This window comes from Flavonifractor plautii ATCC 29863 (assembly GCF_000239295.1).
Lineage (GTDB): Bacteria > Bacillota > Clostridia > Oscillospirales > Oscillospiraceae > Flavonifractor > Flavonifractor plautii.
Window position 1 is genome coordinate 7426 of sequence record NZ_JH417804.1, and the last position, 43247, is coordinate 50672.

Annotated in this window: 41 protein-coding genes and 1 riboswitch; of the genes, 26 read left to right on the forward strand and 15 right to left on the reverse strand. The window is 66.4% G+C overall.

Annotated features, from left to right (window positions below; translation table 11 throughout):
* The first annotated feature begins 54 nt into the window (after positions 1-54).
* The 20 genes from cobT to hemL all read left to right on the forward strand — a co-directional run bounded on the left by cobT (position 55) and on the right by hemL (position 18345).
* Complete coding sequence (gene cobT / locus HMPREF0372_RS11865; RefSeq protein WP_007492690.1) at positions 55-1113, forward strand: nicotinate-nucleotide--dimethylbenzimidazole phosphoribosyltransferase; 1059 nt, start codon at positions 55-57, stop codon at positions 1111-1113.
* A 126-nt stretch (positions 1114-1239) separates the two neighbouring features.
* A complete protein-coding gene (locus HMPREF0372_RS11870) occupies positions 1240-1761 on the forward strand; it encodes a bifunctional adenosylcobinamide kinase/adenosylcobinamide-phosphate guanylyltransferase (RefSeq protein ID WP_007492692.1) in 522 nt (173 codons plus the stop codon).
* Positions 1758-2525 (forward strand): adenosylcobinamide-GDP ribazoletransferase, encoded by a 768-nt coding sequence (locus tag HMPREF0372_RS11875; RefSeq protein ID WP_007492694.1) that lies wholly within the window; start codon positions 1758-1760, stop codon positions 2523-2525. Before HMPREF0372_RS11870 ends, HMPREF0372_RS11875 begins: the two co-directional genes overlap by 4 nt.
* The gene (locus HMPREF0372_RS11880) at positions 2522-2878 is read left to right on the forward strand and encodes a bifunctional adenosylcobinamide kinase/adenosylcobinamide-phosphate guanylyltransferase (RefSeq protein WP_007492696.1); all 357 of its coding nucleotides are present in this window, start codon (positions 2522-2524) and stop codon (positions 2876-2878) included. The genes HMPREF0372_RS11875 and HMPREF0372_RS11880 overlap by 4 nt, the downstream gene beginning before the upstream one ends.
* Positions 2869-3474, forward strand: coding sequence for a histidine phosphatase family protein (locus HMPREF0372_RS11885; protein WP_007492698.1), 606 nt, complete (start codon positions 2869-2871; stop codon positions 3472-3474). Before HMPREF0372_RS11880 ends, HMPREF0372_RS11885 begins: the two co-directional genes overlap by 10 nt.
* Entirely contained in the window at positions 3471-4448 is a 978-nt protein-coding gene (gene cbiB / locus HMPREF0372_RS11890) for an adenosylcobinamide-phosphate synthase CbiB (RefSeq protein WP_007492700.1), read from the forward strand. Before HMPREF0372_RS11885 ends, cbiB begins: the two co-directional genes overlap by 4 nt.
* Before the next feature lie 55 nt (positions 4449-4503).
* Positions 4504-5562: a threonine-phosphate decarboxylase CobD gene (cobD, locus tag HMPREF0372_RS11895; RefSeq protein ID WP_007492702.1), complete on the forward strand. Its 1059-nt coding sequence runs from the start codon at positions 4504-4506 to the stop codon at positions 5560-5562.
* Positions 5562-7058, forward strand: a complete 1497-nt coding sequence (locus tag HMPREF0372_RS11900) for a cobyric acid synthase (protein WP_007492704.1) — start codon at positions 5562-5564, stop codon at positions 7056-7058. Before cobD ends, HMPREF0372_RS11900 begins: the two co-directional genes overlap by 1 nt.
* 4 nt (positions 7059-7062) lie before the next feature.
* Positions 7063-7710, forward strand: a complete 648-nt coding sequence (locus tag HMPREF0372_RS11905) for a precorrin-8X methylmutase (protein ID WP_007492706.1) — start codon at positions 7063-7065, stop codon at positions 7708-7710.
* A gap of 15 nt (positions 7711-7725) precedes the next feature.
* The gene (locus HMPREF0372_RS11910; RefSeq protein ID WP_007492709.1) at positions 7726-8523 is read left to right on the forward strand and encodes a sirohydrochlorin cobaltochelatase; all 798 of its coding nucleotides are present in this window, start codon (positions 7726-7728) and stop codon (positions 8521-8523) included.
* Positions 8515-8686: riboswitch (cobalamin riboswitch) on the forward strand. Its footprint overlaps the gene before it by 9 nt.
* Before the next feature lie 31 nt (positions 8687-8717).
* On the forward strand, positions 8718-9437 hold the full coding sequence (locus HMPREF0372_RS11915; protein WP_050810497.1) for an energy-coupling factor ABC transporter permease: 720 nt from the start codon (positions 8718-8720) through the stop codon (positions 9435-9437).
* Positions 9438-9450: 13 nt separating this feature from the next.
* Positions 9451-9741, forward strand: coding sequence for an energy-coupling factor ABC transporter substrate-binding protein (locus tag HMPREF0372_RS11920; RefSeq protein ID WP_007492714.1), 291 nt, complete (start codon positions 9451-9453; stop codon positions 9739-9741).
* Positions 9741-10520, forward strand: a complete 780-nt coding sequence (cbiQ, locus tag HMPREF0372_RS11925; RefSeq protein ID WP_007492716.1) for a cobalt ECF transporter T component CbiQ — start codon at positions 9741-9743, stop codon at positions 10518-10520. Before HMPREF0372_RS11920 ends, cbiQ begins: the two co-directional genes overlap by 1 nt.
* Positions 10517-11371, forward strand: coding sequence for an ATP-binding cassette domain-containing protein (locus tag HMPREF0372_RS11930; RefSeq protein WP_007492718.1), 855 nt, complete (start codon positions 10517-10519; stop codon positions 11369-11371). The genes cbiQ and HMPREF0372_RS11930 overlap by 4 nt, the downstream gene beginning before the upstream one ends.
* Positions 11368-12063: a precorrin-2 C(20)-methyltransferase gene (gene cobI, locus HMPREF0372_RS11935; protein WP_007492719.1), complete on the forward strand. Its 696-nt coding sequence runs from the start codon at positions 11368-11370 to the stop codon at positions 12061-12063. Before HMPREF0372_RS11930 ends, cobI begins: the two co-directional genes overlap by 4 nt.
* Positions 12060-13706 carry an NAD(P)-dependent oxidoreductase gene (locus tag HMPREF0372_RS11940; RefSeq protein ID WP_039997398.1) on the forward strand — a complete coding sequence of 549 codons (1647 nt, stop codon included), beginning with the start codon at positions 12060-12062 and terminating at the stop codon, positions 13704-13706. The genes cobI and HMPREF0372_RS11940 overlap by 4 nt, the downstream gene beginning before the upstream one ends.
* A complete protein-coding gene (gene hemC / locus HMPREF0372_RS11945; RefSeq protein ID WP_007492724.1) occupies positions 13703-14593 on the forward strand; it encodes a hydroxymethylbilane synthase in 891 nt (296 codons plus the stop codon). The genes HMPREF0372_RS11940 and hemC overlap by 4 nt, the downstream gene beginning before the upstream one ends.
* Positions 14578-16065 carry a uroporphyrinogen-III C-methyltransferase gene (gene cobA / locus HMPREF0372_RS11950; protein ID WP_007492725.1) on the forward strand — a complete coding sequence of 496 codons (1488 nt, stop codon included), beginning with the start codon at positions 14578-14580 and terminating at the stop codon, positions 16063-16065. The genes hemC and cobA overlap by 16 nt, the downstream gene beginning before the upstream one ends.
* Positions 16066-16081: 16 nt before the next feature.
* Complete coding sequence (gene hemB, locus HMPREF0372_RS11955) at positions 16082-17065, forward strand: porphobilinogen synthase (RefSeq protein WP_007492727.1); 984 nt, start codon at positions 16082-16084, stop codon at positions 17063-17065.
* Entirely contained in the window at positions 17065-18345 is a 1281-nt protein-coding gene (gene hemL, locus HMPREF0372_RS11960) for a glutamate-1-semialdehyde 2,1-aminomutase (protein WP_007492729.1), read from the forward strand. Before hemB ends, hemL begins: the two co-directional genes overlap by 1 nt.
* A gap of 54 nt (positions 18346-18399) precedes the next feature.
* Here hemL and rpiB read toward each other — a convergent pair whose 3' ends face one another.
* The 7 genes from rpiB to hrcA all read right to left on the reverse strand — a co-directional run bounded on the left by rpiB (position 18400) and on the right by hrcA (position 26620).
* Positions 18400-18825, reverse strand: coding sequence for a ribose 5-phosphate isomerase B (gene rpiB, locus HMPREF0372_RS11965; protein WP_007492731.1), 426 nt, complete (start codon positions 18823-18825; stop codon positions 18400-18402).
* 13 nt (positions 18826-18838) lie between these two features.
* Positions 18839-19633: a PHP domain-containing protein gene (locus HMPREF0372_RS11970; RefSeq protein ID WP_007492733.1), complete on the reverse strand. Its 795-nt coding sequence runs from the start codon at positions 19631-19633 to the stop codon at positions 18839-18841.
* Between the two features lie 34 nt (positions 19634-19667).
* Complete coding sequence (locus HMPREF0372_RS11975; RefSeq protein ID WP_155117021.1) at positions 19668-21617, reverse strand: phospholipid carrier-dependent glycosyltransferase; 1950 nt, start codon at positions 21615-21617, stop codon at positions 19668-19670.
* A 56-nt stretch (positions 21618-21673) separates the two neighbouring features.
* Complete coding sequence (gene dnaJ, locus HMPREF0372_RS11980) at positions 21674-22840, reverse strand: molecular chaperone DnaJ (RefSeq protein ID WP_007492738.1); 1167 nt, start codon at positions 22838-22840, stop codon at positions 21674-21676.
* Positions 22841-22941: 101 nt separating this feature from the next.
* On the reverse strand, positions 22942-24795 hold the full coding sequence (dnaK, locus tag HMPREF0372_RS11985; RefSeq protein ID WP_039997401.1) for a molecular chaperone DnaK: 1854 nt from the start codon (positions 24793-24795) through the stop codon (positions 22942-22944).
* A 213-nt stretch (positions 24796-25008) separates the two neighbouring features.
* Positions 25009-25560, reverse strand: a complete 552-nt coding sequence (gene grpE, locus HMPREF0372_RS11990) for a nucleotide exchange factor GrpE (protein ID WP_007492741.1) — start codon at positions 25558-25560, stop codon at positions 25009-25011.
* Between the two features lie 7 nt (positions 25561-25567).
* Positions 25568-26620: a heat-inducible transcriptional repressor HrcA gene (hrcA, locus tag HMPREF0372_RS11995; protein WP_007492743.1), complete on the reverse strand. Its 1053-nt coding sequence runs from the start codon at positions 26618-26620 to the stop codon at positions 25568-25570.
* A gap of 207 nt (positions 26621-26827) precedes the next feature.
* Between hrcA and HMPREF0372_RS12000 the strand changes: the two genes are divergently transcribed.
* A complete protein-coding gene (locus HMPREF0372_RS12000) occupies positions 26828-27295 on the forward strand; it encodes a GNAT family N-acetyltransferase (RefSeq protein ID WP_007492745.1) in 468 nt (155 codons plus the stop codon).
* Between the two features lie 70 nt (positions 27296-27365).
* Here HMPREF0372_RS12000 and HMPREF0372_RS12005 read toward each other — a convergent pair whose 3' ends face one another.
* From HMPREF0372_RS12005 to HMPREF0372_RS12040, 8 genes are all read right to left on the reverse strand, one after another.
* Positions 27366-28754, reverse strand: a complete 1389-nt coding sequence (locus HMPREF0372_RS12005) for an MATE family efflux transporter (RefSeq protein ID WP_155117022.1) — start codon at positions 28752-28754, stop codon at positions 27366-27368.
* A 4-nt stretch (positions 28755-28758) separates the two neighbouring features.
* Positions 28759-29883 (reverse strand): cysteine desulfurase family protein, encoded by a 1125-nt coding sequence (locus HMPREF0372_RS12010; RefSeq protein WP_007492750.1) that lies wholly within the window; start codon positions 29881-29883, stop codon positions 28759-28761.
* Between the two features lie 258 nt (positions 29884-30141).
* Positions 30142-32589, reverse strand: coding sequence for a glycogen/starch/alpha-glucan phosphorylase (locus HMPREF0372_RS12015; RefSeq protein WP_007492752.1), 2448 nt, complete (start codon positions 32587-32589; stop codon positions 30142-30144).
* Positions 32590-32699: 110 nt separating this feature from the next.
* Positions 32700-34136 carry a glycogen synthase GlgA gene (gene glgA / locus HMPREF0372_RS12020; RefSeq protein ID WP_007492753.1) on the reverse strand — a complete coding sequence of 479 codons (1437 nt, stop codon included), beginning with the start codon at positions 34134-34136 and terminating at the stop codon, positions 32700-32702.
* A gap of 143 nt (positions 34137-34279) precedes the next feature.
* Positions 34280-35395 (reverse strand): glucose-1-phosphate adenylyltransferase subunit GlgD, encoded by a 1116-nt coding sequence (glgD, locus tag HMPREF0372_RS12025; protein ID WP_007492754.1) that lies wholly within the window; start codon positions 35393-35395, stop codon positions 34280-34282.
* Positions 35392-36600: a glucose-1-phosphate adenylyltransferase gene (locus tag HMPREF0372_RS12030; protein WP_080568040.1), complete on the reverse strand. Its 1209-nt coding sequence runs from the start codon at positions 36598-36600 to the stop codon at positions 35392-35394. Before HMPREF0372_RS12030 ends, glgD begins: the two co-directional genes overlap by 4 nt.
* Positions 36601-36634: 34 nt before the next feature.
* Positions 36635-38656, reverse strand: a complete 2022-nt coding sequence (glgB, locus tag HMPREF0372_RS12035; protein WP_007492756.1) for a 1,4-alpha-glucan branching protein GlgB — start codon at positions 38654-38656, stop codon at positions 36635-36637.
* A gap of 248 nt (positions 38657-38904) precedes the next feature.
* Entirely contained in the window at positions 38905-40035 is a 1131-nt protein-coding gene (locus tag HMPREF0372_RS12040) for a D-alanyl-D-alanine carboxypeptidase family protein (RefSeq protein ID WP_007492758.1), read from the reverse strand.
* Between the two features lie 187 nt (positions 40036-40222).
* On the opposite strand from HMPREF0372_RS12040, the gene HMPREF0372_RS12045 reads away from it, so the two are divergent.
* From HMPREF0372_RS12045 to HMPREF0372_RS12065, 5 genes are all read left to right on the forward strand, one after another.
* Complete coding sequence (locus tag HMPREF0372_RS12045) at positions 40223-41080, forward strand: transporter substrate-binding domain-containing protein (protein ID WP_007492760.1); 858 nt, start codon at positions 40223-40225, stop codon at positions 41078-41080.
* 72 nt (positions 41081-41152) lie between these two features.
* A complete protein-coding gene (locus tag HMPREF0372_RS12050) occupies positions 41153-41800 on the forward strand; it encodes an amino acid ABC transporter permease (RefSeq protein ID WP_007492762.1) in 648 nt (215 codons plus the stop codon).
* A gap of 14 nt (positions 41801-41814) precedes the next feature.
* Positions 41815-42600 (forward strand): amino acid ABC transporter ATP-binding protein, encoded by a 786-nt coding sequence (locus tag HMPREF0372_RS12055; RefSeq protein ID WP_007492764.1) that lies wholly within the window; start codon positions 41815-41817, stop codon positions 42598-42600.
* Positions 42601-42673: 73 nt separating this feature from the next.
* Positions 42674-43030: a hypothetical protein gene (locus HMPREF0372_RS12060; protein ID WP_007492766.1), complete on the forward strand. Its 357-nt coding sequence runs from the start codon at positions 42674-42676 to the stop codon at positions 43028-43030.
* Complete coding sequence (locus HMPREF0372_RS12065) at positions 43027-43218, forward strand: hypothetical protein (protein ID WP_007492768.1); 192 nt, start codon at positions 43027-43029, stop codon at positions 43216-43218. Before HMPREF0372_RS12060 ends, HMPREF0372_RS12065 begins: the two co-directional genes overlap by 4 nt.
* Positions 43219-43247: the final 29 nt, after the last annotated feature.

Consider the following 43247-nt stretch of genomic DNA (forward strand, 5'->3'; position numbering starts at 1 on the left):
GGCGGCCCGCAATTTTGTGGCGGCGGCCCGCCGCTATGCACAGGAGGCAGCGCTATGACACTGGATAAGGTGATTGCAGGAATTACCCCCGCCGATATGGCGGCCATGGAGCGGGCGAAGGCCCGGTGGGACTCCATCGCCAAGCCCCTGGGCAGCCTGGGGGCGCTGGAGGAGGCGGTCATCCGCATCGCCGGCATGACGGGCAGCGCCGACGTGGACATCTCCCGCCGGGCGGTGGTGGTCATGTGCGCCGACAACGGCGTGGTGGCCCAGGGGGTCACCCAGACCGGCCAGGAGGTCACCGCCATCGTGGCGGAGAACATGTCCACCGGCGACACCAGTGTGTGCGCCATGGCCCGCTCCGCCGGGGCGGAGGTGGTGCCCGTGGACATCGGTACGGCCGTCCCCCTCACCGGGGCGCGCATCGTGCAGCGGTGCGTCCGCCGGGGCACCGCCGACATGACCCAGGGCCCCGCCATGAGCCGGGGGGAGGCCGTGCAGGCCGTCCTGACCGGGGTGGAGACCGCCCGGGAGCTGTGCGCCGGGGGCGTGCGCCTGCTGGCCACCGGGGAGATGGGCATCGGCAACACCACCACCTCCTCCGCCGTGGCCGCCGTGCTGCTGGGCCAGGAGCCGGTGGTGATGACCGGCCGGGGGGCCGGCCTGTCCGACGCGGGCCTACAGAAGAAGATCCACGCCATCGAGACCGCCGTGGCGGTGAACCGGCCCGACCCCTCCGACGTGCTGGACGTGCTCCACAAGGTGGGCGGCCTGGACATCGCCGGGCTGGCCGGGGTGTTCCTGGGGGGCGCCCTGTGCCATACGCCGGTGCTGGTGGACGGGTTCATCTCCTCCGTGGCCGCCCTGGTGGCCGCCCGGTTGTGCCCGGCCTGTAAGGACTACATGCTGGGCTCCCACGCGTCGGAGGAGCCGGCCAGCCGGCTGGTGCTCTCTGAATTGGGCCTGCGCCCCTTCCTCTACGCCGGGATGCGCCTGGGCGAGGGCACCGGGGCCGTGGCCGTCATGCCCCTGCTGGATATGGGGCTGGCGGTCTACCGAGAGATGGCCACCTTTGAGGACACCAACATCGAGGCCTACCAGCCCTTAGGCTAGGGGGGGATTGCATCCCCCCATGGATACGGCGGCTCCACACAGATTTTTATTTGAATTTGCCGCAAGTGGGCGAAACTCTGCGAGGCGGTAGGGCGGGGGCTTGCCCCCGCCGAAGGAGGTGCATCCATGCTGATACTGGTCTCCGGCGGCTCGGCCAGCGGGAAGTCGGAATTTGCCGAGGGGCTGGTCGCCGCCTCCGGCCTGGAGACGCGGGCCTACCTGGCCACCATGCAGGTGTGGGACGCCGAGAGCGAGCGCCGGGTGGAGCGCCACCGCCGGATGCGGGCGGGCAAGGGGTTTGCCACCGTGGAGTGTCCGGTGAACCTGGCCGGGGCCGTCCTGCCGGCCGGATGCGCCGCCCTGCTGGAGGATCTCTCCAACCTGACCGCCAACGAGTTTTTCGGCCCCCAGGGGCGGGAGGGGGCCTTCGGCCGGGTGCTCTCCGGCGTGGAGCGGGCGGCGGAGCAGGCCGCCCTGCTGGTGGTGGTCACCAACGAGCTGTTCTCCGACGGAATGGACTACGACCCCGAGACCCTGGCCTACCTGGACGTGCTGGCCCGGCTGAACCGGGCGGTGGCCCGGCGGGCCGACTGGGTGTACGAGGTGGTCTGCGGCATCCCCATCGCCTGGAAAGGAGCAAACCCGTGAAATCCCTCATCATTGCCTTTGCCATGTACTCCAAGTTCCCCATGCCCCGGGTGGACTGGGAGAAAAAGGCCCTCTCCTGGGCCCTGTGCTGGTTCCCACTGGTGGGGCTGGCCGTCGGGGCGGTGCTGTGGCTGTGGCTGGCCTTGGCCGGCTGGCTGGGGTTCGGCGTGGTCTTTACCGCGGCCCTGGCTTTGCTGCTCCCCATCGCCCTCAGCGGCGGCATCCATCTGGACGGCTTCTGCGACACCTGCGACGCCCTGTCCTCCCACCAGAGCCGGGAGCGGAAGCTGGAGATTCTGAAGGACTCCCACACCGGGGCCTTCGCCATCATCTGCTGCGGGCTGTACCTGCTGGTGTTCTTCGCCGCCTGGTGCGAGGCGGCGCCCGCGGGGCGGGCCGCCCTGGCGCTGGCCCTGGGGCCGGCCTTCTCCCGCAGCCTCTCCGGCCTCTTCGCCGTCACCCTCCCCAACGCCCGGGGCACCGGCCTGCTGGCCACCTTCACCGGCCCCATGGACGCGGTCAAGGCCCGGGGAGTGCTGGCGGCGTGGGCCGTCCTCACCGGAGGGGCCATGGTGGCCGCGGATGTGCGGACGGGCCTGGCCGCCCTGGCGGGAGCGGGTCTGGCGTGCGTCTACTATGTGGTGACCGCCCGGCGGCAGTTCGGCGGCGTCACCGGCGATCTGGCGGGGTTCTTCCTCCAGCTGTGCGAGCTGGGGATGGTGCTCTGCGCGGCGGTGGGGCAGAGGCTGGAGGTGCTGTTATGATTTTGATTATCGGCGGCGCGGGCCAGGGCAAGCTGGACTACGTGCTGCAAAAGACCGGGTACGGCCCCGCCCAGGTGGCCCGCACCCCGGAGGAGGCCCGGACACGGCCCGTCTTTGCCGGGCTGGAGGACTGGCCGGAGCTGGACGAGACGGCGCTGCTGGAGGCCAACCCGGACGTGATTTTGATCTGCGATGAGGTGGGCTGCGGCGTGGTGCCGGTGGAGCCGGCCCAGCGGGCCCGCCGGGAGGCGGTGGGACGGCTTTGCTGCCGCCTGGCGGAGCGGGCAGAGCGGGTGGAGCGCATCTTCTGCGGCCTGCCCATGGTATTGAAAGGAGAAGGCCCATGGAACTGATTTTGATGCGCCACGGTACCACCCAGGGCAACCTGGAACGGCGCTTTATCGGCACGCTGGACGTGCCGCTGCTCCCCCAGGGGGAGGAGCTGGCCCGGCGGGTGGGCGCCACCCTGCCGGCGGTGGAGCACATCTACCGCAGCCCCCTCCAGCGCTGCCGCCGCACCGCCGAGCTGCTGTGGCCCGGCGTGGAGATGACGGTGGTGGACGAGCTGCGGGAGAGCGATTTCGGCCCCTTTGAGGGCAAGAACCACGAGGAGCTGAAGGACGACCCCCTCTATCAGGCGTGGCTGGGCATGGGGGACAGGCCCAACTTTGCCGCCATGCCGGTGGGGGAGAGCGCCCAGCAGGTCACCGACCGGGTGTCCATCGGCCTGGAAAAGACGGCGGCCGACGCCGCCCGCCGGGGCTTTGGCCGGGTGGGAGTGGTGTCCCACGGCGGGGCCCTCATGGCCCTGCTGGCCAAGTACGGCCGGCCGGAGCGGGACTACTACGGCTGGATGTGTCCTAACTGCGGCGGCTTCCGGGCGGAGCTGAATCCGGACACCCTGGAGCTGACCATTCTGGAGGAGTACAGGGGGGAGAAGGTGCTATGAGCTGGGGGGTATCCCACCTGCTGGCCCTGCTGACCGGCTTCTGCCTGGATCTCCTGCTGGGGGATCCCCACTGGGCGCCCCACCCGGTGCGGGCCGTCGGTGTGCTGATCGCCGCCCTGGAGAAGCTTCTGCGGCGGCTCTTTCCCAAGTCCCCCGGCGGCGAGCTGGCCGGCGGCGCGGCGCTGGTGTCGCTCACCATCGCCATTCCAACCGGCCTCACCGCCCTGCTGCTGTGGGGGTGCGGCCTGCTCAGCCCCTGGCTGGCTTTCGCGGCGGAGGCGCTGCTGTGCTATCAGCTGCTGGCCGCCAAGTCCCTGCGGGACGAGAGCGACAAGGTGTACGAGGCCCTCAAGGCCGGAGACCTGCCCGGCGCGCGGCACGCCGTGTCCATGATTGTGGGGCGGGACACCGAGCGGCTGGACGAGGCCGGCGTGGCCAAGGCGGCGGTGGAGACCGTGGCGGAGAACGCCTCCGACGGGGTGATCGCCCCCCTCATCTTCCTGGCCCTGGGCGGCGCGCCCCTGGGTATGCTCTACAAGGCGGTCAACACCATGGACTCCATGGTGGGCTACAAAAATGACCGCTATCTCTACTTCGGCCGGGCGGCGGCGCGGCTGGACGACGCGCTCAACTTTCTCCCCGCCCGCATCGCCGGGGTGCTCATGTGCCTGGGCGGCGCGGCGGCGGGTTACGACGGGAAGAACGCCTGGCGGATCTTCCGGCGGGACCGGAAGAGGCACAAGTCCCCCAACTCCGCCCACACCGAGGCGGCCTGCGCCGGAGCGCTCCAGCTCCAGCTGGCAGGGCCCAACTACTACTTCGGCCAACTGGTGGACAAACCCACCATCGGCGACGATCAGCGGCCGGTGGAGGCCCTGGACATCCTGCGGGCGGGCCGGATTCTCTACGCCACCGCCTTTTTTGCCCTGCTGCTCTTCTGCGGCGTGCCCCTGCTGATTCTGCTGTTCCCGTAACACCGGCCCGCCGCCCCACCCGTCCACCATCCTGACCAGAGAGAAGGGAATCACCATGACCCCATATACCCACGGCGGCGACGTGCTCACGGCGCGGGCCCGCTTCGGCGGCGACGTGCTGGACTGCTCGGCCAACCTGAACCCCCTGGGGATGCCCCCGGCGGTGCAGGCGGCCGCCGCGGCCGCCGCCGCAGACTCGGCCCGCTACCCCGACCCCCTGTGCCGCGCCCTCCGGGCGGCCATCGCCGCCCACGACGGGGTGGCGCCGGAGCAGGTGCTCTGCGGCGGCGGGGCGGCGGAGCTGATCTTCCGGCTGGCCTACGCCCTGCGGCCCCGGCGGGCGCTGGTCACCGCCCCGGCCTTCTCCGAGTACGAGGAGGCGCTGACGGCGGCTGGGTGCGCCGTGACACGCCACCCCCTGCGCCGGGAGAACCGCTTTGACGTGGACGGCGGGCTCCTGGACGCCATCGCGCCGGGGGTGGAGCTGGTCTTCCTCTGCACCCCCAACAACCCCACCGGGCGGCTGGTGGACGGGGCGCTGCTGCGGGCGGCGGCGGAGCAATGCCGGGCCGTGGGGGCGGTGCTGGCGGTGGACGAGTGCTTTTTGCCCCTCTCCGACGGGGCTGGGCCGGGGCTGGCCCCCTGTCTGGCGGAGCACCCCAACCTGCTGCTCCTGCGGGCCTTCACCAAGAGCTACGCCATGGCGGGCCTGCGGCTGGGCTACGCCCTCTCCGCCAACGGCGGACTTCTGGAGCGGATGGCTGCCGCCGGCCCGCCCTGGAGCGTCTCCACCCCCGCCCAGGCGGCGGGGCTGGCCGCCCTGGAGCGGTGCCCCGACTGGCCGGGGAAGGCCCGGGCCCTGCTGGCGTCGGAGCGCCCCGCCCTGTCGGACGGCCTATGCGCCCTGGGGCTGGAGGTGGTGCCCGGACAGGCCAACTACCTGCTGTTCCGGTCGGCGGGCGCGGCCGATTTGAAGGAGCGGATGCTCACGCGGGGCGTGCTCATCCGCTCCTGCGCCAACTACCACGGCCTGGGGAACGACTGGTACCGGGTGTGCGTGGGACAGGCGGAACAAAACCGGCGGCTGCTGGCCGCCTTAAAGGAAGTGCTGTGATGGCCAACGCGATTATGATCCAGGGAACCGCCTCCAACGCGGGCAAGTCCCTGCTGGCGGCGGGGCTGTGCCGCATCTTTGCCCAGGACGGCTATAAGGCGGCCCCCTTCAAATCCCAGAACATGGCCCTCAACTCCGCCATCACCCCCGACGGCTTTGAGATGGGCCGGGCCCAGGTGGTGCAGGCCGAGGCGGCGGGGGTGGCCCCCGATGTGCGGATGAACCCCATCCTGCTCAAGCCCACCAGCCACGTGGGCTCCCAGGTGATCGTCAACGGCGTGCCCCGGGGCACCATGGCGGCGGGGGAGTACTTCCGCTACCGCAAGAGTCTCATCCCCGAGGTGATGGCGGCCTACGAGTCCCTGGCGGCGGAGTACGACATCATCGTCATTGAGGGGGCGGGCAGCCCGGCGGAGATCAACCTGCGGCAGGACGACATTGTGAACATGGGCATGGCCCGCCGGGCCAACGCCCCGGTGCTCCTGTGCGGCGACATCGACCGGGGGGGCGTGTTCGCCTCCCTCTACGGCACGGTGAAGCTGCTGGAGCCGGACGAGCAGGCGAGGATCAAGGGCCTGATTATCAACAAATTCCGGGGGGATGTGGATATCCTCCGCCCCGGCCTGTGGGAGCTGGAGCGGCTTTCCGGCAAGCCGGTGCTGGGAGTTGTCCCCATGCTGGACGTGGATGTGGACGACGAGGACTCCCTCTCCCACCGCCTGAGCGGCGGGGGAAAGGTGGGCCTGGTGGACATTGCGGTGGTGCGCCTGCCCCGCCTGTCCAACTTCACCGACTTCAACCCCCTGGAGCGGATGGAGGAGGTCACCCTCCGCTACGTCCGCAATCCCCGGGAGCTGGGGCACCCCGATCTGGTGGTTCTCCCCGGCACCAAGAACACCATGGACGATCTGCGCTGGCTGCGGGAGAGCGGCATGGAGGCCGCCGTGCTCAAGCACGCCTCGGCCGGCGGAGCGGTGATCGGCATCTGTGGCGGCTATCAGATGCTGGGGAACACCGTCTCCGACCCCGACGGGGTGGAGGGGGGCGGCTCCCTCCGGGGCCTGGGCCTGCTCCCAGCCGACACGGTGTTCCAGGGGGAGAAGACCCGCACCCGGGTGACGGGGGCCTTCCGCGCCCCGGAGGGGCTCTTCCGCGCCTTGGCCGGCGTGGCCTTCGAGGGCTACGAGATCCACATGGGCCGCACCGAGAGCGGGGCGGCCCCCCTGGCGGAGTTCACCACCCAGACCGGGGAGCGGCGCTCCGACGGCCTCAGCGCGGGCAACGTGTGGGGCTGCTACGTCCACGGCATCTTCGACAAGGCGGAGGCGGCCGCCGCCCTGGTGAACGCCCTGCTGGAGGCCAAGGGGCTGGAGCCGGGCGCGGCCAGCGTGGACTGGCAGGCGTACGCCCAGCAGCAGTACGACAAGCTGGCGGCCGGCCTGCGGGCCAGCCTGGACATGAAACGCATTTACCGGATTCTCAACGGGGAGGAATAGAGCCATGAAACACATTGAATTGCAGCGGGTGGCCCCCGCGGACATTGAGGCCCGGAGCATGGAGCTCATCGGCCAGGAGCTGGGGGAGCGGGTGTTCCCGGCGGAGCAGTTGCCCGTGGTCAAGCGGGTGATCCACACCACTGCGGACTTTGAGTACGCCGACAGTCTGGTCTTTTCCGCCGGGGCGGTGGAGGCGGGCGTCGCGGCCATACGGCAGGGCTGTACCATCGTCACCGACACCCAGATGGCCTTCTCCGGGGTGAACAAGCGGGTGCTGGAGAAATTCGGCGGCCGGGCGGTGTGCTTCATGTCCGACCCGGACGTGGCCGCGGAGGCCAAGGCGCGGGGGGAGACCCGGGCCACCGTGTCCATGGAGCGGGCCGCCCGGCTGGAGGGGCCGCTGGTGCTGGCCATCGGCAACGCCCCCACCGCCCTGGTGCGGGCCTGCGAGCTGATCGACGCGGGGGAGCTGAAGCCCGCCCTGGTCATCGGCGTGCCGGTGGGCTTTGTCAACGTGGTGGAGAGCAAGGAGCTGCTGCTCACCCTGGACGTGCCCCACATCGTGGCCCGGGGGCGGAAGGGCGGCAGCAACGTGGCCGCCGCCATCTGCAACGCCATGCTCTATCAGGCCAGCAACAACGCGCGGGAATAACGGGAGGGACGCACAATGACAGAGAGAGCGGTTCTGGCGGTGTCCTTCGGCACCAGCCACCGGGACACCCTGGAGAAAAACATCGCGGCCATTGAGGCCGAGCTGGCCGCGGCCTTCCCGGAGCGGACGGTGCGCCGGGCCTTTACCAGCGGCATGATCCTCCGCAAGCTGGCGGGGGAGGGCACCCACATCGACAACGTGCCCCAGGCGCTGGAGCGCCTGCTGGCCGAGGGCTGTACCGACGTGGTGGTGCAGCCCACCCACGTGATGAACGGGGAGGAGTACCACAAGCTGCTGGCCCAGGCGGAGCCGTACCGCGCCCGCTTTGCCCGCATGTCCTTCGGCCGCCCCCTGCTGACGGCGGCGGAGGACTACGCGGCCCTGGGCCGCGCCCTGATGGAGGCGCTGCCCGCCCAGCGGGCGGACACCGCCGTGCTCTATATGGGCCACGGCTCGGAACACCAGGCCAATTCGGCCTATGCCCTGATGGAGTACACCTTCCACGATCTGGGGCGGAAGGACGTGGTGATCGGCACGGTGGAGGGCTACCCCGGCTTTGGGGAGGCCCTGCGTCGGCTGAAGGAGCGCCCACAGGTGCGGAGGGTGGAGCTGCGCCCCCTGATGACCGTGGCGGGGGATCACGCCAAGAACGATCTGGCGGGGGATGAGGAGGACTCCTGGCGGCGGCGTCTGGAGGCCGAGGGCTACGAGACGGCCTGCGTGCTCACCGGCCTGGGGGAGTACCCGGCAGTGCGGGCGCTGTTTGTGGAGCACGCCAGGCAGGCGGAACAGCTCCAGGCGGAAGCCTGTTGATATAGATCCGGGAGCCGGAAACGGGAAGACGGGTGCAAATCCCGCGCAGTCCCGCTGCCGTAAGAGAACAGTCGGTGCGCATGGGCCACTGGGGCGACCCGGGAAGGCGCGCAGCGGCGGAGACGCTCAAGCCGGAAAACCGTACCGGCTCCGAATTCACAGCCACCTACGAGCGATAGGAAAGGATGAAACACATGATGAATCAACGAAACACAAGGCTTCTGCGCACGGCGGCGGTGCTCGTCGGCCTGCTGGGCGTACTCACCATGAGCGCCTCGGCCATGCACATTGCCGAGGGCTACCTGCCGGTGGGCTGGGCCGCCGGCTGGGGCGTGGTATGCGTCCCCTTTGTGGTGGCGGGCTTCCTCTCCATCCAGAAGAAGGTCGCCCAGGCCCCCAAGGCCAAAATCCTGTTGGCGATGTGCGGAGCGTTCGCCTTCGTGCTCTCCGCGCTGAAAATCCCCTCCTTTGAAGGTTCCTGCTCCCACCCCACCGGCGTGGGGCTGGGCGCCATCCTGTTCGGGCCCATGACCATGGCGGTGCTGGGGCTGATCGTCCTGCTGTTCCAGGCCCTGCTGCTGGCCCACGGCGGCCTGACCACCCTGGGGGCCAACACCTTTTCCATGGCCATCGCCGGCCCCATCGTGTCCTGGGCGGTCTACAAGCTGCTGCGCAAGGCAAACGCCCCGGCGGCAGTGGCGGTCTTCGCCGCGGCCGCGCTGGGCGACCTGTTCACCTATGTGGTGACCTCGGTGCAGCTGGGCGTGGTTCACGGCGGCATTGGGAAATTCCTGATGATATTCGCCGTCACCCAGATCCCCCTGGCCATCGCCGAGGGCCTGCTGACCGTGGTGGTGTTCAACGTGCTGGAGAAGTACAGCCGGGAAGAGCTCCACGCCCTGTGCGTGCTGTAAGGAGGGAACCGGAATGAAGGTATGGCAGAAAAATCTGATCCTGATCGTGCTGGTGGTGCTGCTGGCGGCGCTGCCGCTGTGGCTGCTGCCCGACGCCGAGTTCGGCGGCGCGGACGGCCAGGCGGAGGAAGCGATCCTGGAGCTTCAGCCCGACTATGAGCCCTGGTTTGAGCCGATTCTGGAGCCGGCCAGCGGCGAGGTGGAGTCCCTCCTCTTCGCCCTCCAGGCCGCCATCGGCGCGGGCGTGGTGGGCTTCGTCCTGGGCCGCATCACCAAAAAGCCGGAGAAGAGGGAGCAGGGCTGATGGGAACCGACCGCTACGCCTATCAATCGCGGCTGCGGCGGATCTCCCCCATGCCGAAGCTGCTTCTGACCGGCTCGGCGCTGGTGCTCTGCCTGCTCTGCGACAGCGTAACGGTCGGCCTGGTCACCCTGCTGGCGATGTGGGGACTGGTTACCGCCCTGGGCGGGCTCAGCCCCCGCGTCTTCCTGCGGTTTCTGTGCGTCCCGATGGCCTTCCTGGCCATCGGATGCGTGACGATCCTGATCAACAGCTACCCCCAGGGCGCGCCGGTGCTACTTGCCGTGCCGGTGGGGGAGCGGCTGTGGGGCTTTGACCGGGCGGCGCTGCTCCGGGCCGGGCGGCTGTTCTGCAAGGCGGTGGGGGCGGTGGGGGCCATGTACTTCCTGGCACTGAATACCCCGGTGACCGATGTGACCATGGCGCTGGAGCGGCTGCACGTACCCCACCTGCTGGTGGAGCTGATGGAGCTGATCTACCGCTTTATCTTTGTCCTGACCGAGACCGCCTCCCGCATCCGCCTGGCTCAGGAGTCCCGGCTGGGCTATCAGGGGGTGCGCCGCTCCCTGTCCTCCCTGGGCACCCTGGCCTCCATGGTGTTTCTCCGGGCGTGGCGGAAGGCGGACCGGGTGTATACCGCCCTGGAGTCCCGCGGCTACAGCGGAAGCCTGGTCACCCTGTCCGGCGGCTATGCGCGGGGGGCGTGGCTCTACCCGCTGACGGCGGCGGTGGCGGCGGTTCAGCTGACGGCATGGTATCTCGAGAGGAGCGTGATGGGATGATGGAGGCCGCGATTGAGGCCAGAGAGCTGCGCTATACCTATGAGGACGGCACGGCGGCGCTGAAGGGCATCAACCTCCGGGCCGAACGGGGAAAGATCACGGGCATCCTGGGGGCCAACGGGGCGGGCAAGTCCACCCTGTTTCTGAACCTCAACGGCGTGCTCCAGCCGTCCGCCGGGGAGATCCTGCTGGACGGCGCGCCGGTGAAGCGGGACCGGAAGGGCCTGACCGAGCTGCGCCGCCGGGTAGGCATCGTGTTCCAGGATCCGGACGACCAGCTCTTCTCCGCCGACGTGTACCGGGACATCTCCTTCGGCGCGGTCAACCTGGGCCTGCCCGAGGCGGAGGTGCGCCGCCGGGTGGAGGCGGCCATGGAGCGCACCGGAGTGTCCCACCTGCGGGACAAGCCCACCCACGCCCTCTCCTTCGGGCAGAAGAAGCGGGCGGCCATCGCCGGCGTGCTGGTCATGGAGCCGGAGGTGCTGATTCTGGACGAGCCCACCGCCGGGCTGGACCCCCAGGGGGTGAGCGATCTGCTGGAGTTGCTGGCCAGCCTGCGGGACGGCCTGGGCATGACCATTCTCATGGCCACCCACGACATGGACGTGGTGCCCCTGTGCTGCGACTACGCCTATCTGCTGGGCGGGGGAAGCGTGCTGGCCCGGGGGACGCCGGAGGAGCTGTTTGCCCAGGCGGAGCTGCTGCGGGCCAACCACCTGCGCCTGCCCCGCATCGCCCACCTGATGGCGATTCTCCGCGACCGGGACGGCCTGGACGTGGCCCCGGTGGGCACCATTGGGGCGGCCCGGCGGGAGCTGCTGCGATTGTTGAAACAGGAGGAGTTATTGTGAAACGAGGCATTCTGTACGGCGTCGGAGTGGGCCCCGGCGATCCGGAACTGATCACCCGCAAGGCCCAGCGGATCATCGCCCAGGCGGCGGTGCTGGCGGTGCCCGACAAGGGCAGCGGGGAGAAGACCGCGCTGACCATCGCCGGCGAGCTGGCCGAGGGGAAGGAGATTCTCCTCTGCGACGCCCCCATGGTGCGGGACGAGGCCGCCCTGGACGCGGCCTATGAGGCCAACGCCGACCGGGTGTGCGCCCTGTTGGACGGGGGGAAGGACGTGGCCTTCCTCACCCTGGGCGATCCCACCGTCTACTCCACCTACCTCTACCTCCACCGCAAGGTGACGGCCCGGGGGTATGAGGCGGAGATCATCCCCGGCGTACCCTCCTTCTGCGCGGTGGCGGCCCGGCTGGGCAGCGCCCTGTGCGAGAAATCGGAGCGGCTGCTCATTGTCCCCGCCTCCCACAAGGACGTGGACGACTGCCTGGACGTGGACGCCAACCTGGTGTTCATGAAGGCGGGCCGGGAGATCGGCGCGCTGAAGGAGAAGCTGGCGGAGAAGGGCCTGCTGGAGCGGGCGTCCATGGTGGCCAACTGCGGCATGGAGGGGGAGGCGGTCTACCCCCGCTTCGCCGAGCTGACCGATGGCAGCGGCTACTTCTCCGTGGTGCTGGTGAAGAAGGGGGAAGAGGCTTGAACATCCGTATGACCGGCCTGGACTGGCGGAAGGCCCCCATCGGTCTGCGGGAAGCCCTCTCCTTCACCCGGAGCCGGGTGGTGGAGCTGGACCGGCTGCTCCGGGCGGCGGAGGGGGTGGAGGGCTGCGTGCTCCTGTCCACCTGCAACCGCACGGAGCTCTACCTCTCCTGCGCCTCCGGGGCGGAGCCGGAGCCGGGGGCGCTGCTGTGCGCGGCGGCGGGGCTGCCCTACGCCCCCTTCGCCGGGGCCTTCGTCACCCGCACGGGGGAGGAGGCCGCCCGGCACCTGATGGAGGTGGCCGGCGGCCTGCGCTCCCAGATCTGGGGGGAGGATCAGATCCTCACCCAGGTGAAGGGGGCGGCGGCCGCCGCCCGGGAGGCCGGCACGGCGGACGGGGTGCTGGAGATCCTGTTCCGCAACGCCGCCGCCGCAGGTAAGGAGATCAAGACCAAGGTGCCCCTCACCGGAGTGCCCCGCTCCGCGGCCCAGAGCGCGGTGGAGCGGCTGGCGCGGGACGCAGGGGGCCTGGAGGGCAAGCGGGCCCTGGTCATCGGCAACGGGGAGATGGGCCGCCTGTCCGCCGCTCTGCTCCACCGGCTGGGGTGCGCCGTCACCGTCACCCTGCGCACCTACCGCCACGGGGAGACCGTGGTGCCCGCCGGGTGCGCCGTGGCCCCCTATGAGGAGCGCTACGCCGCCATGAAGGGGGTGGACCTGCTCCTCTCCGCCACCACCAGCCCCCACTACACTATCTCCGCCCGGGAGCTGGCGGCGGTGGAGGACCACCCCCGCCTGCTGGCCGACCTGGCTATCCCCCGGGACATCGAGCCCGCCGTGGGGGAGCTGCCCGGCGTGACCCTCTACAACGTGGACTCCCTAGGGGTGGACACACGGCGGGAGGTGCCCGCCGCCGCCGCGGAGATCGTGGAGCGGCACCTGGAGCAGATGGCCCAGTGGGAGAACTACCGCTCCTGCCTGCCCGGCCTGGAGCGGGTGAAGCAGGCGGTGGCCGCCCGGGTACTGTCCACCGATCTGGACGGCCCGGAGGCCAGGGGCCTGGTGGAGCTGGCCGTGGGGCGGGCGGTGGACCTCCTCTCCGGCGCGCTCAAGGAGAACCTGACGCCGGAGGAGCTGGAGCGCTGCGCCCGCAAGATCGAGGTACATACCGCCGCCAAACCCAGGTGGCCCCTGCCCGAGCAGCGGCCCCTCCGCTTCCCGCTGTTCGTCAATCTGGCGGGGGAGAAGGCGGTGGTCGTGGGCGGCGGGGCCGTCGCCTGCCGCCGGGCGGAGGTGCTCTCCCGCTTCGGCGCGGAGGTGACGGTGATCGCCCCCCGCTGTAAGACCCCGCCCCAGGGCATACAGTGGGAGGGGCGGCCCTATGCCCCCGGCGATCTGGCCGGGGCGGCCCTGGCAGTGGCCGCCACTGACGACCGCGCCGTCAACCGGGCGGTGGGGGAGGAGGCCCGCGCGCTGGGGATTCCGGTCAGCGTGGCCGACTGCCCGGAGGAGTGCACCTTCTTTTTCCCCGCCGTCTGTACCGGCGAGAATCTGGTGGCCGGGGTCATCGGCCGGGGCGACGACCACGCCCGCACCGCCCGGGCGGCCCGGGCTATCCGCAGCGCATTGGAGGGATTGGAATGAAGACCATACGTGTCGGCAGCCGGGAGAGCCGGCTGGCGGTGGTGCAGTCCGAGCTGGTGATGGACGCCATCCGCGCCGCCCACCCGGAGGTGGGGCTGGAGCTGGTGACCATGAAGACCACCGGCGACAAGATACTGGACCGCACCCTGGACAAGGTGGGAGGCAAGGGCCTCTTTGTCAAGGAGCTGGACGCCGCCCTGCTGGACGGCCGGGTGGATCTGACCGTCCATAGCTGCAAGGATCTCCCCATGGAGGAGGACCCCCGCATCCCCCTGGCGGGCTTCTCACGCCGGGAGGACCCCCGGGACGTGCTGGTGCTGCCCCAGGGGGCGGAGGAGCTGGACCCCTCCAGGCCCATCGGCTGCGCCTCCGCCCGGCGGGCGGTGCAGCTGCGGGCGCTGTTTCCCGGCGTGGCGGTGGCCCCGGTGCGGGGCAACGTGCTCACCCGCCTGCGCAAACTGGACGAGGGGCAGTTCTCCGCCCTGGTGCTGGCCGCCGCCGGCCTCAAGCGGCTGGGGCTGGAGGAGCGCATCACCCGGTACTTCACGGTGGAAGAGCTGCTCCCCGCGGCGGGTCAGGGCATTTTGGCCCTCCAGACCCGGGCGGGGGAGGAGCTGTCTTACCTGGACGGCGTGCTGGACGCCGACGGGACCGACTGCGCCCGGGCCGAGCGGGCCTTTGTCCGCGCCCTGGACGGGGGCTGCTCCGCCCCCATTGCGGCCCATGCCCGGCTGGAGGGCGATACCGTGACCATAGACGGACTGTATGTAACCGACGCGGGCGAAGTGCGGCGGGGGCGGCTCAGCGGCCCCCGCGCCCAGGGGGAGGATCTGGGGAAAGCCCTGGCCCGTCAGATCAAGGAGGGCTGCGTATGCCTGGAAAAGTGACACTGGTGGGGGCGGGTCCCGGCGACCCCGGCCTGCTGACCCGCAAGGGGCTGGAGGCCCTGGAGAGGGCCGATGTGGTGGTGTACGACCGGCTGGTCAGCCCCGCCATCCTGGCCCTCATGCCCGAGGGGGCGGTGAAGATCAACGTGGGCAAGGAGGCGTCCCGCCACCCCGTGCCCCAGGAGCAGATCAACCAGATCCTGCTGGAGCAGGCTCAGCAGGGCCACAACGTGGTGCGCCTCAAGGGGGGCGACCCCTTCCTGTTCGGCCGGGGAGGGGAGGAGCTGGAGCTGCTGGCGGAGCACCGCATCCCCTTCGAGGAGGTGCCCGGCATCACCTCCGCCATCGCAGCCCCGGCCTATGGCGGCATCCCGGTGACCCACCGGGACTGCTGCTCCTCCCTGCACATCGTCACCGGCCACCAGCGGGCGGGGAAGGAGCTGGCCATCGACTTCGAGGCCCTGGTGCGCACCGGGGGCACCCTGGTCTTCCTCATGGGCGTGTCCGCCCTGCCCACCATCTGCGCCGGGCTGCTGGACGCGGGGATGGCTCCGGACACCCCCGCCGCCGTGGTGGAGCGGGGCACCACCCCCGCCCAGCGGCGGGTGAGCGCCATCCTGGCGGAGCTGCCCCGGGCGGCGGAAGCGGCCGCTGTCCAGAGCCCCGCCGTCATTGTGGTGGGGGGCGTGTGCGCCCTGGCCGACCAGTTCGACTGGTTCGACCACCTCCCCCTCAAGGGAAAGCGCGTGGTGGTCACCCGGCCCCGGGAGCGGGCCGGCACCCTGTCGGCCCGCCTGCGGGCGCTGGGGGCCGATGTGTGGGAGTACCCCTGCATCGCCACCGTGCCCATCACCCCCTGCACTGCCGTGGACGGGGCGCTGGAGCGGCTGTCCGGCTATGAGTGGCTGGCCCTCACCAGCCCCGCCGGAGTGGACGCGGTGTGGGCCTGCCTGGACGGGAAGGGCCTGGACGCCCGCGCCCTGGGCGGGGTGAAGCTGGCCGCCATCGGCCCCGGCACCGCCAAGGCCCTGGCCGGACACGGACTGCGGGCCGACTACGTGCCCGAGGTCTACGATGCGGCCCACTTGGGGGCCGGTCTGCCCGCCCGGGGCCGGGTGCTCATTCTCCGGGCGGAGGAGGGCTCCCCCGCCTTGACAGAGGCCCTGAAGGGGCGTAACATTGGGTATGACGACGTGGCCTGCTACCGCACCGTGTACGAGAACCCCCGCTCCGACGAGCTGCGGGCGGCGGTGGAGTCCGGCGCGGCGGGGATCGTCACCTTCACCAGCGCCTCCACGGTCAAGGGGTTTGTCGCCTCCGTGGGGGAGGACGCGGACTTCTCCCGCATGGTGGGGGCCTGCATCGGGACGCAGACCGCCGCCGAGGCCCGGAAGCATGGCATCCCCGTAGCGGTGGCCCGGGAGGCCACCATGGACGCCCTGGTGGAATTGATTACCGCCCTGCGGGATTGAGAAAGGAAGCACATATATGGAACTCATTCAACGTCCCCGCCGCCTGCGGGGAAGCGACGCGGTGCGCCGCCTGTGCCGGGAGACCCGCCTGTCCCCCGACAGCCTGATCTACCCCATCTTCGTGGACGAGACCCTCCGCGGTAAGCGGCCCATCGAGGCCCTGCCCGGCCAGTTCCACTACGGCCTGGACGCGGTGTGTGAGGCGGTGTCCGACTGCCTGGCCGCCGGGGTGACCCACTGCATCCTCTTCGGCCTGCCCCGTGAGAAGGACGCCGTGGGCTCCTCCGCCTGGGCAAAGCACGGCGTGGTGCAGGAGGCCATCCGGGCCATCAAGGCCAAATACCCGAATTTCTATGTGATCACCGACGTGTGCATGTGCGAGTATACCGACCACGGCCACTGCGGCATCCTCTGCGGCCAGAGCGTGGACAACGACAAGACCCTGGAGGTGCTGGCCAAGACCGCCCTGTCCCATGTGGAGGCGGGGGCGGACATGGTGGCCCCCTCCGACATGATGGACGGCCGGGTGGCCGCCATCCGGGCCGTCCTGGACGAGCACGGCTATGAGACTACCCCCATCATGGCCTACTCCGCCAAGTACGCCTCCGCGTTCTACGGCCCCTTCCGGGCGGCGGCCGGCTCCGCCCCCTCCTTCGGCGACCGGAAGGGGTACCAGATGGACCCCCACAACCGCAAGGAGGCCCTCAAGGAGTGCGCCCTGGACGAGGCGGAAGGGGCGGATATCCTCATGGTCAAGCCCGCCCTGAGCTATCTGGACGTGATCCGCGAGTGCTCCGACGCCTTTGATCTGCCCATGTGCGCCTACTCCGTCTCCGGCGAGTACGCCATGATCAAGGCCGCCGGGGCGGCGGGGCTGGTGGACGAGTACCGCATCATGTGCGAGAGCGCCCTGTCCGTGTTCCGGGCCGGGGCCAACATGCTCATCACCTACTATGCCAAGGAGCTCTCCCAGGCCATTCAGAAGGGGGACATCGGCTGATGGATATCTCGGAACAGCTCTTTGAGCGGGCCAAGCAGGTGCTCCCCGGCGGGGTCAACTCCCCAGTGAGGGCCTACCGGGCCGTGGGCATGGCCCCCCGCTTCATCACGCGGGCCGACGGGGCCTATATCTATGACGAGGACGGGAAGCGGTACATCGACTACGTCTGCTCCTGGGGCCCCATGATCCTGGGCCACAACCACCCGGTGATCCGGGAGGCGGTGGAGCGGGCGGTGAGGGACGGCCTCTCCTTCGGCGCCCCCACCCGCCGGGAGGTGGAGATTGCCGAGCGGATGATCGGCATGGTGCCCAACATTGAGATGGTGCGCATGGTGAATTCCGGCACCGAGGCGGTCATGTCCGCCCTCCGGCTGGCCCGGGGGGCCACCGGCCGGGACAAGCTCATCAAGTTCGAGGGCTGCTACCACGGCCACTCCGACTGTATGCTGGTCAACGCCGGCTCCTCCGCTCTGGCGGGGGGCCACCCCAGCAGCGCCGGCGTGCCGGTGGGGGCGGCCAGGGACACCCTCACCGCCCAGTTCAACGATCTGGCCAGCGTGGAGGCCCTGCTGGAGCAGAACCCCGGCCAGGTGGCGGCGGTGATCGTGGAGCCGGTGGCCGCCAACATGGGCGTGGTGGGCCCCGCCCCCGGCTTCCTGGAGGGCCTGCGGACCCTGTGCGACAAGCACGGCGCCCTGCTGATCTTCGACGAGGTGATCACCGGCTTCCGCCTGGCCCCCGGCGGCGCCCAGGCGTACTTCGGCGTGCGGGCCGATCTGGTCACCTTCGGCAAGATCATCGGCGGCGGAATGCCGGTGGGCGCCTACTGTGGCAGCCGGGCGCTGCTGGAGCAGGTGGCCCCCTGCGGCCCGGTGTACCAGGCGGGCACCCTCAGCGGCAACCCGGTGGCCATGGCCGCCGGCCTGGCCCAGCTCACCTACCTGCGGGAGCATCCCGAGGTATACGAGCACATCAACGCCAAGGGCGCGGCTCTGGCGGAGGGTCTGCGGCAGCTGGTGAAGCGCACCGGCGCGCCGGTGGTCATCAACCAGCTCGGTTCCCTGCTGGCCCCCTTCTTCACCCCCACGGCGGTGACCACCTTCACCGACGCCAAGGGCAGCGACGTGGCCAAGTACGCCCGCTACTTCCAGGGGATGCTGGAGCGGGGCGTGGCCCTAGCCCCCGCCCAGTTCGAGGCCATGTTCATTTCCGAGGCCCATACCCAGGCGGAGCTGGACGCCACCCTGGCCGCGGCGGAGGCCGTCTTCCAAGCGCTCTGAGTCAAACGAAAAACGGCCCCCGGAACCCATCAGGTTCCGGGGGCCGTTCTGCGTTCAGCCTTCGATTTTGTCCACCCGCCGCTGGTGGCGGCCGCCCTCAAACGGGGTGTTGAGGAAGACGTCCACGATGCGGTCGGCCATATTGTTCCCGATCAGTCCACCGCCCATGGCCAGCATGTTGGCGTCGTTGTGCCGCCGGGTCATCTCGGCGGAGAGGGGCTCGCTGCACAGGGCACAGCGGATGCCCTTCACCTTGTTGGCGGCGATGGAGATGCCGATGCCCGTGGTGCAAATAACGATACCCCGGTCGCACGCGCCGGAGGCCACCGCCTCCGCAGCCGCCCGGCCGAAGTCGGGGTAGTCGCAGCTCTCTGCGGTGTAGCAGCCGAAGTCCTGATACTCCAGGCCGCGGGCGTCCAGGTACTCCATGACGTGGCGCTTGAGGGCGAGCCCTCCGTGGTCGGAACCCAATGCGATCATATATATTTCCTCCTTATCCGAGTGTGTGAAATACGGGCTGGTGCTTTTCATAGGTGCAGACGCGGCGGAAGCCGCACTCCCGCAGCAGCGCGCAGGCCGCCCGGACTCCCTTGCCCACGTCCGCCGGGGTGTGGGCGTCGGAGCCAACGGTGACGAGCTCGCCGCCGCAGTCCCGGTAGAGGGCCAGGATGGGCCGCCACTCCTCCAGGGTGCGCCCCCGGCAGGTGTTGACCTCCATGCCCCTGCCCTTCTCCACAGCCGTGCGCAGGATGGCCCGGATGGCGTCCTGGTAGCGGTTCAGGGTGACGGGGGCCTGCATATAGCGCAGGGGGTAGATGAGGTGGGCCAGCACGTCGTAAAAATCCGTGGCGGCCAGCAGAGCCAGGGAGGCAAAGTAGTCGTCCAGGGCATCATAGCAGGCCTGGACGGTGGAGAAATCCAGGAAGAACAGGTCGGTGCCGCCCCTTTCCGGCGAGAGGTTGTGGACCGAGCCCAGGATGAAGTCGGCCTCCGGGCGGGCACAGATGGCCGCAGCGGCGGCCGGATTCAGATGGGGCATGCCCAGCTCCAGGCCCAGCTTGAGGGTGAGACGCTCCCCGGCGGCGGGGAGGGCCTGCTGATGTTGGGCCACGGCGGGGGCCCAGTCGTAGCCCTCCGCCGGAACCCCATTTTCGTCGAGGAAGTCGAAGTGGTCGGTGACGCACAGTTCATCCAGGCCCGCGTCTGCCGCCGCCTCTGCCAGCTCGGACAGGGGGGCGTGGGCATCAAAGGAGAGCCGGCTGTGGGTGTGATAGTCGGACAGATACATACAAATTACCTCACAAGTGCCGCTGGGCGGGGGATTAGAAGGGCCAGGAGGGGAGCCACCGCAGCAGGCAGGTCCCATACCAGGAGGGGATCTGGATGCCCACCAGCACGGGATAGAACAGGGCGTAGAGGGCCGCGGCCCCCGCCGTGACGGCGTACATGGCGGGCTTCCAGGCGATGAGCTCCTCCTGCTCGGACAGGCTGTAAAACACATAGCACAGGGCCAGAATGAGAAACAGCACCGAGGGGAAGTAGTGATAGGCGAAGGTGATGTGGCCGATGAAGAACCAGGGCACCAGCTGGGCCAGGTAGCCGATGACGATGAACAGGGCCTTGGCACACCGCCGCCGCACCGCCTGCGCGGCGCAGGCGAGGACGGCCAGCAGGCCGCCCCAACATACCACCGGGTTGACAAAGGCGGCGAAGCGGGTGGTGTACCCCGGCACCGAGTTGTCCATATAGTAGAGGATGGGCCGGATGTCAAAGAGCCACTGATACCAGCGGGAGGAGTAGGGGTGGGTGTCGGTGACGCCGCTGTGGTAGGAGAGCATATACTTCTGGTTTTCCCACATGGCACCGACGAGGCCCGTGAGGCTGCTGTCTCCCTCCGCCCAGGCGTAGGGGAGATAGGACAGGGTATAGATGGCCGCCGGGATCAGGGCGAACACCAGCACCGAGAAGGCGAGAATCTGGAAGGCCCACTTCAGCCGCCCGGGCTGCCGCGCCCCCGTCTCCCCGTCCGCCGGCCAGTCCCGCAGCTTTTGGTACAGGCCGATGAAGTAGAGCGCCACCAGCCCGGTGCAGCCGTAGATCACCGTCCACTTGGAGGCCGCGCCGATGCCCCAGAACAGCCCCGACAGGAACAGGGGCAGGGCGCATTTGCGGAAGGGGGCGCCCGCCGGGAGGGTGAGGTAGCGGTACATGAAATAATACATCAGAAGGATGAAGAAGAAGGCGTAGGTATCGATGGTGGCCAGCCGGGTCTGGGTCAGGTGCATGAAGTCGGCGGCCAGCAGCACCGTGCCGCAGGTGGCGATGGAGGTGCGGCCGAACAGGTTCTTGAGGAACACATACAGCAGGGGGAGCATCCCCACGCCGAACAGGGTGCCCATGAACCGCCAGCCGAAGGGGGTCATGCCGAACAGGCGGATACCGACGCCCATGATCAGCTTGCCCAGGGGCGGGTGGGAGATCTCATAGGGTTCAATGCCCCGGATGTGCTCCCAGGCGGTGCGGGGGTGGTAGATCTCGTCAAAGTAGGCCGAGTCATAATAGGTGGTCTTTTCGGGTACCGTCTCCTGCTCGTCGAAGAGGGGGCTGGCCGAGGCGGACAGATTCACCCGGTTCCCCTCCAGATCGAACAGGGCCACCTCTCCCAGCTCCAGCAGGCCCTTATTGGCCTGGCCGGTGATGCGCAGGTATCGGATATACTGGGGGTTTTCGAAGGTGAGTTCATTCCACTTGAAGAGCTGATTGTAGTTCTGGGTCATGGCGTAGCTCTCGCCGTAGCCCTCCGGGGCGGCCCAGTAGTAAACGGTCTCCTCACTGCCCGTTTCATCGGTCTCCGTCCGGCTCCAGAGGGTGAGCCACTGGGTGCCGTCGGCGGAGATCTCCACCTGGTATTTGCCGGTGCCCAGGTTGGGGTAGTACCACAGCCTGGACACCTGGACGCTCTCCGGCAGGGAGAAGGTGGCCGATTCCCCGTCCCCGAAGTCCCAGGCGCTCTGGGGTGCCTGGAGGGAGCCCAAGTGGGCGAAGGCGGTGACGGCGTAAATACAGGTGATGAGCAGGATGGGAACGGTATCCCGGCGCGCCAGGGGATGGCACCGCCCGGCAAAGGTGAAGCGGCGCTTCGGCTGCGGCGCGGGGGCGAGCTGCTGGGCCAGAGGAGAGCGCTGGGTGCGCCAGTACCAGCAGAAGAAGCCCAGCAGCGCCAGCAGGGTGAGGACGGGAAAGAGTATGACAATATAACGAATGGGGCCCACGGGGGCGGTCACCTCCTGTGTAAGACTAGAGGACGGGCATTAGCCCGTCCTCTAGTTTATTTCTTTTTCTTCTTTTTGTCAAAGAAAGATTTTACGCCCTCCATGGGACCGGGTGAAAGCTCGCCCATGGCTTCGCCATAGGCACGCAACGCCTCCTTCTGTTCGTGGGTCAGGCCGGTGGGCACCTGTACGTTCACGGTGACGTACTGGTCGCCCCGGCCCCGGCCGTTGACGCTGGGAATGCCCTTGCCCCGCAGGCGGAAGGTGGTGCCGGGCTGGGTGCCCGCCGGCAGGCTCCACTTCACCTTGCCGTCGATGGTGGGAATCTCCAGCTCCGCGCCCAGTGTGGCCTGGAGGAAGGTGACGGGGTGCTCCAGATAGACCGACGTGCCGTCCCGCTTGAAGAATTCGTGGGGGCGGACGGTGACGCTGATGAGCAGATCGCCCGCCGGGCCGCCGTTTTTGCCCGCGCCGCCCTGTCCCCGGAGGGAGACCGCCTGGCCGTTGTCGATGCCGGCGGGGATGGAGACGGTGAGCTTGCGCTGACGGCGGACGCTGCCTGCGCCGCCGCAGCTCTTGCAGGGCTGATGGATGATCTTGCCCTTGCCGCCGCACTTGGGGCAGGTGGTGGTGGTGGCGAAGGTAAAGGCCCCGCCGCCCCGCTGGATACGGATCTGGCCGCTGCCGTGGCAGTCGGGGCAGACCTCCGCTGTGGTGCCCGGCGCGCAGCCGGTACCGTGGCAGTCGTCGCAGGGTTCGGTTCGGTTGAGGGTGATCTCCTTCTCACAGCCGAAGGCCGCCTCCTCAAAGCTGATTGTAACCGACGCCCGCAGGGTGTCGCCCTTCATGGGGCCGCTGCGCGCACGGCTGGAGCCGCCGCCGAAGCCGCCCCCGAAGAAGGAGCCGAAGATATCGCCCAGGTCGATGTCGCCCATGTCAAACCCGCCGAAGCCGCCAAAGCCGCCCCCGGGTCCGCCCGCGCCGAAATTGGGATCCACACCCGCATGGCCGAACTGGTCGTAGCGGGCGCGCTTATCCTTGTCGGACAATACCTCGTAGGCCTCATTGGCCTCCTTAAATTTAGCCTCGGCGGTCTTGTCGCCGGGGTTCAGATCCGGGTGGTACTGCTTGGCCTTTTTCCGGTAGGCCTTCTTGATCTCCTCGTCCGTGGCGCCCTTGGACACGCCGAGGACTTCATAATAATCTCGTTTCTGTTCTGGCATAGGGTTCTATCACCTCTTAACGGGAGAAACGGGCGGGTCTGGGGGCCGCCCCCTACTGCGTAGGAGCCAACTCCAGACCGGCCCGTGCTCACCGGACGAATTTACTTCTGGTTGTCGTCGTCTACCACTTCATAATCGGCGTCCACCACGTTGGGATCGGAGCTGGCGGAACCGGCCTGAGCGCCGCCCATGTCGGGGCCAGGCTGCTGGCCACCCTGGGGATTGGCCTGCTGATACATCTTCTCCGCGATGGGATAGAAGGCCTTGCTGGCCTCCTCGGTGGCGGACTTGATGGCGGCCACGTCGGTACCCTTCAGCGCGTCCTTCAGCTTGTTCAGCGCGGCCTCCACGGTAGCCTTGTCGTCGGCGCTGATCTTGTCCTTGGCGTCCTCCAGGGCCTTCTCGGTCTGGTAGACCACCTGGTCGGCCTGGTTGCGGACGTCGATCTCCTCCTTCTTCTTGGCGTCCTCGGCGGCGAACTGCTCGGCCTCCTTGACGGCCTTGTCAATGTCCTCCTTGGACATGTTGGTGGAGGAGGTGATGGTGATGTGCTGCTCCTTGCCGGTGCCCAGATCCTTGGCGGACACGTTCACGATGCCGTTGGCGTCGATGTCGAAGGTGACCTCGATCTGCGGCACGCCGCGGCGGGCAGGGGCGATGCCGTCCAGGTTGAAGCGGCCCAGGGTCTTGTTGTACTGGGCCATCTCGCGCTCGCCCTGGAGCACGTGAACCTCCACGCTGGTCTGGTTGTCGGCCGCGGTGGTGAACACCTGGCTCTTCTTGGCGGGAATGGTGGTGTTGCGCTCGATGAGCTTGGTCATCACGCCGCCCATGGTCTCGATGCCCAGGGACAGGGGGGTGACGTCCAGCAGCAGCAGGCCCTTCACGTCGCCGGTGAACACGCCGCCCTGGAGCGCCGCGCCCATGGCCACGCACTCGTCAGGATTGATGCCCTTGAAGCCCTCCTTGCCGGTGAGCTTCTTGACCATCTCCTGCACGGCGGGGATACGGCTGGAGCCGCCCACCATCAGCACCTTGGAGATGTCGCTGGAGGACAGGCCGGCGTCACTCATGGCCTGCTTCACGGGGCCGCTGGTGGCCTCCACCAGGTTGGCGGTGAGCTGGTCGAACTTGGCCCGGGTGAGGGTCAGATCCAGGTGCTTGGGGCCGGTGGCGTCGGCGGTGATATAGGGCAGGTTGATGTTGGTGGAGGTGACGCCGGACAGCTCGATCTTGGCCTTCTCGGCGGCCTCCTTCAGGCGCTGCATGGCCACCTTGTCGCCGGTCAGGTCAATGCCGGTGTCCTTCTTGAACTCGGCGGCCATCCAGTCCATGACGGCCTTGTCGAAGTCGTCGCCGCCCAGGCGGTTGTTGCCGGCGGTGGCCAGCACCTCGATGACGCCGTCGTCGATGTCCAGGATGGACACGTCGAAGGTGCCGCCGCCCAGGTCGTACACCATGACCTTCTGGGCAGTCTCCTTGTCCACGCCGTAGGCCACGGCGGCGGCGGTGGGCTCGTTGATGATGCGCTTGACGTCCAGGCCCGCGATGCGGCCGGCGTCCTTGGTGGCCTGGCGCTGGGCGTCGGTGAAGTAGGCGGGGACGGTGATGACCGCCTCGGTGACGGTCTGGCCCAGATAGGCCTCGGCGTCCGCCTTCAGCTTCTGCAGGATCATGGCGGAGATCTCCTGGGGCGTGTAGGCCTTGCCGTCGATGTTCACCTTGTAGTTGGTGCCCATCTCGCGCTTGATGGACATGATGGTGCGGTCGGGGTTGGTGATGGCCTGGCGCTTGGCCACCTGGCCCACCATGCGCTCGCCGTCCTTGGAGAAGGCCACGACGGAGGGGGTGGTGCGGTTGCCCTCGGCGTTGGGGATGACGACGGACTCGCCGCCCTCCATGACGGCCACGCAGGAGTTGGTTGTACCAAGGTCGATACCAATAATCTTAGACATAAAGCAGTTCCTCCAATAATAAAGAAATTGGTTTTTTACAAGGTTGAGTGGTGGGCGCACCATGTGCGCCATGATGTCACGCTATGGGTTGGGCACATGGCCGGGCCGCTAAGTCCAGACTGCGCGAAAAATGCCGCTTCGGGCTGCGCCCGTCGCCTGTTTTTTCGTCTCCGTCCCGCCTTAGCGCCCCTATGTGCCTACCCTCCGCGCTTCTTAGTTGGCGACCTTTACCATGGCGAAACGGACCACCTTGTCGCCCGACCTGAAGCCGGTCTGGAAGACGTCCACAATGATGTTCTCGCCAGCGCCCTCGTCCTCCACGTGCATCACGGCGTTGTGGAGGTTGGGATCGAAGGGCTCGCCCAGGGCGGGGATCTCCTCGATGCCCAGCTTGGCGAGAACCTCCTTGAGCTGGGTCATGGTCATCTCCACGCCCTTCTTGTAGGCCTCGTCGGCGGTCTCCTGCTTGAGGGCCCGCTCCAGGTTGTCGTACACCGGCAGGAAGGCCGCAGCGGTGTCCGCCTTGGCGTCCGACCAGGCGGATTCCTTCTCCTTCTGGCTGCGGCGGCGGTAGTTGTCGTATTCAGCGGCCAGGCGGAGAAATTTGTCCTCCTGGTCGGAGAGGCTCTTCTTGAGGGCCTCCAGCTCCTCCAGCAGGGGGTTGGGAGCCTCGGCCTCCGTCTCCTCGGTGGGGACGGCCTGCTCGGTCTGCTCTTCCGGGGTCACGTCCTCCGGCTTTTTTTCCTTCTTGCTCATGGGATGCATTCATCTCCTATTTCTCGTCGTCCCTGCCCTGGGGCAGTTCACCCTGTCCAAACAGCCGGGAGAGGCCCTCGGCCAGATAGGACAGGCGGGCGGTTATCTTGGCGTAATCCATCCGGGTGGGCCCAACCACGCCGATGACACCCCGCATGCCGTCGCCGATGTCGTAGCTGGCGACCACCACGCTGGTGTCCTTCAGCGCGTCGGCCACGTTTTCCGGGCCGATGAGGATCTTCATGGGATCGTCCTTGGGAACGGGGAAGCGGGCAGGGTCGGCGTCCTCGGAGAGGTAGCTCATCAGCGGCTGCGCCCGCTCCAGGCTGCGGTACTCGGGCAGCTCCAGCAGATGGGCCAGACCCGAGGTGTGGACGGTGCGCTGCTCCAGGCTCTCCAGCACATCCATAGCGAAAGACACCACCAGGGAGATAAGCCCATAGGCCTCCCCGGCCGCATGCTGGGCCACCCGCATCAGCTCCGGGGTGATTTCCTCCAGCGTCAGGCCGGTAAAGGTGGTGTTCAGCAGGGTGTTGAGCATCTGAAGCTGGGCTTCCGTCAGGTCGGAGGGCAGGCGGATGAGCCGGTTACGCACGATGTCCGTGTCGGTCATCACCACGATGATGAAAGCGTTGCGCTCCACCATCAGCAGATCGAACCGCCGGATGGTCATACGGCTCAGACCGGAGGAGAGGGCGAAGGAGGGGTAATTGGTGAGCTGGGACACCACCCGGCCCGCCTGGTCCAGCACCCGGTCCAGCTCCCGCATCCGCATGGCCAGGGCCTGGTTGATGCGCTGGGTCTCCTGGAGGGAGAGCTTGTGCTCCTCCATCAGCTCGTTGACATAGAGCCGGTAGCCCTTGGGCGAAGGGATGCGCCCGGCGGAGGTGTGGGGCTTTTCCAACAGGCCCATCGCCTCCAGATCCGCCATTTCGTTGCGGATGGTGGCGGAGGATACCTCCATATCGATGGAGGCGGCGATGGCCTTGGAACCCACCGGCTCCGCCGACTGGATGTAGCTCTCGATGATGGCGCGGAGAATCCGTTTTTTGCGCTCTGTTAAATCCATTCCGGCCACCCTTTCACAATGTTAGCACTCAAACTCTCTGAGTGCTAAAGATAATGTAGCACCGTCCCCCGAAAAAGTCAAGTGTTCTGGATGTAAATTAAATGTGAACGTAGAAAATTCAGCAGGCAAAGGGGTGGACTGCAAGTTTCGGGCGTTGACGGGGCGGCGGAACAATGGTATTCTATGTAAAAAAGGAGGGGTGAATCCGTGGACGAGGGCCGAGGCTTCACGATTATCGACTATGAGGACCGCTACAAGCAGGCGCTGGAGGACATCTCCCTGCCCTGGCTGCTGGAATACGACCTGCTGGAGCCGGTGGATCTGGAGATGCTGGCGGAGCCCCACCGCTTCCTGTCCGGCGGTGGCCGGGTGCTGCTGGCCCGCTGGGGGGAGGAGATTGTGGGCATGGTCATGCTGGAGCTTCAGGGGAAGGGCCAGTGCGAGCTGCTCAAGTTCGGTGTGAAGGAGGCATACCGGGGCCGGGGCATTGGTACGGCCTTGATGGAGGCGGCGCTCCAGGCCGCCCGGGATGCAGGGCAGAAGAAAGCGGTCCTCACCTCCAACCATCAGCTCAGGGAGGCCCTGCGGCTGTATGAGCGGTTTGGGTTCAAATACGTCACCTATTCTGATAAATGGTTCCAGCTCTCCGACATCCGCATGGAGCGGGAGCTGTGAGCCGGCTTACAGAGAAAAATACCCCGGCTCCGCGCCCACAGGCGGAGCCGGGGTATTTTTTACAACGCGGTCACTCCGTACGGGAGAACTGGGTGACGTCGTTGATCCACTCCCGGGAGCGGAGGCGGTACAGGCCAATGCCGAACTTGACGAATTGCTCGGCCATGATGCCCACATAGACCCAGAAGATGCCCCACTGGAACACCAGGCCGAACAGGGCGGCCAGGGGGAGGGAGACGAACCACAGGGGGGTGGTGTCGATGATGGTGGCGGCCCGCACGTCGCCGCCGCCCCGCAGGACGCCCACGGTGTTGACCGAGTCGAAGGCCCGCAGGGCCAGAAAGACGCCGATGAAGGTCAGCATCATGGTGGTGATGGAGCCGGCGGTCTCCGACAGGTGGAAGAAGGGGTAGACCAGCCAGGGGAAGACGAACCAGGCCCCCAGGATCAGGGGAATGCCGATGATCAGGCCGCAGAGGAAGGCCAGGGTGTCCAGGGTAGCCCCCACCTCATAGACATGCTCCCGCCGGCCTGCGCCGATCTCCCGGCCCACGATGATGGCGGTGGTGTTGCCGATGGCGAAGATGGCCACGGTACAGAGATCCTCAATGTTGCCCGCCAGGGCGCGGGCGGCCAGGATCTCGGTGGACCCCTCCATGTGGCCCATGATGACCTTGTAGAGGGAGGTGCCCAGGCCCCAGAGGGTCTCGTTGAGCACCACCGGCCCGGAGTAGTGGAGGAATTTGGCCAGCAGGGCGCGGCCCGGCCGGAAGAGCACGGCGGGCTTGAGCCGGAAGCGGTGGTTGGTCAGGGCGTAGGAGAACATGATGACGAACTCCAACACGCGGGCGGACAGGGTAGCCACCGCCGCGCCCACCACGCCCAGGGCGGGAGCGCCCAGGTTGCCGAAGATGAACACCCAGTTAAGGAAGGCGTTGGTCAGCATGGACACGCCGAAGATGATCATGCCCAGCTTGGGGTTCTCCATGGAGCGGTGGGCGCCCACGTACACACCGGTGAGGCTGTTGAAAATATAGGAGAAGCCCACGATGCGGGCGTACTGAGCCGCCAGGGGTACCAGCTCCTGGTTGTCGGTGAGAAGGCCCATCAGCTGCTCCGGCAGGAAGAACATGACGGAGGCAAAGGCCAGGGAGATGGCCCCCGCCACATAGCAGCCCAGGCCGATGACCCGGTTGATGGACTCGGTGTCCCCCTTGCCCCAGAACTGGCTGATGAGGACGGAGGAGCCGCTCTGGAGTCCGAAAATGACCAACTGGATGACGAAGACGGGGATGTTGGCCACCAGCACGGCGGCCAGGGGGGCTTCCCCCAGGGCACCCACCATGAAGGTGTCGATCAGCCCCAGCAGGGTGGTGCACAGATTCTGGAGCAGGATGGGCAGGGCCAGCCGCGCCACGTTGCGGTAGAAGGCCGCCCCCCGGTTCATATAGTGGAACAAACGCTCACCTCGCTGCAATTCTGGTCTTGGTGATTTCGGTCAGTCCCCCGGCCAGGGCGTCCACGTCGGCGCGGGTGCTCTCCGGGGAGAAGGAGACGCGGAGCACCCCCATCAGGGTGCGCTTGGGCAGGCCCAGGGCCGCAAACACGTGGCTGGGCTTCCCGCGGTGGCAGGCCGAGCCGGAGGAGACGTACACCCCCCGGTCGGACAGCTCCCGCACCAGCATTTCGCTGGGGTAGCCGGGCAGGGAGACGGCGCAGATGTGGGGGGCGTCCCCCCGGCTGATGATCTCCAGCCCGGGGACGGCGGAGAGTGATTCCAGCGCGTATTCTTTGATTTCTTGAATACGAGCGGGATAGTCCTCCTGCCACGCCGCGCAGGCGGCCGCCAGGGCCGCGGCCTGGGCGGTGGGCTCGGTGCCGGGCCGCAGCCCGCCCTCCTGCCCGCCGCCCGTCAGCAGGGGCTTGAGGTTCAGCCCCCGGCGGATGTACTGCACGCCGATGCCCTTGGGGGCGCGGATTTTATGGCCGCTGAGGGTGAGCAGATCCACCCCCAGCTCCGCCGGGGTGAAGGGCACCTTCAGAAAGGCCTGCACCGCGTCGCAGTGGAGCAGGGCGGGGGAGCCGGCGTCCCGGATGGACTGGGCGGCCTCCGCCACGGGGAGAAGGGTGCCCAGCTCGTTGTTCACCAGCATCATGGACACCAGCACCGTATCGGGCCGCAGGGCGGCCCGGAGGGCGTCGGGGGACACGTGGCCGCTCCGATCGGGCTTGAGGTAGGTCACCTCATACCCCAGGGCGGCCAGGGCCTTCACCGGCTCCAGCACGGCGGCGTGCTCGATGGCGGTGGTGATGATGTGCCGCCCCTTCCGCCGTCCGTAGTCCGCGGCGGCCCGGATGGCCCAGTTGTCCCCCTCGGTGCCGCAGGAGGTGAAGATCAGCTCCTCCGGCGCGCAGCCCAGGCGGCTGGCCACGGCGGCGCGGTGCTCCTTCAGCGCGGCGGCGGCGGCCTGCCCCAGGGCATACCCGGAGGAGGGGTTGCCGTACCCCTCGGTCATGGCCTCCAGAGCGGCCCGGGCGGCCTCCGGGCACACCCGCGTGGTGGCGGCATTATCTAAATATACGGGCATGGTGCGGTCACCTCATCCATGGATGGAATAAAGACAGTATTAAGTATTTTATGCTCTGCCCGGTTGAAAGTCAAGGCCCGCCCGGGTTTTGGGCGGGCCTTGTCAAAAATGCTGCTTGCGGTGGCTATTCGGCAGAAAGCGCCGCCACAGTCCAGTGTGGAAGAAGAGAAGACCCAGCGGGGTAGAGAGGAAAATGATTGCACGAAAGGCAAAAAAAGCGGGCGGCCCCACGGGCCGCCCGCCGCTGCGGGAGCAAATTTACTTGAGGGCGCGCACCGGCACGTTCCAGATGTCCCGGGCATAGTCCCGGATGGAGCGGTCGGCGGCGAAGATGCCGGATCGGGCGATGTTCATGAGGGCCATCTGGTTCCACCGCTTGGGGTCCTGATAGGCCAGGCCGGCCCGCTGGTGGGCGTCCCGGTAGCTCTCGAAGTCGGCCAGCAGCAGGTACTCGTCCGCCGGGCCGCCGTCGCCGAACAGGAGGCGGCGGGCGATGTCGTCATAGGCCACGCCGTCGCCGAAGCCCACGTTGAGCTGGTCGATGACCGCGCGCAGCTCCGGATTGTGGACATAGTACTCATAGGACTTGTAGCCCTTCTGCTTCATCTCGGCCACCTCGTGGGCCTTGAGGCCGAAGAGGAAGATGTTCTCGTCCCCCAGCACCTGGTGCATCTCCACGTTGGCGCCGTCCAGGGTGCCGATTGTCACCGCGCCGTTCATCATGAACTTCATATTGCCGGTGCCGCTGGCCTCCTTGCCGGCGGTGGAGATCTGCTCGGAGAGCTCGCTGGCGGGCATCAGCTTCTCCGCCAGGCTCACCCGGTAGTTCTCCAGGAAGACCACCTGGAGCCGGTCTTTGCAGGCGGGGTCCCTGGCGATCATGTCGGCCACGGAGTTGATGAGGCGGATGATCCGCTTGGCCACCGCGTAGCCGGGGGCCGCCTTGGCGCCGAACAGGTAGGTGCGGGGGGTGAAGTCGAAGTGGGGGTCGGCCTTCATGCGCTGGTAGAGGTAGATGATGTGCAGTACGTTGAGCAGCTGCCGCTTGTACTCATGCAGCCGCTTCACCTGCACGTCAAAGAGGGCGTCGGTGTTGAGGATGACGCCGCTCTCCCGGGCCACCCAGGCGGCGAAGGCCTTCTTATTGTCCGCCTTGATCTGCCCCAGGCGGGAGAGCACGCCCGCGTCGTCCCGGTACTGCTCCAGCTCCTTGAGGGCGTCGGGCTGGAGCAGGTATTTGTCCTTGCCGCAGCAGTCGCGGATCAGGGCGTCCAGCTCCGGGTTGCACTCGCTGAGCCAGCGGCGGTGGTCAATGCCGTTGGTGACGTTGGTAAACTTGTCGGGGGTGCGGGCATAGGCGTCGTGGAAGACGTCCCGCTTCAGAATGTCGGAGTGGAGGGCGGACACGCCGTTGATCTTGAAGCAGGCGCACACGCACAGGTTGGCCATGCGCACCTCGCCGCCCCAGATGATAGCCATGGGGGCCACCTTGGACAGATCGCCGTGGAAGTAGTCGGTCAGCGCCCGCTGGTAGCGGTTGGAGATCTCGATGAGGACCTGCCAGATGCGGGGCAGCCACTTCTCAATGAGCTGCTGGGGCCAGCGCTCCAGCGCCTCCGCCAGGACAGTGTGGTTGGTGTAGGCGATGGTGTGGGTGACGATGTACCACGCCTCGTCCCAGCCGTACCCCTCCTCGTCCAGCAGGATGCGCATCAGCTCCGGGATGGCCAGGGTGGGGTGGGTGTCGTTGATCTGGATGACATGCTTGAGGTGGAAGTTGCGCAGGGTGCCGTACTCGGCCCGGTGCTTGCGCACGATGGACTGGATGGTGGCGGAGACGAAGAAATACTGCTGCTTGAGGCGCAGGGACTTGCCCTCGTAGTGGTTGTCCTCGGGGTAGAGCACCTTGGAGATGGACTCGGCCATGGCCCGCTGCTCCACGGCTTTCAGATACTGGCCGGAGGAGAACAGGTTCATGTCCACCGGCGTGGGGCTGTTGGCGTCCCACAGGCGGAGCAGGTTGCCGTGCTCGGTGCCGTAGCCGGCGATCTCCATGTCCTTGGGCACGGCCAGCACCACATCATACCCGGTGTGCTTTACCCGGTGGCGGCCCAGCGCGTCCCACTCGTCCTCCACCTTGCCGCCGAAGCGGACCTCCTCGGTCTCGTCCATCTTGGGGATGAGCCAGGCGTCGCCCAGCCCCAGCCAGTTGTCGGGTAGCTCCACCTGCTGGCCGTCCACGATCTTCTGCTTGAAGATGCCCAGCTCGTAGCAGATGGAGTAGCCTGTGGCGGGGATCTCCAGGGTGGTCATGGAGTCCAGGTAGCAGGCGGCCAGGCGGCCCAGGCCGCCGTTGCCCAGGCCGGCGTCGGGCTCGGCCTCAAACAGGTCGGGCGCGGAAAACCCAAGGCCCTCGATGGCCTGCTTCAGCGGCTCCGCCACGCCCAGGTTGTAGGCGTTCTTCATCAGGGACCGGCCCATCAGAAACTCCAGGGACAGGTAGTGAACCTGGCGCAGGTGCTCCACGGCCACCCGGTCGGCGGTCTTCATTTGCCGCTCGGACATGATGTCCCGCAGCACCAGGGCGCAGGCCTTGAACATGTGCAGGCTGGTGGCCTCCTCCACGTCACGGCCGAAGTTGCGGCGCAGTTTGCCCGTGATGAGGGTCATCAGCTCTTTTTTGGTATATTTGTGCAATGCAGACATCTCCTGTTTCTGTTGAGATCAACATAGGAACGCTCCGCGGAAGGACACACCCGCCACGGAGCGCTCATTCTATCATGGGAATATGGTACTGTCAAGCGTAAAAAGCGGCCCTATTTCCCGGTCACCCAGCCGTAAATCTCCTCATAAGCCTTGGCCGACTTTTCCCAGGAGAAGTCGGCGGTCATGGCGTTCTTCTGGAGGGCCTTCCACGCCTTGGGCTCGCTGTGGTAGAGGTTCACCGCCTCGCTCAGTACGCCGGTCATCTCCTGCACGTTAATGTTGGCAAAGGAGAAGCCGGTGCCCTCGCCGGTGAACTTGTTGTAGGGCACCACGGAGTCCCGCAGGCCGCCGGTTTCCCGCACCACGGGGATGGTGCCGTAGCGCATGGCGATCATCTGGCTCAGGCCGCAGGGCTCGGAGATGGAGGGCATGAGGAACAGGTCGGCGCCGCCATAGATGGCGGTGGACAGGTTGGGGGAGTACATCATGTGGGCGGCGAAGCGGCCGGGGTACTGGTTCTGAGCCTGGCGGAAGGCCTCCTCATAGTTCCAGTCGCCGGTGCCCAGGACGATCATCTGTACGTCCATACCCATAATCTCGTGGATGGCGGCGGTGACCAGATCGAAGCCCTTGTGCCGCACCAAGCGGGACACGCAGGCGATGATGGGGGCGTCCGGGTTCTCCCGCAGGCCGGACATCTGCTGCAGGGCGGCTTTGCAGTTCTTCTTGCCCGCCATCTGCCGCGCCGAGAAGAACTTGGTCAGGCCCTTGTCCCGCCAGGGGTCATACACCTCGGTGTCGATGCCGTTGAGGATGCCGCGCAGCTTGTGGCGGTTGTCGGCGATAACCCCCTCCAGGCCGTGGGCATAGAAGGAGTACTGGAGCTCGTCGGCGTAGGTGGGGGAGACGGTGGTCACGTAGTCGGCGGCATAGATAGCCCCTTTCATCAGATTCACGTCTCCGTGGTAGGCCAGCATGTGCTCGTTGAAGTACCCGTCGTTGAGCCCGAACACATCCTTCAAAGTCTGGCTGCCGTATCGGCCCTGGTACTCGATGTTGTGGATGGTGAACACGCTCTTGGTGTCGCAGAGCTGGGGGATGCGGTGGCGCTCCTCCAGCAGATAGATGGGCACCAGGGCGGTCTGCCAGTCGTTGCAGTGGAGCACGTCTGGATGCCAGTTCAGCCAGCCCATGCTCTCCACCACAGCCCGGGAGAAGTAGGCGAAGCGCTCGCCATCGTCGTAGTGGCCGTAAATGTTGGAACGCTTGAAGTAGTATTCGTTGTCCACAAACCAGTAGGTGACGCCGTCCCGCTTCAGCTCAAAGATGCCGCAGTAGGGGCTGCGCCAGGCCAGGGTGATGTGGAAGCACTGGAGGTAGGTCATCTGACTGCGCCATTCCTCGCCGATGCCTTCGTAGAGGGGGAGGATCACCCGCACGTCATGGCCGTTTCCGGCCAGCGCCTTGGGCAGAGCGCCGGCCACGTCGGCCAGTCCGCCGGTCTTGATGAAGGGCGCACACTCAGAGGTGGCAAATAAGATGTTCATAGGCTCTCCTTATGTCGAAATTGAGCGGCAGGGGCAACCACCCGCGCGAGCGTGGGTGAGGGGTATCGTGGCCATTGTGCCGCCCAGAGGGCGGCACGGTGACCGCGTATCTAGGGGGGGGGACAGCGTCCCCCCTGGAGTCGTCATACAATTTCGTTCTTCGCAATGGACAGCGGATAGGTGTTGTGGCCCATCAGCATCCGGCCGGGGTTGACCCGCACGTTCTTGTCGGTGATGGCGTACTTGAGCACCGCGCCGGCCTGAACAGCGGTGCCCTGCATCAGCACGCATCCAGAGACCTTGGCCCCCTTCTCCACACGGACGCCGCGGAAGAGGATGGAGTTCTCTACCTCGCCCTCAATGATGCAGCCGTCAGCCACCAGGGAGTTGACCGCCCTGGAGCCTGGGCCGTAGTAGGTGGACGGGTCGGAGCGGTCCTTGGTGCGGACAGGGCGGCCGGGGGCAAAGAGGTCGGTTCGCACCTCGGGGTTAAGCAGCTCCATGCTGCGGGCGAAGTAACCAGCCACGGACTGGAGGCGGGCGGCATAGCCGTCAAAGACGTATGGGCAAATCTTGAGCTGGCCGGCCATGGCCTGGAGCACGCCGGTGCTGAAGGAGGGGATATTGTGGGCCGCACAGTGGTCCACCAGGGAGAGCAGGAGCTGCTTGGAGAGAATGTAGACCTCCAGGGATTCGCAGCCCTGGGCAATGGGGGGGTGCACCAGTACGTCGGTGATCCGCCCTCCGGCGCCGATGGTGAAGTAGTCGCAGTCCTTGGGCGAGCCCATGGGGCGGCTGGTGCACACGGCGGTAATGTCCGCGTCATTGCGGATATGGGCCTCAAAGATGTCATTGAGGGGCAGGTTCACCGCCAGATCACCTCCGGCCAGCACCACGTAGTCCTGCCGGATGTACTGCAAATAGGAGCGCACGCCCGCCAGGGCGTCCATGCGGCCCCGGTAGATGCCCTCCCGCCGGCCCGAGTAGCCGAAGGGGGGGAGGATGCGCAGGCCGCCGTGCTTGCGGCTGAGGTCCCAGTCCTTGCCGGAGCCGACGTGATCCAGCAGGGACTGGTAGTTGGCGTGGACGATCAGGCCCACATCGGAGACACCGGCGTTGACCATGTTGGAGAGCATGAAGTCAATCACCCGGTACCGGCCGCCATAGGGGATGGAGCAGGTGTTGCGGTGCTGGGTCAGCTCCCGCAGATCCGGGTTGGAAAGGTAGGCGAAGATGATGCCGTGCAGCTTGTTCATCATTTCACCCCACCTCCTTTCACGTTACGGGTAATCATAGCTTTAGGGGAAACCACGGCGCTGGGGCCGATGTTCAGGTGCTGGGCAATGACAGCAACCCCCCAGTCCTCACTGCCGTCGGGAGAGGCGCCCACCCGGGCGTTCTCACCGATGACTGATTCCTCGGCCACGATGGCGTACTCCACCACCGCGCCCTTCTTCACCACCGTGCCGGGCATGAGGATGGAGTAGCGCACCACCGCGCCCTCCTCTACGGTGACGGAGTGGAAGAGCACAGAGTTCTCCACTGTGCCGTACACCTCACAGCCGCTGGTGACCATGGAGTGGTCCACCTTGGCATCCATTCCCATGAAATGGGGGGGACGGATGGGGGTGCGGGCGTAGATGGGCCATTCAGTGTCGTAGGGGTCGATGCCGTTGTCGGGGGAAAGCATATCCATATTGGCGTCCCACAGGGAGTCGATGGTGCCCACGTCCTTCCAGTAGCCCTGGAAACGGTAAGCGGTCATCTTTTCGCCGGCGTTCAGCATGGCGGGGATGATGTTCTTGCCGAAGTCGTTGGAGCTCTTCTCATCGGCCTCGTCAGCGATGAGGTACTCCCGCAGCTTGGACCAGGTGAAGATGTAGATCCCCATGGAGGCCAGGTTGCTCTTGGGGTGCTTGGGCTTCTCCTCGAACTCATAGATGTCGTCGTTCTCGTCCACATTCATAATTCCGAAGCGGGAAGCCTCCTCCATGGGGACCTCCAGCACCGCGATGGTGCAGGCGGCGTCGGCCTCCTTGTGGCGGCGGAGCAGTTGGGTGTAGTCCATCTTGTAGACGTGGTCGCCGGACAGGATGAGTACATATTCCGGATCATAGGTCTCCAGGAAGTTGATGTTCTGGTAGATGGCGTTGGCCGTGCCTTTGTACCAGGTGCCCTTTTCTCCCTCCCGCATGTAGGGGGGCAGGATGTGGACGCCGCCGTAGGACCGGTCCAGGTCCCAGGGCTCGCCGTTGCCGATGTAGGCATTCAGCTCCAGCGGCCGGTACTGGGTGAGCACCCCAACCGTGTCGATACCGGAGTTGATGCAGTTGGACAGGGGAAAGTCGATGATGCGATACTTTCCTCCAAAGGGGACCGCGGGTTTTGCCACGTGGCTGGTGAGGGCGTGGAGACGGCTGCCCTGTCCGCCCGCCAGCAGCATGGCGACACATTCCTTTTTCACTTCTTATCACCTCAGCGTTTAACTGGAAAAAGCGTCAGGATTCCTTGGACTTGCGGGTGGTCTTTTTGGGGGCCGCCTTGGCTGCCTTGTCGGACTTTGCAGCCTTGGGCGCGGCTTCGGCGGTTTTTTTCCGGCGGGACGGGAACTTGCGGGTGCACTTGTAGATGGCGGCGCTCATGGGGGGCAGGGACAGAGTGATGGCCTGCTCCCGGCCGTTGCACTCGATATACTGGCTCTTGACCGGCCCGGCATCGCCCCGGCCCAGTCCGCCGAAGGCGGGGTCGTCGGTGCTGAACAGGCAGGTATAGGTACCCGCCGTGGGCACGCCGATGGTATAGCCGGTACGGTCCACAGGAGAGAAGTTGCACACTGTCACCAGGGTGCTGCCCTTCTTGTCCTTGCGGAGGAACGCAATGGTATTGGCCTGGTTGTCGTCGGCCTCGATCCACTCAAAGCCCTCCCAAGAGAAGTCCAGCTCCCACAGCTCCGGGTGGGCCAGGTAGAAGGCGTTGACCGCCTGGAAGAACGCCTTAAGGGCCCGGTGGCGGTCTCCGTCCTCCCCCTCCAGCTCCAGCAGGTGCCAGTCCAGAGAGTGCTCATAGTGCCACTCGTTCCACTGGCCGAACTCGCTGCCCATCATCAGCAGCTTCTTGCCCGGGTGGGTGAGCATATAGGTATAGAAAGCCCGCACGCCGGCAAATTTCTCCTCGTCCGTTCCGGGCATCTTGTTGATGAGGGAGCCCTTCATGTGCACTACCTCATCGTGGGACAGGGGGAGCACAAAATTCTCAGAGAAGGCATACATCAGCGAGAAGGTAATATCGTGGTGGTTGAACTGGCGGAAGTAGGGGTCCATTTTAATGTAGTGGAGAATGTCGTTCATCCACCCCATGTTCCACTTCAGGTTAAAGCCCAGGCCGCCCTCCAGTCCCCCCTTGTCCACCGGATGGGAAACCCGGGGCCAGGCGGTGGACTCCTCGGCGATCATCATCACGTCGCTGTGGGCGCTGAAAATGTGGGTATTGAGCTGCTGGAGGAATTCAACGGCCTCCAGATTCTCGTGCCCGCCGAACACGTTAGGCACCCACTGGCCGTCCTGCCGGCCGTAGTCCAGGTAGAGCATGGAGGCCACCGCATCCACCCGAAGGCCGTCGATGTGGTACTGCTCCAGCCAGAACAGGGCGGAGGAGTAGAGGAAGGACCGCACCTCGCTTCGCCCGTAGTCAAACACCCGGGTGCCCCAGTCGGCGTGCTCCCCCTTCCGGGGGTCGGCATACTCGTAGCAGGGCTCCCCGTCAAACTCGTACAGGCCGAAGGCGTCCTTGGGGAAGTGGGCGGGCACCCAGTCCAGGATGACGCCGATGCCGGCCTGGTGGAGCTGATCCACCAGCCACATGAAGTCGTGTGGGGTGCCGAAGCGGCTGGTGGCCGCAAAGTAGCCGGTGCACTGATAGCCCCAGGAGGCGTCCAGGGGATGCTCCGTGACGGGGAGCAGCTCCACATGGGTGAAGCCCATCTCCTTCACGTAGGGCACCAGATATCTGCCGATGTCCCGGTAGGAGAGCATTTGGTCGTCGCCGGTGCGCCGCCAGGAGCCCAGATGCACCTCATAGATGTTCATGGGCTTCTGGTAGACCGGGTTGTTCTTCCGGTAATCCAGCCAGCTCCCGTCGCCCCACTGGTAACCGGACAGATCGTACAGCTTGGAGGCGGTGCCGGGGCGGGTCTCGGCATGGAAGGCATAGGGGTCGGCCTTGGCCAGGACCTTGCCCGAGCGGGTGTGCACGGCGTATTTATAGTTGTCATACTGCTGCAGGCCGGGGAGGAAGAGCTCCCACACGCCGCCCTCCAGGGCGGCCATGGGGTTGGCCCCATCATCCCAGCCGTTGAAGTCGCCCATTACGGCGACGGCCTGAGCATGAGGAGCCCAGACGCGGAACAGCCAGCCGGACTGTCCGCCGCGTACAGTGGGGTGGGAGCCCAGGAATTCCTGCGCCCGAACCGCCTGTCCCGCAAGGAACTGCGCCAGGGGCGCGGTGTCATTGGATATCGGCATAGGTGTCACTCCTTATTGGCAAAAATCCCCAAAAAGAGGGCTGGGAGCCAGGAGATCCTTGTCATTGGTGATAAAATAACTCCAGAAGAGGTGGAAATTATTTGTATAAATTATACAACGTGATGGAGGCATAGTCAAGACATGTATGGAAAAGCAAGTGTAAAATTTCCCATATTGGGCGGACGGGCGTTTTGGAGAGATTGCGCAGAGGGGGGAGCGGCAATGCCGCTCCCCCCTGCACAATCGGATTATTCCGCCATAAACAATGTTTTGAGGAACCGGGAGAAAATACCGGGAAGGGTCAGCCGTGCCACAGCCCGGTCGGCCACGATGGGGATGGTCTGCTGCTCCTGCCCGCCCACGGAGATCACCATCTCGCCCAGCTTTTGCCCCTGCTCCACCGGGGCCTCCACATTCTCGCACAGGCGCAGTTCGCTCGTCACGTCGTTGAGCTGGGCCTTGTCCACCAGAATCCGGCTGGACTGGGCGAGGATGGGCTGTACCGTGTCCTGCTCGCCCAGCAGCACGTCGACAGGAGGGAGGGCCTGTCCGGGGTAGACGTCTGTGAGGGTATAATTGGCAAAGCCGAAGTTCAGCAGGCTCTTGGCCGACTCAAAGCGCTGCTCGGAGGTCTTGGCCTTGAGCACAACGGCGATGAGCTCCATACCGTCCCGCTCGGCCGTGGCGGACAGGCAGTAGCCTGCCGCGTCGGTGGAGCCGGTCTTGAGGCCAGTGGCCCCTTCATAGAAACGCACCAGCTTATTGGTATTGGCCAGTTGGAACTGACCGCCCCGGATGGAGTCCATCCAGATGGTGGTGTAGTCCCGGATTTTGGGGTGCTGGATCAGGGCGCGGCTCATGACCGCGATATCATGGGCGCTGGTCAGGTGGCCCGCCGCGGGCAGGCCGGTGCAGTTGACAAAGCAGGTGTCGGCCATGCCAAGCTCGGCGGCCCGCTGGTTCATCTGCTCCACAAAGCCCTCCTCGCTGCCTGCCAGGTGCTCGGCCAGGGCCACGGCGGCGTCATTGCCCGACACCACCGCCACGGCCTTGAGCATGTCGTCCACGCTCATCTGCTCCCCCTCTTTTAAATAGACCTGGGAGCCGCCCATGGAGGCGGCGTGGGCGGAGACGGTAACCATATCGTCCAGAGCCAGACGGCCGTCGTCAATGGCCTCCAGCACCAGCAGCAGCGTCATGACTTTGGTGACGCTGGCGGGCTCCAGCTTGTCGTGGGCGTTCTGTTCATAGAGGATGGCGCCGGTTTCCTTCTCCATCAGCACCGCAGCGGCGGCGTCCACCGTGGGCGCGCCGCTGACGGCCTGGGCGGGGAGGACCAGAAGCGCGGCGGCCAGCAGGGCCGCAGCCAGTTTTTTCATAACGTGTGATGCCTCCGTTTTTGAGATTCTCTGTCTCAGAGGATATGGAATCGGCGGGAATTCTATACGGAAGCGGGGCTTTTTTGGGGCGGGGAAAAATTTTTCCGTTTTTCTCTTTACAATATCGCTTTAGTGTGGTAATATACGAAAGCGAAGAGGAAAACGACCCAACTGAGGAGGAACTGCTATGAAACGAAATTGGACGGCTCTGGCCCTTGCTCTGGGCCTTACCCTGACCCTCACCGCCTGCGGCGGAAATCCCGGTGCGGCCGAGACGCCCGGCAGCGCGGCGCCGACCGGCTCTCAGACGCCTGCGGCAGAGAGCGACCTGGATTATGTCAAGGGCAACGGAGTCCTAAAGATCGGCTATACCCTGTTCGAGCCCATGAACTACCTGGGGGAGGACGGCGAGCTGACCGGCTTTGAGACCGAGTTTGCCACTGCCGTGTGCGCCAAGCTGGGGGTGGAGCCCAAGTTTGTGGAGATCAACTGGGATGCCAAGCTGCTGGAGTTGGAGAGCAAGAACATCGACTGCATCTGGAACGGTATGACCATCACGCCGGAGCTCCAGGAGACCATTTCGATTTCCGACCCCTACATCAAGAACTATCAGGTGGTGGTTATCCGCGCCGCCGACGCGGACAAATACACCTCCACCGAGTCCCTGGCCGGCGCCAATCTGGACGCGGAGGCCGGCTCCGCCGGTGAGGCGGCGGTTGCGGCCGACGAGTTCCTCAGCCAGGCCAGCTATACCTCTGTGGTGAAGCAGACCGACGCCCTGCTGGAGGTCAAGAGCGGAGCGGCGGACGCGGCGGTTATGGACTTCGTGCTGGCCAACACGCTGGCCGGCACCGGCGACTACTCCGACCTGATGGTCATTCCCGATCTGGAGCTGTCCGTGGAGGAGTACGGCATCGGCTTCCGCCAGGGCTCCGACCTCACCGCGGCGGTAAACCAGGCCATGCAGGAGCTCATTGACGACGGCACCCTCAACGAGCTGGCCGTCAAGTACGAGCTGGCCGATCTGCTGCTGGCCAACCAGTAAAACGTTCCGACACAAGAGGCAGGGGGTATATGCCCCCTGCCCCTTGTCCGCGTTGGACAGAGGAGAGAGAACATGTCATTCCAAACGGTAACCATGACCCTGCTGGACGGTTTTCTGCTTAATATTGAGCTCTTTGCCGTCACGCTGGTGTTGTCCCTGCCCCTGGGACTGGTGGTGTCCTTCGGCACCATGAGCCGCTTCAAGCCCCTGAGCCTTCTGGTGCGCCTGTATGTTTACATCATGCGCTCCACCCCACTGATGCTCCAACTGGCGGTGGTGTTCTATCTGCCCGGCATCGTCTTTGGGCCTGGACACTCCCTGGGGCGGATGGGGGCGGCCGTCCTGGCCTTTGTGCTCAACTACGCGGCCTACTTCTCCGAGATCTTCCGCGGCGGCATCCAGGGTGTCCCCGCCGGCCAGCGGGAGGCCGGGCAGGTGCTGGGCATGACCCGCAGCCAGATCTTCTTCCAGGTCACCCTGCTCCAGGTGGTCAAGCGCATCGTGCCCCCCATGGGCAACGAAATCATCACCCTGGTGAAGGACACCTCTTTGTCCAACTTCATCATGGTGGGGGAGATCATCAAGTTGGCCAAGGACTTCGGCAACAAGGGCATGATCTGGCCCCTGTTCTACGCCGGCGCTTTCTTCCTGGTGTTCAACGGCATTGTGACCCTGGCCCTGAGCCGCACCGAGAAGAAGCTGGACTATTTCCGGGTTTGAGAGGAGCGCACAGCATGGCGATTTTACAGGTAGAGGATATCCAGAAGCGATTCGGCAGGACGCGGGTTCTGGAGGATATCAGCTTTTCCCTGGAGCAGGGGCAGGCCATGGCCATCATCGGCTCCTCCGGCTCCGGCAAGACCACCCTCCTGCGCTGCCTCAACTTCCTGGAGCGTCCCGACCGGGGCCGCATCACCGTGGGGGGCGAGGTGCTCTTTGACGCGGACGACCCCGCCACCCAGCGGGAGAGCGAGGTGCGCAAGAAGCGCCTCCACTTTGGGCTGGTGTTCCAGTCGTTCAACCTCTTTCCCCAGTACACCGCTCTGGAAAACGTGACCCTGGCCGGCCAGCTCCTGGCCCGGGAGCGGCCCGACTTTAAGGGGGAGAAGAAGCGCATCTTCGCTGAGATTGAGGAGAAGGGACGGACGCTGCTGGCCCAGATGGGTCTGGCCGACCGGGCGGGGCATTACCCCCACCAGCTCTCCGGCGGCCAGCAGCAGCGGGTGGCCATCGCCCGGGCCCTGGCCCTCAGCCCCGATATCCTCTGCTTTGACGAGCCCACCTCCGCCCTGGACCCGGAGCTCACCGGCGAGGTGCTGCGGGTGATCCGCGCCCTGGCCGAACAGAAGACCACCATGATCATCGTCACCCATGAGATGGCTTTCGCCCGGGACGTGGCCGACCAGGTGGTATTCATGGACGGCGGCGTGATCGTGGAGCAGGGCGACGCCCGGCAGGTCATCGAGCACCCCCGGGAGGAGCGCACCCGCCAGTTCCTGGCCCGCTACAGCGAGAATTGAAGAATTGAAAATCGGACAAAAGCGTGGTATCATTTGAGATACCACGCTTTCACATGGATAAGGAGCTGAACACATGGACGAGGAACTGTTCCTGCCGGTGCTGTCCCACTTTGAAAACGGCAACTTCTGGACAGCCAGCGGCGGGGCCCTGCGCTACAAGGTGGTGCCCGATACAGGGGAGAGCCCCAGGCTTACCGCCGAGGTGTGGGAGGGCCCCTGGCGCTATCAGGACAGCACAGTGGAGGAGACAAAGGAATTTCCCCTCAGTGAGGAGGGGCTGGAGGAGCTGCGGGGCTGGCTGGCCCGGTGGCGGACGGAGATGAACGCGCGCCCGAAAAAAACCCTGGAGGAGACTCTGGCCGCCCGGGCCGCCCGCCGGGCGGAGCTGGAGGCCGCAGCGGCCGGGAAACAGGAAGGAGAAACAGCATGACCTGGGGAACCTATTACTTTTTCTATGAGTGCCCTCAGTGCGGCAAGAAATACCGCTATGAACTGGAGGGAAGCGCCGACGAGGAGTTCGGCTTCTGCCCGGAGTGCCACGTGATGGGCACCTTCGTGGGGGAAACCAAGGATAACCAGCAGGGCGAGGACAAGTTCGCCGACTACGAGTTTGTATAAACAGGGGGCTCCCCGGCAACGCCGGGGAG

Excerpts from the sequence above, each read along its gene's own strand:
- cobT (WP_007492690.1), top strand. The coding sequence starts at position 55 with ATGACACTGGATAAGGTGATTGCAGGAATTACCCCCGCCGATATGGCG.
- HMPREF0372_RS11870 (WP_007492692.1), top strand. The coding sequence starts at position 1,240 with ATGCTGATACTGGTCTCCGGCGGCTCGGCCAGCGGGAAGTCGGAATTT.
- HMPREF0372_RS11880 (WP_007492696.1), top strand. The coding sequence starts at position 2,522 with ATGATTTTGATTATCGGCGGCGCGGGCCAGGGCAAGCTGGACTACGTG.
- HMPREF0372_RS11885 (WP_007492698.1), top strand. The coding sequence starts at position 2,869 with ATGGAACTGATTTTGATGCGCCACGGTACCACCCAGGGCAACCTGGAA.
- cbiB (WP_007492700.1), top strand. The coding sequence starts at position 3,471 with ATGAGCTGGGGGGTATCCCACCTGCTGGCCCTGCTGACCGGCTTCTGC.
- cobD (WP_007492702.1), top strand. The coding sequence starts at position 4,504 with ATGACCCCATATACCCACGGCGGCGACGTGCTCACGGCGCGGGCCCGC.
- HMPREF0372_RS11900 (WP_007492704.1), top strand. The coding sequence starts at position 5,562 with ATGGCCAACGCGATTATGATCCAGGGAACCGCCTCCAACGCGGGCAAG.
- HMPREF0372_RS11905 (WP_007492706.1), top strand. The coding sequence starts at position 7,063 with ATGAAACACATTGAATTGCAGCGGGTGGCCCCCGCGGACATTGAGGCC.
- HMPREF0372_RS11910 (WP_007492709.1), top strand. The coding sequence starts at position 7,726 with ATGACAGAGAGAGCGGTTCTGGCGGTGTCCTTCGGCACCAGCCACCGG.
- HMPREF0372_RS11915 (WP_050810497.1), top strand. The coding sequence starts at position 8,718 with ATGATGAATCAACGAAACACAAGGCTTCTGCGCACGGCGGCGGTGCTC.
- HMPREF0372_RS11920 (WP_007492714.1), top strand. The coding sequence starts at position 9,451 with ATGAAGGTATGGCAGAAAAATCTGATCCTGATCGTGCTGGTGGTGCTG.
- cbiQ (WP_007492716.1), top strand. The coding sequence starts at position 9,741 with ATGGGAACCGACCGCTACGCCTATCAATCGCGGCTGCGGCGGATCTCC.
- HMPREF0372_RS11930 (WP_007492718.1), top strand. The coding sequence starts at position 10,517 with ATGATGGAGGCCGCGATTGAGGCCAGAGAGCTGCGCTATACCTATGAG.
- hemC (WP_007492724.1), top strand. The coding sequence starts at position 13,703 with ATGAAGACCATACGTGTCGGCAGCCGGGAGAGCCGGCTGGCGGTGGTG.
- cobA (WP_007492725.1), top strand. The coding sequence starts at position 14,578 with ATGCCTGGAAAAGTGACACTGGTGGGGGCGGGTCCCGGCGACCCCGGC.
- hemB (WP_007492727.1), top strand. The coding sequence starts at position 16,082 with ATGGAACTCATTCAACGTCCCCGCCGCCTGCGGGGAAGCGACGCGGTG.
- hemL (WP_007492729.1), top strand. The coding sequence starts at position 17,065 with ATGGATATCTCGGAACAGCTCTTTGAGCGGGCCAAGCAGGTGCTCCCC.
- rpiB (WP_007492731.1), bottom strand. The coding sequence starts at position 18,825 with ATGATCGCATTGGGTTCCGACCACGGAGGGCTCGCCCTCAAGCGCCAC.
- HMPREF0372_RS11970 (WP_007492733.1), bottom strand. The coding sequence starts at position 19,633 with ATGTATCTGTCCGACTATCACACCCACAGCCGGCTCTCCTTTGATGCC.
- dnaJ (WP_007492738.1), bottom strand. The coding sequence starts at position 22,840 with ATGCCAGAACAGAAACGAGATTATTATGAAGTCCTCGGCGTGTCCAAG.
- dnaK (WP_039997401.1), bottom strand. The coding sequence starts at position 24,795 with ATGTCTAAGATTATTGGTATCGACCTTGGTACAACCAACTCCTGCGTG.
- grpE (WP_007492741.1), bottom strand. The coding sequence starts at position 25,560 with ATGCATCCCATGAGCAAGAAGGAAAAAAAGCCGGAGGACGTGACCCCG.
- hrcA (WP_007492743.1), bottom strand. The coding sequence starts at position 26,620 with ATGGATTTAACAGAGCGCAAAAAACGGATTCTCCGCGCCATCATCGAG.
- HMPREF0372_RS12010 (WP_007492750.1), bottom strand. The coding sequence starts at position 29,883 with ATGCCCGTATATTTAGATAATGCCGCCACCACGCGGGTGTGCCCGGAG.
- HMPREF0372_RS12015 (WP_007492752.1), bottom strand. The coding sequence starts at position 32,589 with ATGTCTGCATTGCACAAATATACCAAAAAAGAGCTGATGACCCTCATC.
- glgA (WP_007492753.1), bottom strand. The coding sequence starts at position 34,136 with ATGAACATCTTATTTGCCACCTCTGAGTGTGCGCCCTTCATCAAGACC.
- glgD (WP_007492754.1), bottom strand. The coding sequence starts at position 35,395 with ATGATGAACAAGCTGCACGGCATCATCTTCGCCTACCTTTCCAACCCG.
- glgB (WP_007492756.1), bottom strand. The coding sequence starts at position 38,656 with ATGCCGATATCCAATGACACCGCGCCCCTGGCGCAGTTCCTTGCGGGA.
- HMPREF0372_RS12040 (WP_007492758.1), bottom strand. The coding sequence starts at position 40,035 with ATGAAAAAACTGGCTGCGGCCCTGCTGGCCGCCGCGCTTCTGGTCCTC.
- HMPREF0372_RS12045 (WP_007492760.1), top strand. The coding sequence starts at position 40,223 with ATGAAACGAAATTGGACGGCTCTGGCCCTTGCTCTGGGCCTTACCCTG.
- HMPREF0372_RS12050 (WP_007492762.1), top strand. The coding sequence starts at position 41,153 with ATGTCATTCCAAACGGTAACCATGACCCTGCTGGACGGTTTTCTGCTT.
- HMPREF0372_RS12055 (WP_007492764.1), top strand. The coding sequence starts at position 41,815 with ATGGCGATTTTACAGGTAGAGGATATCCAGAAGCGATTCGGCAGGACG.
- HMPREF0372_RS12060 (WP_007492766.1), top strand. The coding sequence starts at position 42,674 with ATGGACGAGGAACTGTTCCTGCCGGTGCTGTCCCACTTTGAAAACGGC.
- HMPREF0372_RS12065 (WP_007492768.1), top strand. The coding sequence starts at position 43,027 with ATGACCTGGGGAACCTATTACTTTTTCTATGAGTGCCCTCAGTGCGGC.